Source organism: Streptomyces bobili (genome assembly GCF_002154575.1).
Taxonomy (GTDB): domain Bacteria; phylum Actinomycetota; class Actinomycetes; order Streptomycetales; family Streptomycetaceae; genus Streptomyces; species Streptomyces bobili.
In genome coordinates this window covers 1-46,821 of the sequence record NZ_MUBA01000008.1, presented here as the reverse complement: position 1 = coordinate 46,821, position 46,821 = coordinate 1, and the positions used below count along the sequence as shown (strand labels likewise).

General features: G+C 69.4%; 49 protein-coding genes and 5 pseudogenes. 21 read left to right on the top strand and 33 right to left on the bottom strand.

Annotated elements, in window-relative coordinates; translation table 11 throughout:
- A partial coding sequence (locus BZL64_RS00840) for a phosphotransferase (RefSeq protein WP_086764856.1) occupies positions 1-527 on the top strand: 527 nt, incomplete at its 5' end.
- 165 nt (positions 528-692) lie between these two features.
- Here the strand turns inward: BZL64_RS00840 and BZL64_RS00835 are convergent.
- The 14 genes and pseudogenes from BZL64_RS00835 to BZL64_RS39705 all read right to left on the bottom strand — a co-directional run bounded on the left by BZL64_RS00835 (position 693) and on the right by BZL64_RS39705 (position 11,215).
- The gene (locus tag BZL64_RS00835) at positions 693-1,841 is read right to left on the bottom strand and encodes an FAD-dependent monooxygenase (protein ID WP_086764853.1); all 1,149 of its coding nucleotides are present in this window, start codon (positions 1,839-1,841) and stop codon (positions 693-695) included.
- Between the two features lie 275 nt (positions 1,842-2,116).
- A complete protein-coding gene (locus tag BZL64_RS00830; protein ID WP_244205123.1) occupies positions 2,117-3,097 on the bottom strand; it encodes an NHL repeat-containing protein in 981 nt (326 codons plus the stop codon).
- 117 nt (positions 3,098-3,214) lie between these two features.
- The gene (locus BZL64_RS00825; RefSeq protein WP_086764849.1) at positions 3,215-4,099 is read right to left on the bottom strand and encodes an aldo/keto reductase; all 885 of its coding nucleotides are present in this window, start codon (positions 4,097-4,099) and stop codon (positions 3,215-3,217) included.
- A gap of 67 nt (positions 4,100-4,166) precedes the next feature.
- The gene (locus BZL64_RS00820) at positions 4,167-4,955 is read right to left on the bottom strand and encodes an SDR family NAD(P)-dependent oxidoreductase (RefSeq protein ID WP_086764846.1); all 789 of its coding nucleotides are present in this window, start codon (positions 4,953-4,955) and stop codon (positions 4,167-4,169) included.
- 36 nt (positions 4,956-4,991) lie between these two features.
- Positions 4,992-5,309, bottom strand: coding sequence for a putative quinol monooxygenase (locus BZL64_RS00815; RefSeq protein WP_086764843.1), 318 nt, complete (start codon positions 5,307-5,309; stop codon positions 4,992-4,994).
- 13 nt (positions 5,310-5,322) lie between these two features.
- A complete protein-coding gene (locus BZL64_RS00810) occupies positions 5,323-6,096 on the bottom strand; it encodes an SDR family oxidoreductase (RefSeq protein ID WP_086764841.1) in 774 nt (257 codons plus the stop codon).
- A gap of 86 nt (positions 6,097-6,182) precedes the next feature.
- Positions 6,183-7,163, bottom strand: coding sequence for an aldo/keto reductase (locus BZL64_RS00805; RefSeq protein WP_086764837.1), 981 nt, complete (start codon positions 7,161-7,163; stop codon positions 6,183-6,185).
- A 90-nt stretch (positions 7,164-7,253) separates the two neighbouring features.
- Positions 7,254-7,583, bottom strand: a complete 330-nt coding sequence (locus BZL64_RS00800) for a carboxymuconolactone decarboxylase family protein (RefSeq protein WP_086764832.1) — start codon at positions 7,581-7,583, stop codon at positions 7,254-7,256.
- A gap of 93 nt (positions 7,584-7,676) precedes the next feature.
- Positions 7,677-8,234 (bottom strand): MFS transporter, encoded by a 558-nt coding sequence (locus BZL64_RS00795; RefSeq protein WP_158101489.1) that lies wholly within the window; start codon positions 8,232-8,234, stop codon positions 7,677-7,679.
- A gap of 149 nt (positions 8,235-8,383) precedes the next feature.
- Positions 8,384-8,728 (bottom strand): annotated as a pseudogene (locus tag BZL64_RS00790) (aldo/keto reductase); the annotation flags it as partial.
- 214 nt (positions 8,729-8,942) lie between these two features.
- Entirely contained in the window at positions 8,943-9,830 is an 888-nt protein-coding gene (locus tag BZL64_RS00785; RefSeq protein ID WP_086764818.1) for a helix-turn-helix transcriptional regulator, read from the bottom strand.
- Between the two features lie 316 nt (positions 9,831-10,146).
- On the bottom strand, positions 10,147-10,584 hold the full coding sequence (locus BZL64_RS00775; protein ID WP_086764815.1) for a hypothetical protein: 438 nt from the start codon (positions 10,582-10,584) through the stop codon (positions 10,147-10,149).
- Positions 10,581-10,892, bottom strand: coding sequence for a hypothetical protein (locus BZL64_RS00770; RefSeq protein ID WP_086764813.1), 312 nt, complete (start codon positions 10,890-10,892; stop codon positions 10,581-10,583). Before BZL64_RS00770 ends, BZL64_RS00775 begins: the two co-directional genes overlap by 4 nt.
- The gene (locus tag BZL64_RS39705) at positions 10,889-11,215 is read right to left on the bottom strand and encodes a hypothetical protein (protein ID WP_158101488.1); all 327 of its coding nucleotides are present in this window, start codon (positions 11,213-11,215) and stop codon (positions 10,889-10,891) included. The genes BZL64_RS00770 and BZL64_RS39705 overlap by 4 nt, the downstream gene beginning before the upstream one ends.
- Positions 11,216-11,632: 417 nt before the next feature.
- On the opposite strand from BZL64_RS39705, the gene BZL64_RS39700 reads away from it, so the two are divergent.
- Positions 11,633-11,788, top strand: a complete 156-nt coding sequence (locus tag BZL64_RS39700; protein ID WP_158101487.1) for a hypothetical protein — start codon at positions 11,633-11,635, stop codon at positions 11,786-11,788.
- A 268-nt stretch (positions 11,789-12,056) separates the two neighbouring features.
- Here the strand turns inward: BZL64_RS39700 and BZL64_RS00755 are convergent.
- Positions 12,057-12,431 (bottom strand): annotated as a pseudogene (locus tag BZL64_RS00755) (GntR family transcriptional regulator); the annotation flags it as partial.
- Positions 12,424-13,218, bottom strand: coding sequence for a hypothetical protein (locus tag BZL64_RS00750; RefSeq protein ID WP_086764800.1), 795 nt, complete (start codon positions 13,216-13,218; stop codon positions 12,424-12,426). The pseudogene BZL64_RS00755 and the gene BZL64_RS00750, both read right to left, overlap by 8 nt.
- Before the next feature lie 438 nt (positions 13,219-13,656).
- Between BZL64_RS00750 and BZL64_RS00745 the strand changes: the two genes are divergently transcribed.
- Positions 13,657-14,394, top strand: a complete 738-nt coding sequence (locus BZL64_RS00745) for a VOC family protein (RefSeq protein ID WP_086764797.1) — start codon at positions 13,657-13,659, stop codon at positions 14,392-14,394.
- A 231-nt stretch (positions 14,395-14,625) separates the two neighbouring features.
- Complete coding sequence (locus BZL64_RS00740; protein ID WP_086764794.1) at positions 14,626-15,297, top strand: enoyl-CoA hydratase-related protein; 672 nt, start codon at positions 14,626-14,628, stop codon at positions 15,295-15,297.
- A 267-nt stretch (positions 15,298-15,564) separates the two neighbouring features.
- Here the strand turns inward: BZL64_RS00740 and BZL64_RS00735 are convergent, their stop codons facing one another.
- Positions 15,565-16,446 carry an SPL family radical SAM protein gene (locus tag BZL64_RS00735; RefSeq protein WP_086764791.1) on the bottom strand — a complete coding sequence of 294 codons (882 nt, stop codon included), beginning with the start codon at positions 16,444-16,446 and terminating at the stop codon, positions 15,565-15,567.
- 345 nt (positions 16,447-16,791) lie between these two features.
- On the opposite strand from BZL64_RS00735, the gene BZL64_RS00730 reads away from it, so the two are divergent.
- The 3 genes and pseudogenes from BZL64_RS00730 to BZL64_RS00725 form a co-directional block, all read left to right on the top strand.
- Positions 16,792-17,184, top strand: a complete 393-nt coding sequence (locus BZL64_RS00730) for a nuclear transport factor 2 family protein (RefSeq protein ID WP_086764788.1) — start codon at positions 16,792-16,794, stop codon at positions 17,182-17,184.
- 190 nt (positions 17,185-17,374) lie between these two features.
- On the top strand, positions 17,375-17,479 hold the full coding sequence (locus tag BZL64_RS40760) for a DUF5958 family protein (protein ID WP_244205127.1): 105 nt from the start codon (positions 17,375-17,377) through the stop codon (positions 17,477-17,479).
- Between the two features lie 37 nt (positions 17,480-17,516).
- Positions 17,517-17,891 (top strand): annotated as a pseudogene (locus BZL64_RS00725) (phosphotransferase); the annotation flags it as partial.
- Positions 17,892-18,439: 548 nt separating this feature from the next.
- Here the strand turns inward: BZL64_RS00725 and BZL64_RS00720 are convergent.
- Entirely contained in the window at positions 18,440-18,955 is a 516-nt protein-coding gene (locus BZL64_RS00720; protein ID WP_086764785.1) for a MarR family winged helix-turn-helix transcriptional regulator, read from the bottom strand.
- A gap of 225 nt (positions 18,956-19,180) precedes the next feature.
- Between BZL64_RS00720 and BZL64_RS00715 the strand changes: the two genes are divergently transcribed.
- Positions 19,181-20,191: an RNA polymerase subunit sigma-70 gene (locus tag BZL64_RS00715; protein ID WP_244205122.1), complete on the top strand. Its 1,011-nt coding sequence runs from the start codon at positions 19,181-19,183 to the stop codon at positions 20,189-20,191.
- A gap of 178 nt (positions 20,192-20,369) precedes the next feature.
- Here BZL64_RS00715 and BZL64_RS00710 read toward each other — a convergent pair whose 3' ends face one another.
- The 4 genes from BZL64_RS00710 to BZL64_RS00695 form a co-directional block, all read right to left on the bottom strand.
- Positions 20,370-20,879, bottom strand: a complete 510-nt coding sequence (locus tag BZL64_RS00710) for a hypothetical protein (protein WP_086764777.1) — start codon at positions 20,877-20,879, stop codon at positions 20,370-20,372.
- A gap of 71 nt (positions 20,880-20,950) precedes the next feature.
- On the bottom strand, positions 20,951-21,538 hold the full coding sequence (locus BZL64_RS00705; RefSeq protein WP_086764774.1) for a hypothetical protein: 588 nt from the start codon (positions 21,536-21,538) through the stop codon (positions 20,951-20,953).
- Between the two features lie 96 nt (positions 21,539-21,634).
- Positions 21,635-23,143 carry a DUF4246 domain-containing protein gene (locus tag BZL64_RS00700; RefSeq protein ID WP_086764772.1) on the bottom strand — a complete coding sequence of 503 codons (1,509 nt, stop codon included), beginning with the start codon at positions 23,141-23,143 and terminating at the stop codon, positions 21,635-21,637.
- 161 nt (positions 23,144-23,304) lie between these two features.
- Positions 23,305-24,009 carry a DUF4386 domain-containing protein gene (locus BZL64_RS00695; protein WP_086764882.1) on the bottom strand — a complete coding sequence of 235 codons (705 nt, stop codon included), beginning with the start codon at positions 24,007-24,009 and terminating at the stop codon, positions 23,305-23,307.
- A gap of 125 nt (positions 24,010-24,134) precedes the next feature.
- On the opposite strand from BZL64_RS00695, the gene BZL64_RS00690 reads away from it, so the two are divergent.
- Complete coding sequence (locus BZL64_RS00690; protein ID WP_086764878.1) at positions 24,135-24,833, top strand: TetR/AcrR family transcriptional regulator; 699 nt, start codon at positions 24,135-24,137, stop codon at positions 24,831-24,833.
- Between the two features lie 40 nt (positions 24,834-24,873).
- Here BZL64_RS00690 and BZL64_RS00685 read toward each other — a convergent pair.
- A pseudogene (locus tag BZL64_RS00685) lies at positions 24,874-25,233 on the bottom strand (hypothetical protein); the annotation flags it as partial.
- A 20-nt stretch (positions 25,234-25,253) separates the two neighbouring features.
- Here BZL64_RS00685 and BZL64_RS40755 point away from each other — a divergent pair.
- The 3 genes and pseudogenes from BZL64_RS40755 to BZL64_RS00675 form a co-directional block, all read left to right on the top strand.
- Positions 25,254-25,355, top strand: a pseudogene (locus tag BZL64_RS40755) (universal stress protein); the annotation flags it as partial.
- A gap of 270 nt (positions 25,356-25,625) precedes the next feature.
- Positions 25,626-26,042, top strand: a complete 417-nt coding sequence (locus BZL64_RS00680) for a DUF7144 family membrane protein (protein ID WP_208639335.1) — start codon at positions 25,626-25,628, stop codon at positions 26,040-26,042.
- 945 nt (positions 26,043-26,987) lie between these two features.
- Entirely contained in the window at positions 26,988-27,437 is a 450-nt protein-coding gene (locus tag BZL64_RS00675) for a spore-associated protein (RefSeq protein ID WP_086764770.1), read from the top strand.
- A gap of 255 nt (positions 27,438-27,692) precedes the next feature.
- On the opposite strand, the gene BZL64_RS00670 is transcribed toward BZL64_RS00675, so the two are convergent.
- Positions 27,693-28,121 carry a hypothetical protein gene (locus tag BZL64_RS00670; protein ID WP_086764768.1) on the bottom strand — a complete coding sequence of 143 codons (429 nt, stop codon included), beginning with the start codon at positions 28,119-28,121 and terminating at the stop codon, positions 27,693-27,695.
- A 73-nt stretch (positions 28,122-28,194) separates the two neighbouring features.
- Complete coding sequence (locus tag BZL64_RS00665) at positions 28,195-29,358, bottom strand: endonuclease/exonuclease/phosphatase family protein (RefSeq protein WP_208639334.1); 1,164 nt, start codon at positions 29,356-29,358, stop codon at positions 28,195-28,197.
- A gap of 159 nt (positions 29,359-29,517) precedes the next feature.
- On the opposite strand from BZL64_RS00665, the gene BZL64_RS00660 reads away from it, so the two are divergent.
- Positions 29,518-30,213 carry a response regulator transcription factor gene (locus tag BZL64_RS00660; RefSeq protein ID WP_086764765.1) on the top strand — a complete coding sequence of 232 codons (696 nt, stop codon included), beginning with the start codon at positions 29,518-29,520 and terminating at the stop codon, positions 30,211-30,213.
- Entirely contained in the window at positions 30,206-31,315 is a 1,110-nt protein-coding gene (locus BZL64_RS00655; RefSeq protein WP_086764762.1) for a sensor histidine kinase, read from the top strand. The genes BZL64_RS00660 and BZL64_RS00655 overlap by 8 nt, the downstream gene beginning before the upstream one ends.
- A gap of 110 nt (positions 31,316-31,425) precedes the next feature.
- Here the strand turns inward: BZL64_RS00655 and BZL64_RS00650 are convergent, their stop codons facing one another.
- Both BZL64_RS00650 and BZL64_RS00645 read right to left on the bottom strand, forming a co-directional pair.
- On the bottom strand, positions 31,426-32,100 hold the full coding sequence (locus BZL64_RS00650; RefSeq protein ID WP_086764759.1) for a response regulator: 675 nt from the start codon (positions 32,098-32,100) through the stop codon (positions 31,426-31,428).
- On the bottom strand, positions 32,097-33,758 hold the full coding sequence (locus BZL64_RS00645) for a sensor histidine kinase (protein ID WP_086764756.1): 1,662 nt from the start codon (positions 33,756-33,758) through the stop codon (positions 32,097-32,099). Before BZL64_RS00645 ends, BZL64_RS00650 begins: the two co-directional genes overlap by 4 nt.
- A gap of 145 nt (positions 33,759-33,903) precedes the next feature.
- On the opposite strand from BZL64_RS00645, the gene BZL64_RS00640 reads away from it, so the two are divergent.
- From BZL64_RS00640 to BZL64_RS00625, 4 genes are read left to right on the top strand one after another with little or no spacing between them, the layout of a single operon-like run.
- The gene (locus tag BZL64_RS00640) at positions 33,904-34,866 is read left to right on the top strand and encodes a Bug family tripartite tricarboxylate transporter substrate binding protein (protein WP_373314925.1); all 963 of its coding nucleotides are present in this window, start codon (positions 33,904-33,906) and stop codon (positions 34,864-34,866) included.
- On the top strand, positions 34,863-35,396 hold the full coding sequence (locus tag BZL64_RS00635) for a tripartite tricarboxylate transporter TctB family protein (protein WP_086764750.1): 534 nt from the start codon (positions 34,863-34,865) through the stop codon (positions 35,394-35,396). The genes BZL64_RS00640 and BZL64_RS00635 overlap by 4 nt, the downstream gene beginning before the upstream one ends.
- Positions 35,396-36,895 (top strand): tripartite tricarboxylate transporter permease, encoded by a 1,500-nt coding sequence (locus BZL64_RS00630; protein WP_086764747.1) that lies wholly within the window; start codon positions 35,396-35,398, stop codon positions 36,893-36,895. Before BZL64_RS00635 ends, BZL64_RS00630 begins: the two co-directional genes overlap by 1 nt.
- Before the next feature lie 34 nt (positions 36,896-36,929).
- Positions 36,930-37,325, top strand: a complete 396-nt coding sequence (locus BZL64_RS00625; protein WP_086764744.1) for a universal stress protein — start codon at positions 36,930-36,932, stop codon at positions 37,323-37,325.
- Positions 37,326-37,413: 88 nt separating this feature from the next.
- Here BZL64_RS00625 and BZL64_RS00620 read toward each other — a convergent pair whose 3' ends face one another.
- From BZL64_RS00620 to rox, 3 genes are all read right to left on the bottom strand, one after another.
- On the bottom strand, positions 37,414-39,048 hold the full coding sequence (locus BZL64_RS00620) for an alpha/beta hydrolase (RefSeq protein ID WP_086764741.1): 1,635 nt from the start codon (positions 39,046-39,048) through the stop codon (positions 37,414-37,416).
- A gap of 326 nt (positions 39,049-39,374) precedes the next feature.
- Complete coding sequence (locus BZL64_RS00615; RefSeq protein WP_086764865.1) at positions 39,375-40,208, bottom strand: PIG-L family deacetylase; 834 nt, start codon at positions 40,206-40,208, stop codon at positions 39,375-39,377.
- Positions 40,209-40,516: 308 nt separating this feature from the next.
- A complete protein-coding gene (gene rox / locus BZL64_RS00610) occupies positions 40,517-42,067 on the bottom strand; it encodes a rifampin monooxygenase (protein WP_086764737.1) in 1,551 nt (516 codons plus the stop codon).
- Between the two features lie 395 nt (positions 42,068-42,462).
- Between rox and BZL64_RS00605 the strand changes: the two genes are divergently transcribed.
- The 3 genes from BZL64_RS00605 to BZL64_RS00595 all read left to right on the top strand — a co-directional run bounded on the left by BZL64_RS00605 (position 42,463) and on the right by BZL64_RS00595 (position 45,037).
- Entirely contained in the window at positions 42,463-43,008 is a 546-nt protein-coding gene (locus BZL64_RS00605; RefSeq protein WP_086764733.1) for an MOSC domain-containing protein, read from the top strand.
- A gap of 298 nt (positions 43,009-43,306) precedes the next feature.
- A complete protein-coding gene (locus BZL64_RS00600) occupies positions 43,307-44,344 on the top strand; it encodes a GDSL-type esterase/lipase family protein (RefSeq protein ID WP_244205121.1) in 1,038 nt (345 codons plus the stop codon).
- Positions 44,345-44,434: 90 nt separating this feature from the next.
- A complete protein-coding gene (locus BZL64_RS00595) occupies positions 44,435-45,037 on the top strand; it encodes an SMI1/KNR4 family protein (RefSeq protein WP_244205120.1) in 603 nt (200 codons plus the stop codon).
- A 62-nt stretch (positions 45,038-45,099) separates the two neighbouring features.
- Here the strand turns inward: BZL64_RS00595 and BZL64_RS00590 are convergent, their stop codons facing one another.
- The 3 genes from BZL64_RS00590 to BZL64_RS00580 all read right to left on the bottom strand — a co-directional run.
- Positions 45,100-45,726, bottom strand: a complete 627-nt coding sequence (locus tag BZL64_RS00590; protein ID WP_086764725.1) for a class I SAM-dependent methyltransferase — start codon at positions 45,724-45,726, stop codon at positions 45,100-45,102.
- A 180-nt stretch (positions 45,727-45,906) separates the two neighbouring features.
- On the bottom strand, positions 45,907-46,599 hold the full coding sequence (locus BZL64_RS00585) for a response regulator transcription factor (RefSeq protein ID WP_086764721.1): 693 nt from the start codon (positions 46,597-46,599) through the stop codon (positions 45,907-45,909).
- The coding region (locus BZL64_RS00580; RefSeq protein WP_483025089.1) for an ATP-binding protein at positions 46,596-46,821 on the bottom strand (226 nt) is incomplete at its 5' end. The genes BZL64_RS00580 and BZL64_RS00585, both read right to left, overlap by 4 nt.

The following is a 46,821-nucleotide window of genomic DNA, read 5'->3' as shown; positions in this document are numbered from 1 at the left end:
CCCGGCCGTCCGTCCAGGACGCCTCCCGTCCGCAGGAGAACTCCCGGGTCTGGCAGCTCTCCCTGCCCGGCGACGTCCGCCACTACCTGAAGGTGTCCCGGCGCCCGTTGATGTACGAGCGCGAGACCCTCGCCCTGCGCCACGCGGCTCCGGCCCTTGGCGCCGGCCGCGCTCCACAGCTGCGGGCCTCGAGCGCGGAACATCTGGTCCTGCTCCTGACCGCGCTTCCGGGACGGTCGCTCGAGCACCTGAAGCCGACGTCCGCCGAGGAAGTCCGCGCGCAACGGCAGGGCGGCACCCTGCTGGCCCGACTGCACGCGGCAGGCGACGTGTCGGGCCCCTGGCGCGCCCAGGCCGAGCAGGCGCTGCACGCCGCCGCCGATGAAGCCGAGAACCACCTGCGAAAGGCCGGGGACAGAGTGACCTCGGCGGAGCAGAGGCTGGTGCGCGATCTGGCCGAGCAGTTGCACGCGCTCCCGCCGCTGCCTCTCGCGTTCGTCCACGGCGACGCGCAGCTCCTTCACTAGGCAAGTCTCTTGTCGGGATGGAAACTGTCGGATCTGAGATACCCCGTAAACAAAGGCGTGGGGCGGTTCGGTGGGGCAGCCCCACGGCGGAGTCGTCGGCGCCGGTGAGGGGCTGGTGACGATGTGGATTCGGCTCCCGGTGGCACGCCGGCGCCCAGGATGAGTTCAGGCGGCTCGACCGGTGAAGGAGCGGCTGAACTGCTGTCCCGACTGGACCATGCCGCGGACGTTGCCGAGCCGCTCCCTTTCGTACCCTGTGAGGGCCTGCGCCACCGTCGATCCACGCACGCCCGCAGCAACGGCTTCGGCGACGGCCTCGGCGTCGTGGAGCGATGCGCTGAAGCCCGAGCCGGTCATCGGGGTCGGCACATGCGCGGCATCTCCCACGAGGGCAAGACGTCCGTTGACGAGCTTGTCGGGGACGTACTCGGCGATGGGGGTGCCGATGACGGCACGACGCTCGATGCAATCGAGGATGGCCTCGCGCCAGGGCGACGGCCACAGGTCCTCAACTTTGTCCGCGAGCTCGCGGAAGGTCGCCTCCGGTATGTCGGCGGAGGTGAGCGACCGGCGCACGACGTTGCCGACAACACTGCCCGTTTCGCGTAGGAGATCATTGTGGCTCGCGTCGTACCAGGCCCAGCCGACCTGGCGGGCGCCTGGGGCGACGGAACCGTCGGGGCCGGGGAGTGGGTAGCCGAGGAGATAGTCCTCTCCGCCGCTGAGGATGTCGACGTCCCGTGGCAGGCGGCGTGAGGGAGCGAGCGAGGACTCGTTGGTGAGGCCGAGCCAGATCAGGTAGCCGGCGAACGTCGCGTCGGGCTTGTCGGGTGCGACGCCGACGCGCACGACGCTTCCGTGGCCATCCGCCCCGATCACGACATCACCTCGGAACGTCTGCTGGTCCGAGGTGATCACCCACGCGGAATCCGCGTCCTGGTCGACGCTCCGTACGATCGTGTGGGGGCGAAGCTCGATAAAGGGGTCGGCGTCGACGGCCGCCCGGAGCCGGGCGTGGACCGCCATCCAGCTCTGCACACCGGGGGCCACTGAACTCAGTGGCGCCGAACCGCTCTGGGAGTGACGGGATCCCGTGATTCTGCTGAGGAGGCCCTCACTCACCCCGCCGAGAGCAGCCCCTTTCCGGGCCCGAGGGGCGGCCCCCGATCGCTCCAGCATCGTCACGTCGACTCCGGCGTGCGACAGGGCCAATGCGGTCATCAGGCCCGCTAGAGATGCACCGACGACGATGGCGGCGCCCTGGCGCTCGTCCCGGTTCCCGGAACGGGGCACGTCGCGCGTAGCTGTGGTCATGCTGTTGTTCTCCTCACGGAGTCGTCACGGTGGTGGTCTGGGCGGGCGCGCTGTGGCGGGCGCCGAGGCCCAGGGTGGGCATCTCGGCGGCGCTGCCCAGCGTGATCACCGGGCTCTTGCCAGTTGTGTCCCATCCCTAGCGGAAGTGGGGCACTGACCATGCAACCGGGAATGGCGATGACGTGGGAGTCTCGGTTGTGAGGGGTACCTGCAGGGACCCCCAGGTGGCATCCCTGCAGGCCGCGCCGTCCGAATTACTGGGAGCTGCCGGGCGCTCAGTGGGAGAGCAGCGCGCCGAGGTCGATCTTCCCACTCTGCACTTGCGCGTCGTGCGGCTCGTCGAGTCCGCCGTCGGTGATGTACAGCCGCTTCCCGCGCACCGCGGTGGCGGTGGGTGAGGCGAGGCCGTCCGAGGCGGTCAGCACGGTCCTGGTAGTGCCGTTCGGGTGGATGACCGCGATCTTGTTCTGTGTGTTCAGCGCGGCGAACACGACATTGGAGTGGTCGCTGAGGAAGTTGAAGTCATCGATGCCAGTGAGGCCGCTGGCGACGGTGTGGACCCGGCCCGGAGCTCCGGTGACGGTGACGGGGATCCGCAGCAGCGTGCCCTTGCTGAGGTTGGAGACCCATACAGCGCCGTTGTGGAAACGGAGTCCGTTCGCACCGTACGGCACGGGTGCGGACGCCTTGATCGCGAGGGCGGGGTCGACCAGCCACGCGGTCGCGGGACCGCCGGAGACCGGTACGCTCCAGACGGTGCCCATCTCGCTGTCGGCGACGTACAAGGTGCGCCCGGCCGGATCGATGGCCAGACCGTTGGGGACTCCGCCCGCGGGCAATGCCGCGATGCGGTGAGGAGTGCCGCCCGGCGGCAACTTCCACACCCCGTTCCGGGAGGCGTCGGAGGACCACACGTCGTAGTAGACGGTGCCGTCGTGGCCGCGAGTGTTGCCGGTGATTCCGTCGCCCTTCTGCCCGGTGACCAGCACCGTGCGGTGCCCGGACGGTGCGATCCGCACCAGTGCCGGCCGTTCGCCCGCGGGCGTGCCCACCATCGAGACGGTCAGTGAATTGTCCGGGGCGACGGTGATGTTCTCGGGCACGTCGCCGGTGGCGAAGTCGAAGGCGGCCACGGTCTTCACGTGGGTGACGGCGGGCCGCGCGTCCGCGTGTCCGGTCGCGGCGGACGCGTACGGCGCCGAGACGATGACAGCTGCGGTCGCGGAGATCGCCGCGAGCTTGAACGACTTCTTCATGGATATACCTTTCGTGATCATTGCGCTCTTTCGTTCTTTCCATCGGCGCCGCAGGCCCGGCCGGAGTGGAGCGTCAGCGGCGCTGACGACATGCCTGATCGGCTGGGGAGCCCCTAGCTAGTCGGGGATCGGGAAGCCGGCGTTCTCCAGGTTGAGCGAGTCCGGGTCGGGTCCGCCGCGTACGCCGGTGTCGAGGGCGTCGATCGCGGCCACCTCGTCGGGGGGCAGGGCGAAGTCGAAGACGTCGAAGTTCTCGGCGATGCGACGGGCCTTGACGGACTTCGGGATCGCGCAGAAGCCGTGGTCGAGGTGCCAGCGCAGCATGACCTGCGCGGGCGTCTTCGCGTACTTGTCGGCCAGGGCGGTGATGACGGGGTCTTCGAGTGGGTTGGTGTCGGCGCCCCGGTAGACGTAGGAGCCGCCGATGGGCGACCACGACTGGGTCAGGATGCCGTGGCTTTCGTTCGCTGCGCGCCACTCGCCCTGGGTGTAGTAGGGGTGCACCTGGATCTGGTTCACCGCCGGAACGATGTCGGTGCGGGAGATGAGCTCTTCGAGCTGTTTGGGCGTCTGGTTCGACACGCCGATCGCACGGACGCGCCCCTCGGCGAGGAGCTTCTCCGCCGCCTTGTACGCCCCGATCGTCCTCTCGAAGTCGGACGGCAGCGGCTGGTGCAGCAGCCACAGGTCGAGCTGCTCGATGCCCAGCTTGCGCAGACTCACGTCGAAGGCCCGCAGGGCGGAGTCGTAGCCGTAGTCGCTGATCCACAGCTTGGTCGTCACGAAGATTTCGGAGCGGTCCACGTCGGAGCGGGCGATCGCCTCGCCGACCTCCCGCTCGTTGAAGTAGGCGGCGGCGGTGTCGATCAGCCGGTAACCGTCGTGCAGCGCGGTCAGGACCGCGTCGGTGGTCTCCTCGGGGGCGCTCTGGTAGACGCCGAGTCCCAAGGCGGGGATCGGTACGCCGTTGTTCAGGGTGATGAGTGGGTTCGTTGCGGTCATGGTTCGCTCCGATCGGGGTGGGCGCACGCAGTGGTGTCCGTGTGCGGACGGGGAGGGGGACGCGGGCTCAGTCGGCAGAGACCGCTGTGGGCAGTTCGACGCCGGTGAGATCGGCGCAGTACTTCAGCAGCCGGTCCTGCACTTCGGGCGACTGCGTCGTCGGGTGCGGCGGGCAGGGCTGCTGGTGGTGGAAGTAGCGGCCGGTGACCAGCGCCGCCGCGTCGTCGCCGGCCGCCAGCCAGGCCTGGGTCACCGGAGCCAGCCGCCGGTCGTCGGTGGCGCCGCTGCCGCCCATCTTCGTGGCGACCCAGCCCGGGTCGACGGCGTTGGAGAGCACCTGGGGCCATTTCCTCGCGACGGCGAGCATGAGAGCGGTGACGTGGAACTTCGACTCCGAGTACGCCTGGGAGCCCTTCCACGGCCGCGTCGCCCACTGCGGGTCCCGCAGGGCGGCCTCGCCGCTGTGGTGCATGCCGGAGCTGAGATAGACGAGCCGTCGGGGTGGGGTGATCAGCGCCGTGAGGAGGTAGGGCGCCAGCACGTTGACCGCGAAGACGTCCGAGAGGCCGTCCTCGGTCTCCACCCGGCCTCGCCCGTAGTAGCCGACGCCGGCGTTGTGGATGACCGCGTCGAAGGTGCCCAAGTCGTTGACCTGGGTGGCCACATCGCGGGTCCGGGCGATGCTGGAGAGGTCACCGACGGCGACGCCCGCGTTGTCCGGGAGCGCGGCGTGTGCGTGGCGGGCCCGGGTGTCGTTGCGTGCATGGAGCGCCACCGTGTGGCCCTGCCGCAAGAGCAGTTGGGCGGCCATCAGGCCGAGGCCGTCGGTGGAACCGGTGATGAAGATGCGAGCCATGAGTATGTCCTGAAGGGTTCGGCCCCCGGCCAGTCGCTAGTCCGGGTCGCTGACCCGATGGCTGGTGGTGACCTTGAGGGGTACGGCGAGCAGCGGGAGGAGTTGCTCGACGACCTTCGTCACGTTCGGGTGCTCGGCGTGTTCCGCGACGGCTTCGGGTGACGCCCAGCCGTCGACGATGTAGAAGGTGTCGGGCTCGTCCGCCTGCTGGTAGAGGTCGTAGTAGAGGCATCCCGCCTCGGCCCGCGCGGGGCCCACGAGCTCCAGCAGGAGCTCCTTGACCCTGGCGCGGTGGGCCGCCTTGCCACGTACCTCGCAGATGATGTGGCGCTCTGCCGACTTGACCGTGGTCATGTGGATTCCTCGGTCAGTTCTGGCCGGCGTAGACGCGGGTCATGCCGCCGTCCACGACGAGGTCGACGCCCGTGATGTAGCGGCTGGTGTCCGAGGCCAGGAAGACGAGGGCGTCGCCGATGTCCTCGGCCGTCCCCACGCGTCCCGCCGGAATCTCCTTCGCGACGCGCTCGACGTAGGCGGCGATGTCGTCGTCGCTCAGCTTCTGTTCGTGGCTGTATCCCTCGGTGGGCACCACTCCGGGGCTGATCGAGTTGACCCGGATCCCACGGTCCTTGAGGTCCGTCGTCCAGCTGCGGGCGAGGGAGCGCACGGCCGCCTTCGACGACGCGTAGACGGCGAACCCGGGCAGCCCCATGTCGGCGGTGATCGACGCGTTGAGGACGATGGACGCGCCGTCGCCAAGGACGTCCAGCACGCTCTGCACCGTGAGGACGACGCCCTTGATGTTGATGCCGAGCTCGCTGTCGATCTGCTCCTCGGTCAACTCGGCGAGGGGCGTGGCGTGTCCGCCACCCGCGTTGGCGAAGAGTATGTCGAGCCGGCCGTGCGCCGCCTTGATCGTTTCGGCGACGCACAGCATGTCGCTCTTGCTCGTGACGTCGGCCCGGATCCCGGTGGCGGACGGGCCGAGCTTCTCCGCGGCGGCATCCAGCACGTCCTTGCGCCGGCCTGTGATGTAGACAGTGGCTCCCTCTTCGATCAGACGCTTGGCGGCGCCGAAGCCGAGTCCGGTCGTGCCGCCGGTGACCAGGGCGATCCGCCCCTTGAGTACCTGCGATTCCATGCGCACTTCTCCTGACGGGCAGGGCCTTCCTGACGAAGCGCCTCGAACGACGCTTCGTCAGGAACGGGCCGATTAAGGCCGGTGACTTACCGGTTGATGGTCTTCTGCTGCGCTGCGGTGTACCGCTCGCCCTTGATCTGCACCTGGGCAACGGCCTCTTCGATGCGCCTGAGGTCCTCGGAGGTCAGCTCCACGCTGTCGGCGCCGATGTTCTCTTCGAGACGGTGCAGCTTCGTCGTGCCCGGGATCGGTGCGATCCACGGCTTCTGCGCCAGCAGCCACGCGATGGCGGCCTGAGCCCGGGTCGCATGCTTGGCGTCCGCGATCTCACCCAGCAGCGCGATCAGCGCGAGGTTGGCCTCACGCGCCTCTTCCTCGAAGCGCGGCAGCACGTTACGGATGTCATTGGCCTCGAACTTCGTGTCCTGACTGATCGCGCCGGTCAGGAAGCCCTTGCCGAGCGGACTGAACGGCACGAAACCGATGCCCAGCTCTTCCAGGGTCGGCAGGATGATCTCCTCAGGCTCGCGCCACCACAGCGAGTACTCGCTCTGCAAGGCCGTGACCGGCTGGACCGCGTGGGCCCTGCGGATGACGTCCTCACCCGCTTCGGACAGGCCGAAGTGCTTGACCTTGCCTTCCTGGATGAGATCCCGGACCGTGCCGGCGACCTCTTCGATCGGCACGTCGGGGTCCACCCGGTGCTGGTAGAACAGATCGATGCGGTCGGTCTGCAGACGCTGCAGGGACTGCTCGGCGACCAGCCGGATCCGCTCCGGCCGACTGTCCAGCCCCGCCGTGGGGTTGCCGTCCTTGAACCCGAACTTCGTGGCGATGGAAACCTGGTCGCGCACCGGCGCCAGGGCCTCGCCCACCAGCCTTTCGTTCGCCTCTCCGTACCCCTCCGCGGTGTCGAAGAGCGTCACACCGCGCTCGGCGGCCGCCCGGATCAGCTTGATGGCCTCACCCGTGTCCGCGGCCTGGCCGTAGCCGAAGGTCATCCCCATGCAGCCGAGCCCGATCGACGACACTTCGAGCCCGCTGTTTCCCAGTTCACGCTTCTTCATTTCGTTCTCCTTCCGAGTGGCCACGAGCGACGACAACGCCCTGGCCGGTGTAGGTCCTGATGGTCGTGAGGTAGACGGGGCGGCGCGGGGTCAGCTCGCGTCGGCGCCCTCGACGATGTTCTTCAGCTGGGTGATCGCGGACATCGCATTGGGCCAGAGGGCGTAGAACGCGATGTGGGTGATGGCCTCCACCAACTCGTCCTTCGTCACCCCGTTCTCCAGCGCCTTCGGCAGGTGAAAGGCGAGCTGGTCGGCGCGGTAGAGGGCGACCAGGGTGGCAACGGTGATCAGGCTGCGGTCCCGCTGGGACAGGCCCTCGCTCGCCCACACCTCGCCGAACAGGACGTCGTCGGTGAGCCGGACCAGTTCGGGCGCAAAGTCGCCGAGCAGCTTCTGTGCGGCGGTCTGTTCTTCAGCCATGGCGCTTCATCCTTTCTATGTGTTTGATCCGTTACAAAACGTAATCAGACGAGTTGGGGGTTCGTGGCAGGAACGACACGTGGTCTCCCGTAGTCAGGCCGCCACGCGGCGGGCCTGAGCCTTGTGGGAGGTCTCCTCGTCCGCCGCAGGCAGGGACACCTGAGGTACGGCGGTGCGGGTGGCGCGTATCGCGGCGAGGACGAGCAGGGGAATCACGCCCAGTCCGGCCATGACCGCGCCGACCACCTCCGGTCCGGTCACGTCCAGGGAAGTGTCCAAGGTCGTGCCCGCCAGCCAGGAGACGAGGGCGATCCCCATGTTGAAGGCCGACACCGTCAAGGCAGCGGCAAGGGCGGGCGAGGAGTGTCCGAAGCGCACGGCCAGCGGGGTGGCGATCGATGTGATGCCCAGGCCCGTCACACCCAGGAGCACCACCAGGACGACGGTCGCCACAGGGCTGGTGGACAGCGGGATCAGCAGGAGCAGCACCAGCACCAGCACCGAGGCGACGGAGGTGGTGATGAACGTGGCCAGCGGCTTGCGGTCGCCAAGGCGCCCGGTGATGTTCGTGCCCAGCAGAGCACCGACGCCGAAGCCGACCAGGACGAGCGGTACGGCTCCTTCGGAGATCCCGGTCCGCTCGGTGAGCAACGGAGAGATCTAGCTGTACGCGGCCATGAAGCCACCCGTGATGAGCGCAGCGGCGGCAAGGACCAGCCACATACGGCCATGGCGCAGTACGGCGAGCTGGGAGGGGACGGAGGATGTCACCTCGGCGCGTTCCGCGTGGAGTCGAACTCGGACGTGTACGGGAAGTGCAGCAGGTACAGGTCCAGGTAGTCCAGGCCCAGCCTGCTCAGGCTGGTGTCGAAGGCACGCAGGGTCGCGTCGTGGCCGAAGTCCGAGAGCCACAGCTTGGTGGTCACGAAGACCTCACCGCGGTCGACGCCGGAGGCGACGATGCCCTCGCCGACCTCCTTCTCGTTGCCGTAGACGGCGGCGGTGTCGATCAGTCGGTAGCCGTGCTGGAGCGCGGTCGTGACCGCGGTGGCGGTCTCCTGCGGTGGGCTCTGGAAGACGCCGAGGCCGAGCGCGGGCATCTGCACGCCGTTGTTCAGCGTGATCATCGTGCTCTTGCCAGTCATGGTGGTTCCTTGCATGAGCGGGGACGGACCGATACGAGGTTCGATACCGGTCGGCCCCAAAGCGGGGCACTGACCATGCAACCGGGAACGGACACGATGAGGGAGTCTCCGCTGTGAGGGGTAACAGCAGGGACCCCCAGCGGCATATGCGCAGGCCAAAGCCCCGCCCTTGCTGCCGGCGGCAGCCGGAGCAGGCGGGGCCGTGGACGTCGGTTCAGTTCTCGGAGTCCGCCTCGGCGGACTGCACATCCGCGGCCTCGGCCGTGGCGGACCAGCTCGCCAGCAGGTTCAGCGCGTCCGCGGCCGCGGAGCCGGGGGCCGCGTTGTACAACGCCACGACCAGCCCCGAGCCGTCCGGCAGGTTCATCGATTCGAAGTTGAGCTCCAGCTCGCCGACGACCGGATGCCGGAGGCGTTTCGTCCCGTCATGGAAGACGTGTACGTCGTGGGCGCCCCACATCACGCGGAAGGCGTCGCTGCGGGTCGACAGCTCACCGATCAGGTTCGACAACTCGCGGTCGTACGGGTTCTTGCCCGCCTCGATCCGCAGCGCACCCACAGCGCCCCTGGCGATGCGTTCCCAGTCGACGTAGAACCGCCGGGCCGCGGGACTGAGGAACACGAACCGCACGGTGTTCGCCCCACAGACCGGATCGGCGTACATCTCCGAGAACAGTGCGCGACCGAGCGGGTTGGCGACCAGAATGTCGAATCGGTGGTTCTTCACGAACGCCGGCATGCCCGGCATCCCGTCAACGATGCGCTGCACGCTGGGCCGCACAGCCGGCCGGGCAGTCCGGCGCCGCACACGGGCGGGCGTCGTGTTCGCCGCTCGGGCCAGGTCGTACAAGTGTGTGCGCTCCGTGTCGTCGAGCCGCAGAGCCTGGGCCAGCGCGTCCAGGACGCTGTCGGAGACACCGCTGAGATTGCCGCGCTCCAGACGCGTGTAGTACTCGACGCTGACGCCGGCGAGCATCGCGACCTCGTTCCTGCGCAGCCCGGCCACCCGGCGTTGGCCGTACACGGGCAGACCGGCCTGCTCGGGCGTGATCTTGCCTCTGCGAGATTTCAGAAACGCACTGATTTCGACGCGGTTGTCCATGAGGCCAGGGTAGGTTCGCCGCTCACTAACTGAGAGACCCTGTCATTACCCCTCACAGCAGCAACCCCCAGCGCCAGCCCCTTCCGGTAGCGCGGAGTCGCAGGTCAGCGCGATTCGCCGCCTGCGCGCGTCTGACCGGTCCACGTCGGTGAGGTCCGGCCGCCCGCCGCGGCGCATTCCGCTGCTGACGTATACGAGCCGTGCCGGCCGCTCGATGAGCGCGGCCAGCAATTACGGCGCCACCACGTTCACCAAGATCGATCTCGCTGATACTCGCTGCGTGGCACACACACCGTCACTGGATATGTGTCCACCTTCAGCCGGGCACTCGTCTGGTTCCTCGTGGACCCGGAAGGCGAGTGACCTGCTGAGCCGCTGCGAGTTCTTCGCGGGTCCGCTCCAGCTCCAGGGACAGCTCGGTGGCGGCACGTACCAGAGCGCGAACCCGTTCGCGCTCCGCTGCGAGATCCGTCTTGATCTTCGTCAGGGCTTCGCGCAGCGCGGTGTTCTCGTCGGCCATGTTCTGGACGACCTGCTGGGTGAAGCTCTGCGCCTTGGCCCGTGCCCGGAACTCGTCCACGAGCTCTTTGTGATCGCCATAGACGACGTCGCGCCGTAGCCCGCACTCGGCGATCAACTCGGTCCCCGTGAGCTTTCCGACGGGCGGGCGCAGGGGCGTCCCGGCCAGAAGACGTTCTGCGGCGGCGCGTATTTCCTGACGTTCGGCTTCTCGGTCTCGGTTCGTCCGCGTCATGCGACCCGACCGCCTTCCATGTGCGTCACTTTCGGACGTGACGCCTCGTGCTGCTCGATCACCGCGCAGATCCGCGCCGCTTGTGCGGCAGCTCGGTCCCGGCGCGGACGTGGCGTCATCGGGTCACGGGACTCGGTTTCCAGGACGGGCAGTCGCCTGCGGTGTTCGGCGAGGTCCCGGTCGGTGTAGGCGAGGTTGGCGCAGGTGGTGTGACACAGCGATTCGTCGGGCCCATCGTCGGCGGGCAGGCCCAGCAGCAGTTTCTCCTTGCGGCACTCGGCGGTTTCGGCACGATGAACGCAGGTCATGGCCTCGCCGTGGTGGATGTCGGTGTCGCTTTGCTCAAGGAGTCGCTTGACGCTCGCCTGCGCACTACGGTGCGGCCGAGGAAGGCTGCGGCGCCTGCAGACCGGCGCCGGTACTCGGCTGCGGCTGGCCCGCTGACGTGCTCGTTGTCCTCATCCAGACGGGTCCAGTCATCCTCGGACTGCTCAAGGACCATCTCCAGTCGCTCCACCGCGACGCCATCCAGCCAGGAATCGTCGCCTTGGGCCACGTAGTTCAGAGTGACCTTCGTCTTGAGATGGCCGTACTGCAGGGCGGCGGCAATGAGGCCGCGCGGGCGGCGCACGATGAAGAACGCGAGGGTGCGGCGGAAGCGCGACGCATGCAGGTGCTTGATCGGATCCGGGGGATCGCGACGCCGCCATCGGCGGGGGTGAAGGTGGAGTTCACCCAGTCCTGGAGCCGCTGCAGCTCACGGATGGTCTTGTTGGAGCCCCACGTGAGGGTGCCCATGCGGCTCTTGCGGCCACCGGTGCCGGGCAGACGGGTCGGGAAGAGCAGGTCGGTTGCGTGGAGCGTCTCCAGCAGGGCGATGGCCTGATGTACGGGGCGAACGACGGCCCAGGGGCGGCTGGCTGGCCCGCGTGACTCCGCCGCGGTGCGGTCGTGGCCTTTGCCGCGATGCCCGAGCAGCAGCAACTCCCCGGAATCGGGATCATGTTTCGTCATCGTGTCCTATCTGTCGGGTATGCGCCCCGGGGAGGTGGCCAATCTCCGCCGCGGCTGCCGTGCGGAGTGTCACGACCGGGTCATTGTCCTTGACCAGGGCACCGTCCGGGAGCAGGGCTCCTTCGACGAACTCGTCGCGGCCGACGGAAGCCTCCTGGGCGAGCTGTACGCCCTCGCGCAGGACCGCTGAGCGAGGGCCGCCCGAAGCAAGCGTCATCGCGGGGCCGCGCAGCCCGCGCGGCCCGCGCGGCCCCGCCCCGTGTCCCGAAGCGTGCCTGAGCCCGAGAGGAGCGGCGGCGGTACGACCCCGCCTGCCCTCCGACGGGGGCCACACGCATCGGCGGCAGCTGGACGCCTGCTCCTCAGGTCTTTGCCGGGCCTTTGTGACCTGCGCCGACGTCGGCCGTCCTGGGGCCACCCGTTTCACCGTCCGCGGTGGCCGACGGGGAGGCGGGCCCCGGATCCAGGGCATCGCGTACGGCGGTCAGGATGTCCTCGGTATGGGCGCCGAGCGCTCGGGCGGCGGAGGTGAAGTCTCTGGCCAGAGTGGCAAGTTGGGTGACATCGTGTGCCTGTGGCTCGGACGGGAGCGCCGCGACCCGGGTGCCCGCGCCGCGGCGGGTACGGATCAGCTCGGCGGCCTCCAGCTCGCGGTAGGCGCGGGCCACGGTACCTGGGGCCAAGCCGAGGTCGGCGGCGAGCTGGCGCACGGTCGGCAGGCGCTCGCCCGCGGCCAGCCGGCCGGTGCGGATCAGCGCGGCCAGCTGGGCGCGGATCTGCTCGTACGGAGGTACCTGGCTGGTGGTGTCGACGTGGACGGCGGAGTCACGCATCGTCGGAATTCCCCTCGCCGGGTGCCTCGTCGTCGACCGCCCGCGGTGCCACGACGGTGACCAACGACCATCCGAAGGTGAACAGGCCAAGGAGGCTCAGGGGACAGAGCACCACGATGGCGGCGGCGCCCAGCGGACCGGCGCATGCCTTCTCCGTGAGCGCGACGAAGATCATCAGCGCGACGAGCAGGACCTGGCTCGACACCAGCAGCCCCCAGGCTCCGGTGATCGCCCACGCGCGGTCGCGGCGCTGCTGCTGCTCGCCCGGACCGTGGGTGATGCGGCGCAGGGCCCAGACGCAGACGGGGGTTGCGACCGCGAGGGCGGCGAACATCGGGCCACTGTAGTAGAGGCCGGGCCAGGGACCGAGGGATGTGCGTATGCCTTCGCAGGTGACGGTCATGACGCCCCCCGCTCTGCCTTTCTGGCCGGGATCGGAGGAGGCCGTGGCCGCACCGATCAGAAGCAGGGTGACCAGTGACGCCGCCTGCAGAAGGACCAGGGGCGCCATGCGGGGCGGCACTTGGTCTCGGACCAGGCGCGGGGCGAGACTCGCCGTACGTACCGCTTCCTGGGGACGCAGGGTCAGGGCGTCGCCGAGCAGGACTCCGCCCACCGCGCACAGACCGAACGCGGTGATGGCGAACACCAGGGGCATGGCGATGTCGCCGCTGTCCATCGCGACCAACTGCTGTGCGGCCGCGATGCCGATGGCCAGACCGGACCAGCGGGCGTAGTGCTCGGCATGGTCGAGGAACCGGGACTGGAGCGGGACGGTGTCGAGCATATGAAGATCCCCCGATCATCTTGTATCAAGCGGTGGGTACAAGATGCCCTGGTCGGAATCTTGTGTCAAATGCTCGTCACAAGCGTTCCGCGGCGACGGCCACGCAGGTCCGGAAACGACTGACCAACGCTCAGCGGGCCGCTCCGAACCGTTTGTCGCTCCCAGTCGCTCCCCGCGGCTCCGGCGAAATGCGGGAGATGATCGTGGCGACCCGCCAAGCCCCACGGTCCTGACCTCGGACCGAGGACCCGGCTCACAGCCGGGCACCACCTGCCATGCCATGCACAGGCGACGGTGGCTCGCGCGACAACGCCGGCAGGCGATCTGGAGGAATCTCGCGGGCGGGCAACAGCTCGCCGACGATGGGCACATGACGGTCCCCGGCGGCACAAGGCCGCAATTGTCGTCGGCCACGGACACGCCATAGGGTGACGCGGCATGACGCTGCAACTTGTTCAGGTGAACTTCAAGGCCGGGGACGACTCGGCACTCGGCCGGTTCTGGGCCGAGGCGCTCGGCTGGGGTCTTTCCAGCGAAGGGCCCGGCGTCACCAACCTGGAACCCGTGGGCTTCGACTGGCCCGACCCCTCCGCCGTCTGCATCGATCTCGTCCGCGTCCCTGACCCGGAGACGGTGAAGTACCGCGTCCACATCGAGCTCGCCACCACCTCCGACGCCCATCAGGCGGAGTTGGTCGCGCGACTGAAGGAGCTCGGGGCGACACCCGCCGATTCCGGCCTGGGCGACGCGCCGTGGACAGTGATGGCCGACCCGGAAGGCAACGTGTTCAGCGTCCTGGAGCCCCGCGAGCTCTACCAGGACACCGGGCCGATAGCCGCAGTGGTCGTCGCCTGCGCCGACCCACGAGCCATGGTCCGGTTCTGGGGCGAGGCGATCGACTGGGCCGTCCACGAACTGACCGACGACCGCGCGCTGCTGCGCTCCGTCAAGGGCATCGGCCCGTACCTGGAGTTCCGCCGTACACCCGCCGACGAGGTCGTATGGAACCGCGTCCATCTCGACGTGATGTCCGACGCCGTGGACGATCAGGCGAGGGAGGTCACCCGGCTCGAAGGCCTGGGCGCGGTACGGGCCGACGTAGGCCAGGGTGACGTCTCCTGGGTCGTCCTGGCCGACCCGGAGGGCAACGAGTTCTGCGTCCTCGGCCGCGGCTGACCCGGAACTCCGTCTGCGCCCTCATGGGGGTGCGGCAGCACACGGAGCCGGGCCCGCGCTCCCGCCGGCTTCCGCGGATTTCGACCGGACCAGCGCTCGCCGTGTCTCACCCGTGGGCGTCGGGAACGAGAGCCGACCTTGCCTGTTGCCGCCCGCGCCTCCTGAGTTGCCCTCGGCCTTTCCGCACCCCCACAGCCACTTCACCAGTCCACTCAGCCCGAAAGAGTCGCCATGCCCTCGCTCGACCGCCACGACAACGTCTTCGTCCTCGACCTCGGAGACGGCGAGAACCGCTTCCACCCCGACTGGCTCACCGCCGTCGGAGCGGCACTCGACGAGGTGGAGAAGGCAGACGGTCCTCGCGCCCTGGTCACCGCCGCCACCGGCAAGTTCTACTCCAACGGCCTCGACCTGGACTGGCTGTTCGCCCACACCGACCAGCACCAGGACTACGTCGTCTCCGTCCACGAGCTGTTCGCGCGGATGCTGTCCCTGCCGGTCATCACGGTGGCCGCGCTGCAGGGGCACACGTTCGCCGCCGGGGCGATGTTCTCCCTCGCCCACGACTTCCGCGTCATGCGCGCCGACCGCGGCTTCTGGTGCCTGCCCGAAGCGGACATCAACATCCCCTTCACTCCCGGCATGGCCGCCCTCATCCAGTCCCGCCTGGCGCCGCAGACCGCCCACGAGGCCATGCTCACCGCCCGCCGCTACGGCGGCTCCGACGCGGCGGCCACCGGCATCGTCGACCGGGCGGTGGGCGAGGACGCCGTGCGCTCCGCCGCCATCGAGCTGGCCCAGGCACAGGTGAACAAGGCCGGCGACACCCTCGGCACCATCAAGGCGCGCATGTACGCCTCCGCCCTGGCCACCCTGCGCGACACCACCAACCCGCTCGGCTGACCAGCACCCCACCGACCGCGCACCCCGCGCCCCGGCTCGCCCGAGGGCGGGGCTGCCCCGGCGGCCACCGCTTGAGTCGACAGCGCCGATGACCGCCGACACCGCCTGGCACAGGGGCACCTGCGCCGGCGGCCGAACTCCGCGCCCTCCCTCCTCCTGCCCCACTCCTCGCGCCGCCCGCTGCGACGCCCTGGGTCATGGCGGTGTCGGACCCCGGCGTCGACGGCGCCGCCTGACGCGGGCCCCCGCCCGGCGGCGTGGACGCGGTCATCCCGAGGACGCGAGCCTCTCCCTCAGGGAGTCGTTGTCGTCGTGGTGAACGACCTCCTCGAAGCGCAGCCGCAGACCGTGTCGGTCCAGCAACTCCGCCACGATCGCGTCGAGTTGCTCGCGATGCTCCTTCGTTCGTGCCTGGAGGTACGCCGCGCGGACGTCTTCGGGCTCGCCGGTGAGGACCTGGTCCAGGCGCTCGCGGATGTACCGCTTGAGGTTGATGTGTTCCATGAACACCTCGCTGACCCCCGCGTCGACGAGTCGGCCGAAGAGGTCGTCCAGCAGCTCGGGCCGGGTGGCGAAGTGGGGCAGGAGCGGGCCGACGAAGGCGTAGGTGGGGATACCCGCCTCTGTGAGTTCGCCCAGGGTGCGCAGGCGGCGGGAGGCGAGCGGGGCGCGTACCTCCAGCCAGCGGCTGACCTGGTCGTCGGTGGTGGTGACGGTCATGCCGACCTCGGCTCGGGGCAGACTGGTGAGCAGGTCGATGTCGCGGGTGACGACAGGTGACTTGGTGAGGATGCGGACCAGGCCCGGATACTCGACCCCCTTCAGTTCGCGCAGGACGCCACGGGTGAGCCGGTACTTCGTCTCGTGGCCCTGGTAGGGGTCGGTGACGGAGCTGAGCAGCATCGTGCCCCCGCGCTTGTCCTCCGGCATCTTCGCCAGCTCCTTGCGGGCGAGTTCGACCGCGTTCTTCTTCACGTAGAGGTAGTCGCCCCATTCCTTCACCGATCGGCCGAACTGGCGCCCGGCAAAGCTGGCGAAGCAGTAGGCACAGCCCAGCAGGCAGCCGGTATAGGGGTTGATGACGTAGTCGTTGGACGGGGTCTTCGACTTCTGGATCAGGGTCTTCGCCTCGATCTCGACCAGCTCCATGACGGGTTTCCTCTCTACTGCCGGCCGCCCGCTCCCGGGTCGGCCTCGTTCCTGTGCTGTGCGCGGGGCGCAGCCGCGCCCGGCCTCGGGCACGCGACTGGACGCCCAAGCACTGCATCACGAGAAACAATAATCCTTGGAAGTTGATTCCATGGAAGCTAAATGGTTTGCTGGGCGGGTGGCCGACCCTGGCGGACAGGTCGCCCGCCTCGACAGGCAGCCCCCGTGGGCCGCGCCGGCGGACCGAGGGCACCACCCTCCGGACCGAGTCCGCCCCCCCCAGCCGACCGTCCCGACCTCGCCCGACAGCCACAACCCCGCCCAAGAACCCGAGGAGCGAACCCCATGACGCGCACGAACATCGACATCGCCCGCACCTACTTCCAGGCCGTCCAGACGGGAGACATGGCTGCTCTCGGCGCACTCCTCGACGCCGACATCGTCTGGCACCAGCCCGGCGCCAACCAGTTCTCCGGCGAGCACAAGGGTCAGGGCGCCGTCTTCCAGATGCTGGGCGGCATGATGGAGGCCAGCGGGGGCACCTTCGCCATCGACAAGGTCCACACGCTCATGGGCAACGGCGACCTGGTCGCCGCCACCATCCACTTCACCGGCCGCAACGGCGACGCGTCGATGGGCATGGACGGCGTCGACGTGCTGCGCATCGGCAACGGCAAGATCACCGAGATGTGGCTCTTCTCCTCCGACCCGGCCGCCGAAGACACCTTCTGGGGCTAGAACCAGCGGTGCCCGGGGCCGCCGCTCGGCCTCGGGCACCCCGAGAAGAGCGGGGTCAGGGGACGCGGCCTCCCGCGTCGGACAGTTCGCTCTCCGCGTCGACGAGGACCGACTCCCGTAGGCCTTCGTCGTCCTCCGGGGAGGCAGTCGCCGCCTCACCCCTGTCGACGAAGGCCGCAAGGCTTTCCGACTGCTCGTCGCGGTACTCGCGGTCGCGGACGAACGGCGCCGCGCACGCTTCTGCTCCGGCGGATGCGGTCATTGGTGGCACGGCTTGTCGGTCACCGGCGGGTGATGACGACCCCGCGCCGCTGTCCTCCTCCCCGGATTCCAACGACGCGGTTGCGGCTCGGGCGTGGCAGGGCCCACCGGTGTGGGTGCACGGCGACCTCCATCCGGCGAACGTCGTCGTCTCGGACGGAACGCTCTCGGGCATCGTCGACTTCGGTGACCTGTTCGCCGGCGACCCGGCGTGGGACCTCGGCGCCGCATGGGTGCTGCTCCCCGCGGGCACGGCCTCACGGTTCTTCGACACGTACGCGCACGCAGACGAGGCAGCGATCCGGCGCGCCCGCGGGCTGGCCGCGATGAAGTGCCTCTTCCTGATACTCATGGGGCAGAACGGAGATCGGGGCCTTCCCGGCGGCAAACCGCATTGGGGACCTCTGGGCCGGGCAGCACTTGACCGTGTCCTGAAGGGCGTGTGACGCGCACCTCCTGGACCTTGTTCGCGATCTCGGTCGAGGGCAGGTGGCAGTCCCCCTTCGGGGGCTTCGTCGGTCATCACGCGTAGTAGGGCTGCCAGGGTCCACGGCCACATGCCGCCCGTGGCCGCGATGGAGCTGGCGGAGTATCTCCTGGGCCCCGGATCTCGGCACGCGGCGCCCGTTGGGCAGGGTCAGGTCGGAGGAGCGAGCAGCTGGCGCAGGGCGCCTCCGCCCCATACCCGGCTGGCTGACGCGTTCTCCGGTGCAGTTCAGGCGCGTGGACGGCCGGCATCGACGGTTCGCTCGTACGGGAACGGACTTGCTGCGCCGGTGGACGCTCCTGGCCGGGTCGAGGCGGGCAGGGGACCGTGGCACACGATCACCCATCCGATCACCGCCAGGCGGGTCGCCGCCGACCGATACGCGCGTGCGGTTCGGCGCCTCCGCCGGCCCATCCGACTCCGGCAGCACGAAGCCCATCGGGCAGCGGGACCGTGTGCGTCCCGCCTGGCCTGTTCAGGCCACAGGCACCGCGGAGCCGTCGTGGCTCACGACGCCGGTCGGCCGGGCTGCTTCGGCGTCGTCCTGCCCTGCACCGGCGCCTGCGCCGCGGCCTTCCGCTCCGCGTCGAGGGCGCGTCCGGCCGCCCGCAGCGTGCCGAGGACCGCGGTCACCTCGCGTACGGACTCTTCGGGAATCACCGACCCGATCCGCAGTTCCAGCTCGTCCTCGAAGACCTTGAGCGCCCCGACCACCAGCTTCCGCCCCTCGGGTGTCAGCTCCACGATCGAGGAACGGCGATCGTTCGGATTGGCCCGCCGCTCGCACAAGCCCGCCGCCTCCAGACGGTCGACCACTTTGCTCGTGCCGCCCACTGTGATCGAAAATTCCTCCGCGATGTCCTGAATCCGCCGACCGGGCCGCCGCAGCAGCAGATGCAGCACCTCGAACGAGGTCAGCGGCAGGTCGTACTGGGCCCGCAACCGTCCCTCGATGCCGTCCCACAGCTCGATCTCCAGCGAGACCAGTTCCCGGTACAGCAGCCTCAGGTCAGCGTCAGCCATCACTCGTCTTCCGGAGAATTATCTTCCATGGAGTGTTCATTGTAGTCATCGCCATGGTGATCGCGCGGGCTCGCAAGGATCGCGCGGCGATGGACATCACGCCCGGCTCCACCCGCCTGGAAGCAACGCCACCGCGTCGTCGGCCGAGCAGCCCCCGGTGATGAGTTGCCGCGCCCGCACCCGTCATACCTACGACGGGACACGACGGATCGGAAGGATGACGTGATGAGTGCCAGGATGAGTGCGGACACGCGGCCGGAGGAGCTGGACGTGAGCGATCTGGGCGAGATGGACGAGCCGGCGTTCTCGGGGCTGGCGGAGCGGCACCGGCGGGAGCTGCACGTGCACTGCTACCGGATGCTCGGGTCGTTCGAGGACGCCGAGGACACCGTGCAGGAGACGTTCCTGCGGGCCTGGCGGCGGCGCGAGACGTTCGAGGGACGGTCGACACTGCGGGCCTGGCTGTACCGGATCGCCACGAACGCCTGCCTGGACCTGCTCGCCAAGTCCCGCCCGAAGCCCGCGACCGGCGGCGAGGTGCCGTGGCTGCAGCCTTACCCGGACCGGCTGCTCGACGAGTTGCCCGCGGGTGACGCGGACGAGCCGGAGACCGTGGCGGTCGCGCGGGAGACCGTCGAGCTGGCCTACCTGGTCGCGGTCCAGCACCTCGCGCCGCGCCCGCGGGCCGCGCTGATCCTGCGGGACGTACTCGGCTGGCCGGCGAAGAACGTCGCGGAGCTCCTCGGGGACTCCGTCAACTCCGTGAACAGCGCATTGCAGCGGGCCCGCGCCGGCATGCGGGAGCACCTGCCCGCCGAGCGGCAGGACTGGACCGGCGGCGACGAGGACGCCGCAACGCGCGAAATGGTACGCCGCTACACCGACGCCAGCGTCGCCACGGACATCGACAGGCTCGCCGCACTCCTGAGGGACGACGTCCGCTGCTCGATGCCTCCCACGCCTGGCCTGTACGTCGGCCGCGACGCGGTGGTCAAGGACTGGGTCGAGAGCGGCTTCGAGCGCATGAAGGGCCTGCGCCCCGTCCTCACCGGCGTGAACCGGCAGCCCGCCGTCGCCTTCTACCTCTGGCAGCAGCGGGAGGGCGCCTACCTGCCGCTCACGATCGACGTCCTGCGCGTCACCGGCGGGACGATCACCGAGATCATCACGTTCCACGACGACCGGTTCCCCCGGCTCGGACTACCGGACAGCTTGCCGGCGGACGGCACGGAGTAGTCCCGCTGCCGGACACGCGAGCCGCGCGGCGGCAGGCGTGCCGCGGTGGTCGCCGCGGCCCGGTATGACGCGTTCGGCACACAGCCGATCCCGGCCCGGTGACATCGTTACGGGGCATGCGCTGATCGTGGGTGATGTGGCAGGGATCGAACTCTGGTCGCTCCGCGGCCGGGCACCGTCAGCACCAGGCGGTGCCGTCATGGCTGGCGGTGACTTCCAGGCCGTACGCGTCGGGGCTGTCCCCGAGATCGCCGGGGAACCACACAGCGAGATGGGCGGTGGTGCCCGCGACGGGCTTCTCGAAGCAGAGCGCCGAGATGTCGACCGCGAGGCTGTCGGGTGCCGGGGCCGGCGAGGGGTTGGTGCTCTTGAGTCGCCAGCCGCCCTCTGTGGCGGCCTGGCGATAGAAGGTGAGCACCTCGGCTCGTGAGGTCGTGAGTCGGTAGGACTGTCCGGCGTAGGCGAAGCCGTCGTCCTCGTCGCATCCGGAGTACCGCTCGTCCTGGGGCCGAGTCCGGCTCGGGTGCGCGTCGAGGACGGACAGGGACGCCAGGGTGGGTGCGAGCTTCTCGTCAGCTTTGGTACAGCCGTAGAGGCCACCCGACAGCGCCCACACTCCCGTTGCCCCGATGATGGCTATGCCGCCCGCGCCGACGAGAATCGGTGTGGCCACTGCCTTCAGCTTCATGGCGCGGAGCGTAGCGCAGCGGTTCTCGGGACGAACCGTGCGCGGCGCGAGCCCACAGCAGGCTCAGGCTGTCAGTTGAAGATGTCCAGGAGGTCCGGCCAGGAGCCTGCGTCGCGGGCGGAGCGGGGCCGCATCGGGAGCGGATCCGGGTAGGTTTCCGCCGCGGCCCTCGCGCGGACGATGCCGGGTCCACCGCAGGCCTCGACCGCGAAGGCGCCGAAAACCTTGGCGAACGTGGCCGGGTCGCGGAACTCCACGCCGAACGCCCGGCCGTCCCGCAGCGGCACCCACACCACCCGGTCGAACCGTGTCCACTCCAGCACCGGCTGGTCGTCCGCGGTCGATCGCCCCTCCAGCCACAGTCGCGCCACGTGCAGGAGGTTGACCTTCTCCATGGGCAACCTCCTGCGGCGCACCCGCAGTTCACGCGCTGTCAGCTCGACGCGCTGGTCCTTCTTCGGGTACCAGACGACGCCGACCCCGAACGGCGCCCACAGCAGGATCCCGATCATCGGCCAGACCAGAGCGTCACCCCACGACCGGAGCAGCCCGCCGTCCAGCAGGTACAGGGCACCGAAGGACAGCACCCACTTCGCCGTCATCCGCCAGAATCCGCTGCCCTGCCGGTACAGGACCCGTCGTTTCCCCGTCATCGTCATGCCCGCACGTTATCCGCAGCGCAACTGCTCACCACCATCCTCCAAGCCGGCCCGCACCCTCCTGACCGGCACGCGATCAGTCAGGACGGAAGAGGTTCAGTGCTCACAGAGGGAGAATTCCCGTTCGTAGAGCTGCTCGTTGTGTTCGTCGACGAAGAATTTGCGTTCCTGCATGAGTTGCTCGCGGTAGTTCTTGGCCTGTTCGAGCGTCATGGTCGAGGTGTCGGACCATGGTTGTTGCGGTGGCACGTCGGATGTCGAGACGATCTTTTCGGACGGGTCGACCAGGAAGAACGCGAGGATCTTGCGATGTCCCGGTCGGGTGGGGTCCGTGAGGCGGAAGGATCCGACGCGGTGTTGCAGGATGTTCGGGAACGCCAGGCAGCGGCCCGCCGGCGTCGATGCCGATCCCAGCACCTGGTTCAGCGCGTCTTCGTCCTCCAGGCCGTAGACCTCACGCAGACCGTTGTCGTCGTTCTGTTCGTAGTTCGGATCGTCGAGTGCCGTCCGGAAACTCAGACTGCTTTCGGTGATGTTCTCGCTGTCCCAGTAGTAGATGCCGGTCGAGACGATCCGCTCGTTCATCATCCCCTCGACATGCCAGGAACCCCCGGGGTACTCGGGGTCTTCCGGCGTGAGGTGAATGGTCGCGAGCTTGACAATGACTTGGAGACGGCGACCACGCAGGTCGACGCGGGCGGATTCGTCGGGCGACTCGGGCGGGGTGAAGGCCGGGGCGTCCGGGACGACCGGGCGGCGGTTCTCCCACCAGTCGTCCTGCGCCTGCTCCCACGCGTCGACGGCTTCCTCGTAGGCCTCGTCGTCACTGTAGGAGGACCTGTCCGGATGCTCCGGCTCGGAGTCGTACCAACCGTAGGGGTCGGCCTTGATCCGCAGGGGCCGCGGATGGCGCAGATCGGTGAGCACGTTCTCCAGCAGCGGACGCATGCGGGCGAACAAGACCGGGAGGACGTCGGCCAGTTCGTGATGATCCGTGGGGTGGACGTTGTTGACGTACGAACGGAAGGTGACCTCGCCGTCGTCACTGACGTCGACGTCCGTGGGCAGCCACTGGAACTTCTCCGAGAACTCGTACTTCGAATATCGGTCCGTCGGGTTCTGCCAAGCCCGCTCAGGCGCTCCGCTCACCCCTCTCACCAGGCAGAACAGTGAGGGATGAACCAGATCCAGTACCTGGCCGTCGGATCCGGGATGCCAGTCCAGTTCTGCTTCGGGGACCTCTTCCAGGACCCGAACCGCCTCGCGCAGCCGGGCACGGAGCTTGTCGTCGACCAATGCGTCGGACTGCCACACCCCGTCGACGGCGGACACCTCGACGCCGGTCCGCCCGTCCCGCAGCGCGGCGTAGTGGGCGAGTTCGGCGAGCACGTAGCGAACTTGCGCCTCGGTGAGGCCCTGGGCGACGGCCTCTCGTGTCCACCGGGCGACGATGTCGGCATCGTTCATCTTGTCGAACCATCCCGGCTTCGACCGGATGTGTGAGCTGCACTGCATCATCTGCAGTTCCCGCAGTGTCCGGGGTCTCGCCAGCGATACGGAACGGGAAGCGCGAAAGGGCAGCGGGAAAGCGGACAGGCCAGACAATTCTCTTGGTCCTCCCAGTCGGTGTGCGGTGGCCGGAAGGATACTTCGCCACACTGACACCGCAGCCCTGGCACCTGTCGTCGCAGGAAGTGGTCGATCGACGGACGGCCGCAGGGCGTACGGCCCGGGTCATCGGCCGCACGTGGCCGCCATGTTCCGCGTCATCGGCGGACAGGTGCCGGCTCAGCCGCTGCTGCGCCTGGCCGGGCCGCGGTGCCCGCGCCGGGCCCGAACCCTCTGGCGATCAGCCACCCGGCCAAGCCCAACTCCCAGGCGAACACCGGGAGTGCGGCCGCCGACCCCGCCACGGAGAGCTGCGCGTAGGCACCGAACATCACGGCGACGGCCGAGGCGCAGATCAAGGGCCCGCCGACCAGGCCGAGCACGGCGATGAAGCGCGGCACGAGCCGTGCGCGGTACGCCAGGTACGCGAGCAGGACGGTGTTCAGGCCGAGGGCGATGTTGGGCCCGAGCAGGAACGTCCAGTCGTGGAGGGCCGCCAGCGCGACATCGGCGCCGGGCGCCGCCTCGGCGTCCCGCCGCAACGTGACGAGCGCGAGGACGGCGACGGTCCCGAGGGCAACGACGGCCGCCTCCAGCAGCCTCCCGAAGGCGTAGCCGAGCGCGAGCCCCTCGCCGTGGCGCCGCAGAACCGGGAACAGCGCCGCCCCGGTACCGGCCACCGCCGCCACCAGCACCACCTCGCAGAGCACCCCGAGCAGCGCCCGCGTGTCGGCGCCCTGCGCGAGCCGGCCGTCCGCCGCGCCCAACAGGGGGCGGTACAGCACCGCCCCGGCTATCGCGGCGACCTCGGTCAGCAGGAACAGCGACCCGGCGGCCACCGCGGTTCTCCGGTCCGGACTCATCTTCACGGGTACCCCTCACTTGCCTGATGGTGTACGCCGTACACCTGGCGGCCACCATAGGTGTACGGCGTACACTCGTCAAGGAAGGGGCGGACACCGTCGAGGACGCAAGGGGCCGGACCGGAATGACTCGCCAGGAAGCCACGCACACGCAACGCACCCCCCTGAACAGGGACCGCATCCTGCGCGCCGCCGTCGCGCTCGCCGACACCACCGGCATCGACGCGCTCAGCATGCGCAGGCTCGCCCAGGAGCTGGACGTCGTACCGATGGCCCTCTACAAGCACGTGGCCAACAAGGAGGAGTTGCTCGACGGCATGGCCGACGCCGTCGTCGGCGAGATCGATCCGCCCGCCTCGGGCCCCGACTGGCAGCGCGTGGTCCGCGGGCGGATCCTCTCGGCCCGGCGGGTCCTGCTGCGGCATCCCTGGGCGGCTCGGGTCATCGAGTCGCGGACCGCCCCCACCCCGGCCGTGCTGGCGTACCTGGACTCGATGGCCGGAAGCTTCCGCGACGGCGGCCTCTCCGCCGACCTCACCCACCACGTCATGCACGCGATGGGCAGCCGCCTGCTCGGCTTCAGCCAGGAACTGTTCGACACCTCGGGCCCCTCCGGCCCTCCGGACCCCGCGCTGGCGGCGCACTACCCGCACATCGCGGAACTGGCCGCGACAGCCGCACACGACGAGGGTTCCACGGTCGGCGGCGGCTGCGACGACCAGTTCGAGTTCGAATTCGCCCTGGACCTCCTCCTGGACGGCTTCGAAGGCCTCCGCCGACAGGGCTGGACATCCGCGCGAGCGAAGGCGAGCCGCCGTCCATGAGGGGCGCCTTCAGCGGACCGCGGGGTGCAGGGGTGCGGCCTCATGATTCGGTGGGCATGACGATGCCTTCGTGCCGCAGGTCCAGCAGGTCCTGCCGCAGTTCAGGCATGGCGAGGCGGGGAGCCGGACCCGCCGAGCCCGCCGGGTACTCCTCCAGTGGAACCGGATCCCGCTCCCGGGCCGACAGGACCGGTTCGAGGACGCGCCAGGCCTCCTCCGCGGTGATCGGTGACTCCATGGCGACCATGCACAGCAGCTGCAACAGGTGGTTCTGCACCATGTCCTTGAGCGCGCCCACGTTGTCGTAGTAGCCGGCACGCCCTTCGAGAGCGAGGGTCTCGTCCCGGACGATCTCGATCTCGGCGATGTGCGTGCTGTTCCAGATGGGTTCGAGTATCCGGTTGGCGAGCCTGCGTGGCGGGGTTCACCGGTCTGCTCCTGGGGTCGGTGAGCCAGACACTGCTGCACCACGCGCACAGTTCCGTCGTCGTCCGCGGCAGGCCTCAGTCAGACGTGCCGTGAGCCGACGCCGGTGCGCACGTCCGTCATCCCTTCCGGTACGGGTACTCGCTCAGGTCGCGAGCCGCCGGTGGCGCATGACTGCGGCCGTGCTGCCGCCTCTGTGACACGGGGCCCCTGATTTTGCCCCCTGCGTGGCGCCCATCGCCCGGACGGCCTACTGCGGTCGCCGGGAGCGAGCGGCGGCGGAAGGCTGAGACCGTCAACAGCAGGCCGCCGCCCCGGCGAGGCGGTGGTATCCGGCGATTATCCCACCGTACGAAGGGCCGTAATATGGCGCAGACATCCGGCAGGGCCCGAGACCCTCACAACAGCGCCCGAGCACTGGGCGGGGGCCTCACCCTCTTCGCCGGCTGGGCGCTGGAGATGAGCGGGACGCTCAGCATCCTGCTCGGCGTCGTCGGCGTCACCCGCGACACCATCTTCAGCTCACCGGACTACACCTACGAGTTCAGTCTGACGGCCTGGGGCTGGATCCATATCGTCATCGGCATCGGGCTGGTCGCCGCCGGGTTGGGAGTACTGCTCGGCAAGAGCTGGGGCACGGGGGCCGGCGTCGTATTGGCCGCGGTCAGCCTGATCACCCAGTTCATGTTCATCCCCTTCTATCCCCTGTGGTCGATCAGCGTGATGACGCTCGACATCCTCGCCGTCTGGGCATTGGCCAGGACCGTCGCGGTGGACGGGTAGCACCCCCGACCAACCGGGCAGTGTCTCCTCCGAAGCCACCGACTGGGGAACGCCGCTCCCCGTGAGGACTGTCCTCGGCACGCCATCGACGTCTTCGCAACCATCGGCCTTGCCTTAGCGGAAGTAGGTGTCGCAGAGACTCTTCACAGATGGCGGCACGGGCGCCTGGCCTGACAGTCGGCACAGTGTGCTGAGGTCGTAGGTGACGGTCGGCTGTGGTGCGGGACGGGGCGGGACTGCCCGGGGCCGGGACGCCGCCGAGGCCGTGGACCGAGCGCGGGGGCGGGCCGGCGCGGGAGGCGCAGCCCTGCGCGGTCGCTCCGGAATACGGGTCTGCGGCGGCCGTTCGAGGGCGGGAAATCCTGGAGAAGGCTGCTTCTCCCCCGCCGCGGCCTCGCGGTCGCTGCCCCCGCTCCGCCGGCTGGGGTCGGTCGCTACGAGGGCGGTACGGGCGGACGGCTGGCTCTCGGCCGAGGGCACGCGAGACGGCGCGTGAGACGGCACGCGAGACGGCGTACGAGCGGCGGACCGGATCGGGGACGGAAGGGGCGACGGTGTGCGCGCGGCGGCTGCCATCAGCGATGGCGGGGGCTCGGGCGGGCTGTCCCCGGGGGCGGAGCCGCATCCCCCTACGCAGAGGGCGGCGGCCAGGACGGCGATGAGGGCGAGCGGGTGGCGCATGTCCTCAGGGTGACCTGCGGCAGGCGGTGCCGGGACGGCTTCACGGATGATCACCGGCACGAGTGACGTTCCGGCGGTTCCGGCAAGGCGCGGGGAAGCCACCGCCCGGCACGCATCGCCCACGCCATCCGGTTGCGTCCCAACTCGGCCATTCGCGCCGCACGTTACGGCTGAAAATGCCAGTAACTCCGGCACAACCATCCCAAGGCTGCACCCGTCACATATGGCAGGAGCAACCAACTCCTAAATGCACAAGGGGGAAATATGCGCTTCATTCATTCCATGCTGGGCGCCACCGCTCTGGCCGCTCTGTCGGTGGGGGCCACCACCGCCCTGGCGGCACCCGCTTCCGCCGTACCCAACACCACCGCACCGAAGGTCTGCGGAAGCGGCTACAAGACCGTGAACTCCGCTCCCGTCGGCTCGCTGGGCACCGTCTACCTCGCCTACAACACCACCAACGGCAACAACTGCGTCGTCACCATCCGCAACAACCCCGGCGCCGCCGTGGACATGTCCGCCTGGATCTACGTCCCCGACACCAACGAGGGCGACGACGACTTCGGGCGCTACACCTCCTACGCGGGACCCTCGTACGTCATCGGCAAGGGCTACTGCGTCGACTGGGGCGGCAGCATCGCCAACGTCCACGTACAGGTGACCGGCTCCAACTGCGCCTCTCTCGCGGAACACCGGACCACCTACACCCGCTGACCCGCCCGGTCACCACACCTGACCCACCGCCAGTCCCCGCACCGAGTCTGCCGACCAACAGACCGGACGGCGCCGGGGCCGGCCGGAAGTCACCGTGGTACGGGCCAGGCAGACGGCCGTAGACGTCCAACCCGCCCTGGCGGAGCCACCCGGCTCCGCCAGGGCGACCACGCGATGGGCGTCGCCGCTCTCGACGGTTTCCTCGGCGGACGGACGACGGCAGTGCGTGACGATGCTCCACGGGGAGGCGGCGACTCACGCCATCTCTCCCTCCAGATGCGCCGCCGACGCGAGACGCGGACGTGCGAACCACTCCCGGGTCCTCTCCGCGCCGGCGAAGGCTGTCAGCAGCGCGCCCACCGCGACGCCGGCACCCCACCACCCGTGATGGGCCGGCACGGCGATCGCGCTACCGGCTACGAGCATCCAGCCGACGACGACCGCGCCAAGGCGCACCCTGTCGCCGCCGTCAGCGAATCTCGCCGCGAGAACGAACGAGGCCACAGCCAGCACCACGAGCGGGACAGCCGCAAGAAGCAGCATGGCCAGGATCAGTTCCCCCAGGGCGCCGGGCTCGAAGGTCGCGGCGACCATGGCCAGCGGCACGAGGGCGACGACGCTCGCCGTTCCCGCGGCGACGAGCAGGACGCGAGCGCATCTGGCCGCGCCGGGCATCTGGGTCATCAGCGTCCCCTTCTGATCGAGCGCGCCGGTGCCGGGCGCAGGCAGCGCATCCCCTGTCGCCGAGCCACTCTAGTCATCCCCAGCTGATTGCTGCCGCCACCGGCAGGTGGTCACTGCCGGTGGCCGGCAGCGACCATGAAGCTTCCGCCTTCACGCCGCGGACCAGGATCTGATCGATCCGCACCACCGGGAACTTCGCCGGCCAGCTGAAGCCGAACCCGTTCCCTGCCGCGTCCTGAGCCGAGCGCAGCCGCGAGGTGATGCCGGCGAACGCGCGGTCGTCCGTGGTGCCGTTCAGGTCGCCGAGCAGCACCACCCTCCTGTTCGGCTCGGCGGCGATGGCCTTGCCGAGTGCCCGCGCGCCCCTGTCTCGCGTATCTGTCCAGAAGCCCGCCTTGAGGTTCACCCGTGCGGAACCCAGGTGGGCCACATACACCGCGAGGGGACCCTCGTCCGTGGCCACCGTGGTGCGCAGCGCGCGGTTGTAGGCCATCTTGACGTCGGCCGGCTTGGTGTCCCCCAGCGGCCCGTAGTCCATCTCGATGTCGACCGGCTCGGTGTCCGAGAGCGGCAGCTTGCTCCACAGTCCGACAGTGCCCCGCACCGCGTGGTACGGGTACGCCGTCGCCAGTTCCTTCTCGTACAGCGGCTTCGCCTGCGCGGTGATCTCCTGCAGCGCCAGGACGTCCGCGCCGGAGGCGACGAGGTCACGGGCGGTGCCGACGGGGTCGGGGTTGTCGGCGCTGACGTTGTGGCCGGCCATCGTGAGGTCGCCGCCCGGGTGGGACTTGTCGGTGAGCAGCCCTCCGAAGAGGTTCAGCCATGCCAGGACCGGCAGCAGCAGCGCGACCACCGCGCAGGCGGAGCGGCGCCACAGTGCCCCGGCCAGCAGTACGGGGACGAACAGGCCGAACCACGGCAGGACGGTCTCCACCAGGCTGCCGAGGTTCCCGATCCCGTTCGGGATCCTTGCGTGCAGCAGCATGAACAGGCCCAGCAGCAGCGCCACGGCCGCGAGCAGCCGTCCGCGCTTCCAGGGTCCCGGTCGGGAGACGATGCGGATGCCCCGGCGGATGCCCGAGGACCAGGTGCCCGAGCCGGTTCTCCGGGAGCCGTCGCCGCCCTGCCCGGTCTGCACCGGGTCCGCTCGCGGGGGCCGCGAGGGGGCGGCCGAGGAGTCCGGGCCATGGCGCGACGGGAGGCCGAAGGCTGCGGTGATCGCCGCGACGACCGTCATCAGGCCCGGCGCGAGGAGCCCCTGGACCCGTCGGGTCGACGTTCTGGCTGATGAAGGTGGGGTTCGAGTCACACCCGGCAGTCAACGCGGCACGGTGTTGCGGTCGCGTATCCGGTTCTCCATATGCCGACGATACGGTTCGGCTCGTAGCCTCGGACCATGCGTGTGCTGATCGTCGAGGACGAGCCCTATATGGCGGAGGCCATCCGCGACGGCCTCCGTCTGGAAGCGATCGCGGCAGACATCGCGGGTGACGGGGACACCGCTCTGGAGCTGCTGAGCGTCAACGCGTACGACATCGCCGTCCTCGACCGGGACATTCCCGGACCGTCCGGTGACGAGATCGCCAAGAGCATCGTGGCCTCCGGCAGTGGCATGCCGATCCTCATGCTCACCGCTGCCGACCGGCTCGACGACAAGGCCACGGGGTTCGAGCTCGGTGCCGACGACTACCTCACCAAGCCGTTCGACCTCCAGGAACTCGTGCTCAGGCTCAGAGCACTCGACCGCAGGCGTGCCTACAGCAGACCTCCCGTGCGAGAGATCGCGGGCCTGCGTCTGGATCCTTTCCGCCGCGAGGTCTACCGCGAGAACCGCTATGTCCCGCTCACCCGGAAGCAGTTCGCCGTGCTCGAAGTCCTCGTCGCCGCCGAAGGGGGCATCGTCAGCGCCGAGGAACTGCTGGAACGGGCGTGGGACGAGAACGCCGACCCGTTCACCAACGCTGTGCGCATCACCGTGTCGGCATTGCGCAAGCGGCTCGGCGAACCCTGGGTCATCGCCACGGTGGCAGGCGTCGGCTACCGCATCGACACACCACCGGAGGCCGGGAACCGGGGAGGCGGGCATGGATAGGGCTCCTGGGCTGAGCGTCCGCGTCAAACTCACCCTCAGCTACGCCGGCTTCCTCATGCTGGCCGGTGTCCTGCTGCTCGCGGCGGTGTGGCTGTTCCTGCTGCGCTACGTCCCCGACCGTGCGCTCATCGTCCCCGGATCCACCGGCACCCTCACCGGTGACGTCTTCCCCGTCCGGTCCAACCTCCTGCACGTCTTCGCGCCGAGGGCAACCGCGGTGCTGGTCTTCCTGTTGGTGTTCGGCCTCGTGGGAGGGTGGGTCCTCGCCGGCCGGATACTCGCCCCGCTGACCCGTATCAGGGACGCCACGAGCATGGCCACGAACGGATCACTGTCGCACCGAATCCGGCTGCCCGGCCGCAGAGACGAGTTCCGTGAACTCGCCGACGCCTTCGACACGATGCTCGCACGGCTCGAAGCGCACGTCGCCGAACAGCGGCGATTCGCAGCCAACGCCTCGCACGAACTGCGCACGCCGCTGGCCGTCTCGAAGGCGCTGCTCGACGTGGCCCGCACCGATCCGAGCCACGACGCCGGCGAAGTCATCGACCGCCTCCACGCCGTCAACACCCGCGCGATCCGCCTCACAGAAGCACTGCTCCTGCTCAGCCGGGCCGACCAGAGGTCCTTCACCCAAGAACCGGTCGACCTGTCCCTGCTCGTCGAGGAAGCCGCCGAGACGCTCCTCCCCCTCGCGGAGAAGCACGGCGTCACCCTCGAAACGTCCGGCGACATCACCCCCGCGGTCGGGTCGCAGGCGCTCCTGCTGCAGCTGACCACGAATCTCGTGCACAACGCGATCGTCCACAACCTGCCCGAACAGGGCATCGTGCGGGTCGACACCGGCGTCCACGCCGCGACGGTGGTGCTCAGTGTCGAGAACACCGGCGAGAAGATCACTCCCGAGCTGGCCTCGACACTCACCGAACCGTTCCAGCGCGGTACCGAGCGCCTGCACGCGGATCATCCGGGGGTCGGCCTCGGCCTGGCCATCGCCAAGACCATCACCCACGCACACGACGGAACGCTCACCCTCACACCCCGCCCCGACGGCGGGATGCGCGTCACCGTGGAACTGCCCGCTCTCGGCGCACGCCGCTGATCAGCGGTCTGTCACGGAGTCCGCGCCCGGTGTGGCGAGTGGGGTCCCCCTGTGAGCGAGGAGCGTGCCCGGCGTCGCGCGGCAGACGGGAATCGTCGGACGGGCCATCGTCAGGCCTGCCATTGGTAGCGGCGTTCGGGGCGTCCCGCCTGGCCGTAGCGCAGCGACACCTCGGCCTGGCCCGTGACGCTGAGGTGTTCGAGGTACCGGCGCGCGCTGACGCGCGAGATGCCGACCTTCGTCGCGCACTCGGCCGCGGACAGGGTGGTGTCGGCCGCGCGCAGTGCGCGCCGGACCAGTTCCGCGGTCTCCACGCTCATGCCCTTCGGCAGGGTGGACGTCACCGTCGAGGTGGCCGCCCGCCCCAGGGCGCGGTCCACATCGGCCTGTCCGCTGACCACGGCGGCGTGCAGATCGCCGCGGCGGGCGCTGTAGTGCTCCAGCCGGTCCCTGAGGTCGCCTGCGTCGAACGGTTTCAGAAGGTAGTCGACCACGCCCTGCCGGACGGCGCCCCGGACCGCCTCCGCCTCGCGGGCGGCGCTGATCACCAGCACGTCGCAGTCCTGGGCCACCATCCGCAGCCGGGGAATGACATCCAGGCCGAACATGTCGGGCAGATAGAGGTCGAGGAGCACCAGGTCGGGTTGCAGCTCGGCGGCGGCGGCGAGCGCCTTCTCCCCGCAGTCCGCCGATCCGACCACACGGAAGCCCTCGACACCATCGACGAATCCGCGATGGATCCGCGCCACCATGAAGTCGTCCTCGACAACCAGTACGTCGATCACCGGACTTCCTCCGTCTCCCTATCGGTGAGCCGGCCCACGGACATCCTGGCCGTGAACGTGGCGCCGGGCCGCGTGTTCGTCACCGACACCTCGCCGCCTCTGCGGGTGCAGACCAGCCGGGTGAGCGCCAGGCCGATCCCCCGGTCGCCGCCCTGGGCGGCCTTGGTGGTGAAGCCACGGGAGAACACCTCCTGGGCCAGTTCAGGTGCCACGCCCGGACCGGAGTCCCGCACCACGATCTCCACGCTCGACGCGTCCTGGCGCAGTTCGACCTCCACCCAGGCGTCGTTCTGGTGGTCCGGGGCCGCGGCGGCGTCGAGGGCGTTGTCGACGAGATTGCCGAGCACGGTCGCCACGTCCGCGGAGTCCGTGGGCTCCAGCCGGTCCAGGGCGGTCAGCTCCGAGACGCGCAGCTGGACCCTGCGCTCGGCGGCGAGCGCGGACTTGGCCATGAGCAGCGCGGCGACGGCCCGGTCGCGGACCCGGCTGGTGAGCGTCACGTCGAGCGACTCACGGTGTCTGCGCAGGGCGCGGACATAGCGTACGACCTCGTCGTGCTCGCCGATCTGGATGAGCCCGGAAATGGTGTGCAGCTGATTGGAGAACTCGTGGGCCTGCGCGCGCAGCAGTTCGGTGCTGCTGCGGAACGAGCCCAGTTCGCGTTCGAGCTGGGCCAGTTCGGTACGGTCGCGCAGGGTCGTCACCGAGCCCAGCCGTCGGCCGTCCTTGGTGACGTCCATCCGGTTCATGACCAGCACCCGCCCCCGGCGTACGACCACCTCGTCGCGCCGCTCGGTACCGTGCTCGGCGCCGTGCTCACCGCCGGCCCCGGCCAGGACGTCGTACAGCCTGCCCTGGATCCCCAGGTCGGCGAGGCTCATCCCGACGCAGTCCTCGGGAAGGTCGAGCAGTCCCCGGCCGACCTCGTTGACCAGCGTGAGCCTCTGCTGCGGGTCGAGCGCGATCACGCCTTCGGCGATCCCGAACAGCATGGCCTCGCGGTGCTCGGCGAGGCCCGCGATCTCGCGTGGTTCGAGGCCGAGGGTCTGGCGCTTGATCCGCCGGGCCAGCAGCCATGATCCGGCGACGCCGAGCACGCTCGCGATGCCGAGGTAGGCGAGCAGGTACGAGGAGGCGCCGCTGAGCCGCTGCCATACCGTGGGTGAGGCCCGCCCGATCATGACCGTTCCGACGTGCTCGCCGATGTGGTTCTCGTCGTCGCGGAGCACCGGGACCTGGGCCACCAGCTCACGGACCCCGTCCACCGTGAGTTCGCCGGACCAGCCGCGTGCCTGCGCGACGCCGGGCCCGTCCACCGGAAGCCGCGTTCCGACCAGCGTGGGGTTGGTGGCCGCGACGATCTCGCCGTGCTCGTCGGCGACCGTGACGGACGTGACGTTCGACTGGGTGAGCCTGGTCTGCAGCAGCGGTGCGAGGGTCTCGGCCGGCGCGGGACGAAGGAGCTGGGTGCGCAGCAGTGGGTTTCCGGCCATCTCCTCGGCGAGGGCGGTGACCCGGCGTCCCTCGACCCGGTCGAACGTCGCCTTCGACTGCGCCAGCGAGACCGCGGCGACCGCCACGAGCACCAGCACCACGATGGCGAGCTGCAGAACCAGCAGCTCACCGGCCAGTGTGTGGCGGCGTGACGTAACGACCACTATGAACTCAACCTTCAATGCTCACACAAGGCAGACGGGCTGACCGCGGAATCGCACAATCATGGCGCCGGACTCGCCCAAGCGAAAGAGATGAGCCATGAGAACTCGCAGAGCCGCATTTCTCGGAGCTCTTGCCACTGTGTCGATGCTCGCCGTGAGCGCCTGCGGCGCCACCGCGGAGAAGGAGGAATCCGGGGGCGGAAGCGGGAGCGGGAAGCCCGTCACCGGTCTACGGATGATGGTGCCGAACACCCCGGGCAGCGGGTACGACGTCACCGCCCGGACCGTCGCCCAGGTGATGCAGGACAGCAAGGTGGCGTCCGGGGTCCAGGTGTACAACCTGCCCGGGGCCGGCGGCACCGTGGGCCTGCAGCGCCTGGTGAACGAGAAGGGCAACGGCAAACTCGCCATGCAGATGGGGCTGGGCGTCGTCGGTGCCGCGTACACCTCGAAGTCGGCGGCGACGCTGACCGACACCACGCCGATCGCCAAGCTGATCGAGGAGGCCGGCGCGATCGTCGTGTCGAAGGACTCCCCGTACAAGACGATCGACGACCTCGTCACCGCGTGGAAGAAGGACCCCAGGAAGGTGGCGGTGGGCGGCGGTTCGTCGCCGGGCGGCCCCGATCATCTGCTTCCCATGCAGTTGGCGAAGGCCGTCGGTATCGAGCCGAAGAAGGTCAACTACGTCGGATACGACGGCGGCGGCGAACTGCTGCCCGCCGTCCTGGGCGACAAGGTCGCCTTCGGTGCCAGCGGATTCGGTGAGTTCCTCGACCAGATCGAAGCGGGACAGGTCCGGGTGCTGGCGGTGACCAGCGCCGAGCCCATCGACGCCGTGAAGGACGCCCCCACGCTCAAGAGCTCCGGCATCGATCTGGTCTTCACCAACTGGCGGGGCATCGTCGCCCCTCCCGGGATCACCGACGCGCAGAAGAAGACCTGGACCGACTCCCTGACCAGGATGCACGACTCGCAGCAGTGGAAGTCCGAACTGACCAAGCGCGGCTGGACCGACGCCTTCGTCACCGGTGACGAGTTCGGCTCCTTCCTCAAGGAGCAGGACAAGTCCGTCGCCGGCCTGCTGACAGAGCTCGGCCTGGCATGAGTTCCCCGATCGACGAACCGAGCGGCGAGGACGCCCGTCCACCGCGGGGCAAGGACCGCGCACAGTACGGTGTGTGCGCGTTCCTCGCCCTGCTGGGCACCGCGGTGATCGTGGACGGGCTCGGCATCCCGCACATCACCAGCAGCACCGACCCGGTGGGACCACGCGCGGTGCCCGTACTGCTGGGCGCGCTGCTTCTGCTGGTCGCGGTCCTGTACGCCGTCGATGTGGCCCGGGGCGGGCACGGCGAGCCGGAGGCCGGCGAGGACGTCGACCTGTCGCAGGCCGTCGACTGGCGCACGGTGGTCCTTCTGATCTGCGCGTTCGTCGCGAACGCGGTGCTGATCGAACGGCTCGGCTGGGTCATCAGCGGTGCCCTGCTGTTCTGGGGCACGGCCTTCGCCCTCGGGAACCGGCACCACGTACGCAATCTATTGATCGCGGCGACGCTGTCCCTCACCACGTTCTACGCCTTCGCGATAGGGCTCGGTGTGAACCTCCCGGCCGGTGTGCTGCAAGGAATCCTGTGATGGACAACCTGAACAACCTCATGCAGGGCTTCGAGGACGTCATAGCCCCGATGAACCTGCTGCTGGCGCTGATCGGCGTCCTGGTCGGCACCGCGGTGGGGGTGCTGCCGGGCATCGGCCCGGCGATGACCGTGGCCCTGCTGCTGCCCATCACCTACGGCATGGAGCCGGTACAGGCGTTCATCATGTTCGCCGGCATCTTCTACGGCGGCATGTACGGCGGATCGACCACCTCGATCCTGCTGAACACGCCCGGGGAGTCGTCCTCGGTGGTCACGGCCATCGAGGGCAACAAGATGGCCAAGGCCGGCCGGGCGGCGCAGGCCCTCGCCACCGCCGCCATCGGTTCCTTCGTGGCGGGCACGATCGGCACCCTGCTGCTGGTGCTGGTGACGCCGGTGGTGGTGGACTTCGCGATCAGCCTCGGTGCGCCGGACTACTTCGCCCTGATGCTGCTCTCCTTCGTCGCGGTCACGTCCGTGCTGGGCGCGTCACGCATCCGCGGTCTCGTCTCGCTGCTGCTGGGCCTGACGATCGGCCTGGTCGGCATCGACACGGTGTCCGGACAGCAGCGGCTCACCCTGGGCGTCCCCCAACTGGCCGACGGTATCGACGTGGTCGTCGTCGCCGTCGCCATCTTCGCCGTGGGCGAGGCACTGTGGGTGGCCGCGCACCTGCGGCGCAAGCCCGTCGAGGTCATTCCCGTCGGCAGGCCGTGGATGGGCGGGGCGGACTGGAAGCGGTCCTGGAAGCCCTGGCTGCGGGGCACCGCGTTCGGCTTCCCGTTCGGCGCGCTTCCGGCCGGCGGTGCCGAGATCCCGACCTTCCTGTCGTACGCGACGGAGAAGCGGCTGACCAAGCACCCGGAGGAGTTCGGCAAGGGGGCGATCGAGGGTGTGGCCGGACCGGAGGCGGCGAACAACGCCTCCGCGGCCGGCACGTTGGTCCCGATGCTGGCCCTCGGGCTGCCGACGAACGCGACCGCCGCGGTCATGCTGGCGGCGTTCCAGTCGTACGGCATCCAGCCAGGTCCGCTGCTGTTCGAGCGGGAGGCGAGCCTGGTCTGGGTACTCATCGCCAGCCTTTTCGTCGGCAACTTCCTGCTGCTCCTGCTGAATCTGCCGCTGGCACCGACCTGGGCGAAGCTGCTGCGGATACCGCGGCCCTATCTGTACGCGGGCATCCTGTTCTTCGCGTCGATGGGTGCCTACGCCGTCAATGCCCAGCCGCTGGATCTGTTCCTGCTGCTGTTGCTGGGACTGCTCGGTTTCGCCATGCGCCGGTTCGGGCTGCCGGTGCTGCCGCTGATCCTCGGCGTCATCCTCGGCCCGCGGGCCGAACTGCAGGGGCGGCGCTCCCTGCAGTTGTCGGGCGGCGAACTCTCGGGACTGGTCGGCGGGCCCGTGTCCTACGCGGTCTACACGGTGATCGTGCTGGTCCTCGTCTGGCCGCTGATGCGGCGGTTCGTCCTGCGTCCGCTGCGCGGGCGCAACACCTGAGAGCGACTGGAAGTTCCTGGGAGGGAGAGCAGACATGACCGTACTGGTCGGATACGTACCCACGCCCGAGGGTGAGGCGGCGCTGCGTGCGGGAATCGACGAGGCACGCCTGCGTGGCGAGCGGATGCTGGTGGTGAACGCCTCGCGAGGCGACGCCTATGTGGACCCGCGCTTCGCGCAGGAGCCCGACCTCGCTCATGTCCGGGAGGATCTGGCGGCCCTGGGCGTCGAGTTCGACATCCGCCAGGTGCTCGGTGCGGGCGATGCCGCCGAGGAGATCATCGAACTGGCGGAACGGGCGGACGTGTCCCTCGTCGTGATCGGCCTGCGGCGCCGGACCGCGGTCGGCAAGCTGATCATGGGCTCGGCCGCGCAGCGGATCCTGCTGGGAGCCGGCTGCCCGGTCCTCGCCGTGAAGGCCCCTTCCTGAACGGAGAGTTCGCGGGCTTCCAGGAACTGCGGCAGAAGACTGGGGCACCGGCCTTGTCCAGCCGGTGCCCCAGGATCGTGCGGGAACGTCAGCTCACGGTGCCGATGCGCTCGACGCGCTCGTCGACGCCGTTACGGAGTTCGCTGAGCGTGGTGCCGGGCGGGGCCGTGGCCGGTGTGGAGGACGGCGGCTGCGTCTCGTCCGCGCAGGTCGTGCCCGAGGCCGGGACCACGAGGTCCGTCAGGTAGCCGACGACCGCGTCCGTCGCGCAGGCGCTGCGGCCGAACGCCGTGTGCCCCTCGGCCTGGAAGGTGAGCAGCGAGGCGTTGTGGAGCTGCCGGGACAGCGCCACCGCGTCCCTGTACGGGGTGTCGGGGTCGCCGGTGGTGCCGAGGACGAGGATCGGCGCCGAGCCTTTGGCCCGGTAGGAGCCGTCGTAGCGGCTGACACGCTCGCCGGGCCACTGGACGCAGGCGGTGGCGTGCTGATGGTCGTACGTGGGAGGGCCGTAGGCCATCGCGGGACCGAGCAGCGGCGCCGCCTTCGCGTTGGCCGTGACGTTCCGCTTCAGCCGGCGCAGGTCGCGCGGGTAGTCCCGGTCGACGCACTCGACGGCCACGTTCGGGCCGAGGAAGTCGAAGCTGGCCGGGGAGGGCGGGCGCAGCAGGAAGGAGGTGTTGTCGCGCAGCTGTGCCTTGCGCAGGGCGGCGCCGAGCGCGGGCCAGATGACCTTGCCCTCGTTGATGTTGAACATCAGCCGGTAGACCAGTGTGTAGCCGTTGGCCCGGCCGTCGTTCGCGGTCGGTACGGGGGCGGCGTCCAGGTCGGCCTTCAGCTTCTCGAACGCGGCGCGTGGGTTGCCTTCGCCGAACCCGCAGGTGGCCTGATCGGCGGCGCACCAGTCGAGGAAGCGGCTCATCGCGCCGTCCAGCGCCAGGTACTGCGGCCGGTCGTAGGCGTACGGACGGTTGGCGTAGTGCACGGGATCGTATGCGCCGTCGAGCGTCAGCGCCCGCACCCGCTTCGGGAACATGGCGGCGTAGACCGTCCCGATGTACGAGCCGAACGACCGCCCGTAGTAGGTGAGTTGCTGCTCTCCGAGCGCCTCCCGCAGCAGGTCGATGTCCCGGGCGACGTATTCGGTGCCGACGTAGGGCAGCAGCTCGCCCGCGTTGTCCGCGCAGGCCTGGTCGAACTCGGCGGCCTCACGCAGCGCCGGCTCGAAGGCGCCGGGACCGGGTACCCCCTTGGCCTCCGTGACGGCCCGTGTGTACCGGGCGTCGTCGAAGCAGGTCAGCGGTGAACTGCGGCCGACGCCACGGACGTCGTAGCCGAAGACGTCGAAGGAGTCGCGCAGTGCGGCCGGCAGGTCAGCGTGGTTGTTGCGCACGAAGTCCACACCGGAGTTGCCGGGGCCTCCGGGCTGCATGAAGAGGGTGCCCTTGCGCTTCGTCGGGTCCGCGGCCTTCTTCCGGACCACCGCGAGGGTGAGGGTCTTGCCGCGTGGCTCGCGGTAGTCGAGCGGAACGTCGGCGTTCGCGCACTCGAAGCCGCCCTGGCAGTCGGCCCAGGCGAGCGACGGAACGGGCGGCTTCTCGGGTGTCTTCGGCGAGGCCGACGCCTGGACCGCCGTTCCCGTCGCGGCGATCACGAGCGCCGCCAGCGCGGCTCCGACGGCTGTGAGCCGTCCGAAGCGTCTCGGTATGTGATGTGGAGTGGTCATGGGTCTCGTCCCCCTGGTCGGTGTGTAGCCAAGCCCTCGCGGTGCAAGGTGAGTTCGGCTGACTGAACAGAGGGAAAATGAGCACGATCGGTGCCACTACCGAGGCACGAGCCTGGCCTGCCGGACCTGAGCGCTTGTTCGGCTCTCCGTCGAAGCAGCTCGCGGACGCGGGAGTCCGGTCCTCCCGCGTCCCCCGACGCGTCTGTGACCTGGGCTGTCACGCACCTTCCGAATCAGCGGCCCGCAGGCTCCCACCTGTGCGGCTACCGGCTACCGGCTACCGGCTACCGGAGACGATTTCGCATGGAAAAAGTCGGACAGGCGGATCAGCGCAGTCCGGCGAAGAGGTCGGTCTCGGGAACGTCCGTGCCCGTGGGGTCCTGGACACGGACGAAGGTCTCCATGCCCATGAACTCGCCGAACCTCTCCTTGCCCATCTTGAGGAAGAAGATGTTCTCGCCCTGACTGGCGTGCGCGGCCAACGAGTCGAACTTCTGACCGCTGAACGCGGTGGTGTCGACCCACGTGGTGATCTCGTCGTCGGGAAGACCGATCTCGGCCAGCGCGGCGGCCTCGGCGGGATCGGGCTCCGGCATGTCCTCGCTGAACTCGCGCATGATCTCGCCGAACCGCTGCATCATCGAGCGGGGCATCGTGGTCCAGTACACCTTCGGTGTCAGCGCGGTCATCTCCAGTGCCGCCATCGTGATGCGGTGGGCCTGGATGTGGTCGGGGTGGCCGTAGAAGCCGTTCTCGTCATAGGTGACGACCACATCGGGCCGGTAGTGCCGCATGAGTTCCGCCAGCCGGGCAGCGCCCTCCTGCACCGCGGTCTGCCAGAAGGATCCGGGCGTGTCGTTGCTCGGCCAGCCCATCATCCCGGAGTCGGCATAGTCCAGCATCTCCAGATCGCTGATCTTGAGGACCTCGCAGCTCGCCTCCAGCTCCTGACGACGCATCAGGGCGACCGCCGCCGGATCGTGCCCGGGATCGCCCGGCTTGACGCCCCCCGGTCCGTCACCGCAACCGCCGTCGGTACAGGTCACGAGAACTGTGCGGACGCCTTCCGCCGCGTACCGCGCGAGGACCCCTCCGGTCCCGGTGGCCTCGTCGTCGGGGTGGGCGTGTACTGCCATGAGCGTCAAGGGCCGGTGAGACATGAAACAGTCCTCCTGCAGAAACGGCATACGTCGTGGTCCGAGTGCGCGGTGAACGTACCGCGACCTGGGGGCCGGATCCTGGTGGGGCGGACGACCTTGTGGTCTCCGTGTCCCCCCGCGCGGCGCCGGTCCCTCGGTCGATGCAACCGTGCAGGCCCTGCCGGCTGTTCCCGGCGCCGCCACTGGTCCTTCCCCGTGCCGGCGTTTCGAGGAAGGACCGGGCCGAAGAGCGCCGCATACGTGGTGGGGCGGCGCGCCTCGTCGAGCCGACGCCGGCCCGTGCCGACGTCTCGGATACCCGGGCGAGATCAGGTGGTGGGCTTGCCGAACCAGCGGGAGAGGTGGGCGTCCAGATCCCGCTGATCGTCGCCGATCCAGGCGACATGGCCGTCGGGGCGCAGCAGGACGCACGGGGCATCCAGTACCGCGGTGGGATCCGCGAGGTGGTCGACCCGGTCCGACCAGCCGCCGACGGTCAGTCGTTCGGTGCGGTCCAGCAGCAGGCCGCGGCCCCGATGCAGCAGCCCGTAGAGGTGACCCTGATCGACGTCGATGTCGGGCAGGCGGCGGCCGAGCAGGTCGGGGCCTTCGCCGAAGTCGTAGCGGATGCCGATCGCGGTGATCTTCTCGATCAGATGGCGGTTCACCTCGTCGAAGTCCATCAGTTCGGTCAGCAGCCTGCGCACGGCCTGCGGGCCCGGTTCGGTGGACAGCAGCTCCGTCTGGGCGCGGGTGTTGTCCAGGACGTCCTGGGCGACCGGACGACGTTCGGCCTGGTAGGTGTCCAGCAGTGCTCCCGGCGCCCAGCCGCGGATCTGCGCGGCCAGTTTCCAGCCGAGGTTGAAGGCGTCCTGCACGCCCAGGTTGAGGCCCTGCCCGCCGATGGGTGGATGGATGTGTGCCGCGTCGCCGGCCAGCAACACCCGCCCGACCCGGTAGCGTTCGGCCAGCCGGGTGGCATCCCCGAAGCGGGACAGCCAGCGCGGGGAATGCACGCCGAAGTCCGTTCCGGCGATGGTGCGCAGTTGTTGTCTGAAATCCTCGAGGGTGGGCGGTTGCGCGCGATCGCTGACTCCCGCGGCGGGGACTAGGACGCTGTATGCCCCCTCACCGAAGGGCCTGAGCCAGAATCGCCTGTCGGTCTCGCCGATTTCGGCCACCCTGGCGGCGATCTCCTCCTGCGGTACACCCACTTCCATCTCGCCCATCAGCGTCTCGGTCCGTGAGGGCTCGCCGGGGAAGCCGACGCCGAGCAGTTTGCGCACCGTACTGCGCCCGCCGTCACAGCCGACGAGATAGCGCGAACGCAGTCGTTGGCCTCCCCCGCCGGCCAGCTCGACGGTCACCCCCTCGTCGTCCTGCTCGAACCCGGCCACCACACAACCGCGCCGGACCTGCGCACCGAGTCGGATCGCATGTTCTTCCAGGAGGTGAACGATGACCGGCTGCGGGATGCCCAGCAGATAGGCATGGGCGGAATCAAGGCCCTTGGGCACGGGTTTGGCGATGGCGGCGAAGAATCCGCCGGCCGGACGCTTTCGTCCGTGTTCGAGTATGCGATCCAGCAGCCCGCGCATCGCCATCAGCTCGATACTGCGCATGTGCAGTCCGACGATGCGGACGAACGACACGGGCTCGGTCTCCTTCTCCAGAACGAGTACCCGCACATCGTGCAGCCGCAGTTCGGCTGCCAGCATCGCGCCGGTCGGCCCACACCCGGCGATGATCACGTCGAACATGAGAGGCGCGCGATCGTGGCCGTAGGCCGACGACCGGCGTCCGGGAACGTCGCGCACAAAGACGTCGCGCTGGACCGTGTCGTTCGACGACGGCCCGGCGGTGAACTGCGAGGAGTGCACAGGTGTTGCCTTTCGGGAGTGCCTTGTTGGCGAGGCACTCCCGGCGACACCTACGTCGATCGCCCGACCGTCACGGGAAGGGGGAGCACCCACATCGCTACAGCGTTCATGGGTCTCACCTCCTCGGGCCGTGTCACGGTCCACCGCAAGCTACAAGGCCCAGCATCACCCGTCCAACTCCTTTTTTCTGCCACCTGATCCCGACCCCGAACTGGCCGTACGACTCCTGGGTCACCGTGGCGGGGCCGCCGCCCACCACCGGGCGGAGCCCGGCCGGCCGTCGAACGGCGCCGTGGGCTCGTCGGTGGCGGCACCCGTCTCCACGGCCTGCCTCTACGATCGACCAGCGCAGAACAGGCGGAACAGGCGGAACGGCAAGGGGATCGGAGCACCGGATGACTGGTCACGTCGCCGCGGTGAGCAGTAACGAGGTGTACTCGTTCAGCAAGCCCAATCGCGATTCCATCACGCTGCTCACGGGGCTCGGTGTGGAGGGGGACGTTCACGCAGGCGAGACGATCCGCCACCAGTTCCGCATGACCTACGAGCCGGACCTGCCCAACCTGCGCCAGGTCCACCTCATGCACGAGGAACTCTTCGACGAACTCTCGCACAAGGGTTTCCAGGTCTCTGCGGGCCAGCTCGGCGAGAACATCACCACGCGCGCGGTGGACCTGTTGGGCCTGCCCACCGGCACTCTGCTCCATCTCGGCGAGCAAGCGGTGCTTGAGCTGACGGGTCTGCGCAACCCGTGCTCGAAGATCAACGACTTCCGCAAGGGGCTGCTCGCCGAGGTGTTCGCCATGGACCCCGAGTCCGGCGAGTTCACGTTCAAGAGTGGCGTCATGGCTGTGGTCCGTCGCGGAGGGGTCGTCCGCCCGAACGATTCCATCCGGGTCGAACCCCCGGCCCCTCCTCACCGCCCGCTGGAACGGGTCTAGGTTCTCGCTCCGTGGTCAACGGCCCGCCCGGACAAGGATGGATGATGGCGAACCGGACCCGAGTACGGCCAAGCCGCCCCTGCGCCGCCGGGGAGCCATCGTCGCAGACCGCCCAGGGCGGACGTCGGCTCCTGGAACGGAGTTCCGCCAGCACCGAGGGCGCAGATTCCGGACGTGTCCGGGATATTGACGTGCCACCGACAACAGTGGCTTCATGAACAGTACACAGTCGTGGGAGCGCTCCCACGTCTCTGTACGTTCCGCACTCTCCTCCGCCCGCTTTCGGGAAGGACACCCCGTGCGCAGCAGTCACCACCGCATCGTCGCCACTTTCCTGGCCGCCCTACTCGCCCTGGCCGCCGGCTTCGGCCTGGCCGGCGCCCCGTCCGCCGCCGCCGCGACCCCGGTACGGATCATGCCGCTCGGTGACTCCATCACCGGCTCCCCGGGCTGTTGGCGCTCACTCCTCTGGAACCAGCTCCAGGACGCCGGTTACACGGACGTCGACTTCGTCGGCACGCTGAACGCCCAGAGCTGCGCCCTGACCCACGACGCCGACAACGAAGGCCACGGCGGCTTCCAGGCCACGGCCACCGCCGACCAGAACCTGCTGCCCGGATGGCTGGCGGCGACCAGTCCGGACATCGTTGTCATGCACTTCGGCACCAACGACGTCTGGAGCAGCATCGCGCCGGACACCATCCTCGCCGCGTACACCAAACTGGTCGGCCAGATGCGGGCCGCCAACCCGGCGATGAAGGTGCTGGTCGCCCAGTTGATTCCGATCAATCCGAGCAACTGCGCCGAGTGCGCCGCTCGTACGGTGGCCTTCAACCAGCGCGTTCCGGCCTGGGCCCAGGGCATCACCACCGCGCAATCGCCGGTCACCGTCGTCGACCAGTGGACGGGCTTCGACACGGCCACCGACACCTACGACGGCGTCCACCCCAACGCCGCCGGCGACGCCAAGATGGCAGCCCGCTGGTACCCGGCGCTGTCGGCCCTGCTCACCCCGGGTGGCCCCGAGGGCCCGGGGTCCGGTGGCTGCTCGGCGGCCTTCCGCGCGGTGTCGGCGTGGCAGGACGGCTACCAGGGTGAGGTCACGGTCACCAACACCTCGTCCACAGCGGCGATCTCTTCGTGGGCGGTGACGCTCGTACTCCCGACGGGCAGCCGGATCACCCAGGTCTGGAACGGCGCGCTGACCGGGACGACAGTGCGCAACGCCGGGTGGAACGGCACGGTACCTGCGGGGGCGAGCACCACCTTCGGCTTCCTCGCGAGTACGTCGGCCGCAGCGGGCACTCCGGTGACAGCGACATGTTCGGCGTCCTGAGGCATCCTCAGGACCGATGCGGGTCTTCGGCGGCTGCTGTCCCGCGCCATATGCACCTGCAGCGGCCGGGCTTTCCGTAGCCTCCGTAGCATGATTGCGCTTCCTGCCCTCGATTCCCTCGTCCGCCTCTGTCCGCCGCCCGCCGACCCGCCGCCCTCGGTGGACTGGGCGCAGGCCGAGGGCGCCCTGGGTACGGCCCTGCCCGCCGACTACAAGCAACTCGTCGAAAGATACGGCGCCGGCTTCTTCGACGAGACGGTCGCGCTCCTCGCCCCTGACTGCGCCTTCGCCAAGTGCGACCTCCTCGCACAGGCGACGGAACGGGACGGCGTCCTGGCCGGGCTGTGGGAGGTGGGCGAGGAGAAGCCGCCCGGCCTGTTGGAGGCCGGGGCGCGGATCCTGCCATGGGCGTACCAGGAAGGCGCCGGAGCATTCCTGTACTGGCTGGTACGGCCCGGTCAGCACCCCGACGAGTGGACCGTGCTCTACAACGAGGGGCAGGGTCCGCTGTGGGAGCCGCACGACACGGGCTGCCTCGCGTTTTTGCTGGCAGTGCTGACGGGAACGGCGGAAACGGCGTACTTCGGCTACCTCTACGAGGTGCTGAAGCCCACGGAGCACCGCTTCGTGACGGCCGACCAGTTCTTCGGCACGTCCGGCCGTCGAGACCGTCGGCCGCTCTCGACGAACTGATCAGCCTGCCGTCGGCGGCGAGGCCGACACCCGACACCCACCGTCGGTCGCGATCCCAGCGCTCAGACGGTGGGACGGGAATGCACGCTGACGGCGTAGCCGCCGCCCGGACGGTAAGGATCGCCGTCCCAGGTCGCGAAGCGCTGTCGCAGCGTCAGTCCGGCGTCGGTGCACCACTGGTCGAACTCCGTCAGCGTCACTGTCGGTTCCGGCAGCGGCAGATGTTCCGCGTCCAGCCCCATGCCGGTGATCAGCAGTCCGCCGGCGCGCAGTACGGCGGCAAGCTGCCGCACAACGGCTGCTTCGGTACCGGGAGCCAGCAGGGGGATGACGTTTCCGGCGGCGAGCGCCAGGTCGAAGCCGGGCGCCAGACCGAGGCTGTCCAGGTGTGCCAAGTCCGCGTGGAGCCACTCCTGTGCGGGAGCGTCGCGGCGGGCTACGGCGAGCATGGAGCGGTCGACGTCCACGCCCGTGCAGGAGTGCCCCAGCTCGGCGAGCCGGATCGCGATCCGCCCGGTGCCGCAGCCGGCGTCAAGGATCCGGGCGGCCGGTGGCAGCAGCGCGTCGCAGAAGGCGGCCTCGCCGTGAATGTCGTGGCCCGATTCGGCGAGCCGCGCAAACCGCAGGGCGTAGTCCTCTCCGGCTTCTCCGCCTGTCAGTTCCGCCCAGCGGTCGCGTCGACTGCTCATGGTCTGCGTGCCTTCCGGTAAAGAGGACGAGGACAGCACCGTCGTCCTCGCCGCCGCCTTCAGCGCGGCGAGCAGGACAACCCTAGCCAGATCGACGTGCGAACTCGGCGTGCGCACCGTTGCCGGTGCCTGCCGGTGGCGGGGAGATCCAGCCGCCGCGTCGAGCGTCCCGGAGTCGGGCTACGGCAGGCGGTCGGGGCCGCCGTCGAGGGCTGCGTGTGCCAGGCCCGTCCGGTAGGCGATGACGACGAGTTGCGCCCTGTCGCGGGCCTCCAGCTTCGTCATGGCGCGCTGCACGTGGGCGCGGACGGTGAACGGGCTGAGGAACATCCGCTCGGCGATCTCCTGGTTGGACAGGCCGGTCGCGACCAGCGCCACCATCTCCCGTTCGCGCGGGGTGAGGGCGGCGAGCTGTTCCGGACGGTACGGCGCAGCGTTGTCCGGCGTGGCCAGGAACCGTGCGACCAGGGAGCGGGTGGCGGCGGGAGACAGAAGGGTGTCGCCGGCGGCGATCGTACGGACGGCTTCCGCCAGGTCCTCGGCCCCGATGCCCTTGCCGATGAATCCGCCGGCCCCCGCGCGCAGCGCCTGAGCGACGTATTCGTCGGTCTCGTACGTGGTGAGGATCAGGATGCGGCTGGCACGCAGTTCCGGGTCCGCGCAGATCTCCGACGTCGCGGTGAGACCGTCCACGTCGGGCATGCGGATGTCCATGACCACCACGTCCGGGCGCAGCGCCCGGGTGAGTCTGACCGCCTCCCTGCCGTCGCCCGCCTCGCCGACCACGGTGATGTCGTCGGCGCTGTCGAGCAGCATCCGGAACGCGCCCCGCAGCAGGGCCTGGTCGTCGGCGAGCAGCACCCTGAGCGTCACGGCGTGTCCCCGTCCTCTCCGTCGGTCATCTGTCCCTCCTCGGTGGTCGTCGCCCTGTCACGGTCGCGTGACGGGTCCTGGGCGGGCGGGAGCGGCAGTTGGGTGGAGACAAGGAAGCCGCCCTCCGGACGCCTGCCCGCGGAGAGGTGTCCCCCGACCGCTGTGGCACGTTCACGCATCCCGATCAGACCGTACCCGGGCGATCGGTCCGCCGCGGCGGAC

Excerpts from the sequence above, each read along its gene's own strand:
- BZL64_RS00835 (WP_086764853.1), bottom strand. The coding sequence starts at position 1,841 with ATGACCACAGCTACGCGCGACGTGCCCCGTTCCGGGAACCGGGACGAG.
- BZL64_RS00825 (WP_086764849.1), bottom strand. The coding sequence starts at position 4,099 with ATGACCGCAACGAACCCACTCATCACCCTGAACAACGGCGTACCGATC.
- BZL64_RS00735 (WP_086764791.1), bottom strand. The coding sequence starts at position 16,446 with ATGGAGCTGGTCGAGATCGAGGCGAAGACCCTGATCCAGAAGTCGAAG.
- BZL64_RS00605 (WP_086764733.1), top strand. The coding sequence starts at position 42,463 with ATGACTGGTCACGTCGCCGCGGTGAGCAGTAACGAGGTGTACTCGTTC.
- BZL64_RS00640 (WP_373314925.1), top strand. The coding sequence starts at position 33,904 with ATGCTCGCCGTGAGCGCCTGCGGCGCCACCGCGGAGAAGGAGGAATCC.
- BZL64_RS00815 (WP_086764843.1), bottom strand. The coding sequence starts at position 5,309 with ATGACCACGGTCAAGTCGGCAGAGCGCCACATCATCTGCGAGGTACGT.
- BZL64_RS00630 (WP_086764747.1), top strand. The coding sequence starts at position 35,396 with ATGGACAACCTGAACAACCTCATGCAGGGCTTCGAGGACGTCATAGCC.
- BZL64_RS00705 (WP_086764774.1), bottom strand. The coding sequence starts at position 21,538 with ATGACGATGACGGGGAAACGACGGGTCCTGTACCGGCAGGGCAGCGGA.
- BZL64_RS00595 (WP_244205120.1), top strand. The coding sequence starts at position 44,435 with ATGATTGCGCTTCCTGCCCTCGATTCCCTCGTCCGCCTCTGTCCGCCG.
- BZL64_RS00750 (WP_086764800.1), bottom strand. The coding sequence starts at position 13,218 with ATGCTCGACACCGTCCCGCTCCAGTCCCGGTTCCTCGACCATGCCGAG.
- BZL64_RS00715 (WP_244205122.1), top strand. The coding sequence starts at position 19,181 with ATGAGTGCCAGGATGAGTGCGGACACGCGGCCGGAGGAGCTGGACGTG.
- BZL64_RS00590 (WP_086764725.1), bottom strand. The coding sequence starts at position 45,726 with ATGAGCAGTCGACGCGACCGCTGGGCGGAACTGACAGGCGGAGAAGCC.
- BZL64_RS00745 (WP_086764797.1), top strand. The coding sequence starts at position 13,657 with ATGACGCTGCAACTTGTTCAGGTGAACTTCAAGGCCGGGGACGACTCG.
- BZL64_RS00820 (WP_086764846.1), bottom strand. The coding sequence starts at position 4,955 with ATGGCTCGCATCTTCATCACCGGTTCCACCGACGGCCTCGGCCTGATG.
- BZL64_RS00680 (WP_208639335.1), top strand. The coding sequence starts at position 25,626 with ATGGCGCAGACATCCGGCAGGGCCCGAGACCCTCACAACAGCGCCCGA.
- BZL64_RS00660 (WP_086764765.1), top strand. The coding sequence starts at position 29,518 with ATGCGTGTGCTGATCGTCGAGGACGAGCCCTATATGGCGGAGGCCATC.
- BZL64_RS00800 (WP_086764832.1), bottom strand. The coding sequence starts at position 7,583 with ATGGCTGAAGAACAGACCGCCGCACAGAAGCTGCTCGGCGACTTTGCG.
- BZL64_RS00615 (WP_086764865.1), bottom strand. The coding sequence starts at position 40,208 with ATGTCTCACCGGCCCTTGACGCTCATGGCAGTACACGCCCACCCCGAC.
- BZL64_RS00670 (WP_086764768.1), bottom strand. The coding sequence starts at position 28,121 with ATGACCCAGATGCCCGGCGCGGCCAGATGCGCTCGCGTCCTGCTCGTC.
- BZL64_RS00730 (WP_086764788.1), top strand. The coding sequence starts at position 16,792 with ATGACGCGCACGAACATCGACATCGCCCGCACCTACTTCCAGGCCGTC.
- BZL64_RS00620 (WP_086764741.1), bottom strand. The coding sequence starts at position 39,048 with ATGACCACTCCACATCACATACCGAGACGCTTCGGACGGCTCACAGCC.
- BZL64_RS00720 (WP_086764785.1), bottom strand. The coding sequence starts at position 18,955 with ATGGCTGACGCTGACCTGAGGCTGCTGTACCGGGAACTGGTCTCGCTG.
- BZL64_RS00810 (WP_086764841.1), bottom strand. The coding sequence starts at position 6,096 with ATGGAATCGCAGGTACTCAAGGGGCGGATCGCCCTGGTCACCGGCGGC.
- BZL64_RS00775 (WP_086764815.1), bottom strand. The coding sequence starts at position 10,584 with ATGACGCGGACGAACCGAGACCGAGAAGCCGAACGTCAGGAAATACGC.
- BZL64_RS00740 (WP_086764794.1), top strand. The coding sequence starts at position 14,626 with ATGCCCTCGCTCGACCGCCACGACAACGTCTTCGTCCTCGACCTCGGA.
- BZL64_RS00635 (WP_086764750.1), top strand. The coding sequence starts at position 34,863 with ATGAGTTCCCCGATCGACGAACCGAGCGGCGAGGACGCCCGTCCACCG.
- BZL64_RS00625 (WP_086764744.1), top strand. The coding sequence starts at position 36,930 with ATGACCGTACTGGTCGGATACGTACCCACGCCCGAGGGTGAGGCGGCG.
- BZL64_RS00805 (WP_086764837.1), bottom strand. The coding sequence starts at position 7,163 with ATGAAGAAGCGTGAACTGGGAAACAGCGGGCTCGAAGTGTCGTCGATC.
- BZL64_RS00770 (WP_086764813.1), bottom strand. The coding sequence starts at position 10,892 with ATGACCTGCGTTCATCGTGCCGAAACCGCCGAGTGCCGCAAGGAGAAA.
- BZL64_RS00710 (WP_086764777.1), bottom strand. The coding sequence starts at position 20,879 with ATGAAGCTGAAGGCAGTGGCCACACCGATTCTCGTCGGCGCGGGCGGC.
- BZL64_RS00690 (WP_086764878.1), top strand. The coding sequence starts at position 24,135 with ATGACTCGCCAGGAAGCCACGCACACGCAACGCACCCCCCTGAACAGG.
- BZL64_RS00830 (WP_244205123.1), bottom strand. The coding sequence starts at position 3,097 with ATGAAGAAGTCGTTCAAGCTCGCGGCGATCTCCGCGACCGCAGCTGTC.
- BZL64_RS00695 (WP_086764882.1), bottom strand. The coding sequence starts at position 24,009 with ATGAGTCCGGACCGGAGAACCGCGGTGGCCGCCGGGTCGCTGTTCCTG.
- BZL64_RS00655 (WP_086764762.1), top strand. The coding sequence starts at position 30,206 with ATGGATAGGGCTCCTGGGCTGAGCGTCCGCGTCAAACTCACCCTCAGC.
- BZL64_RS00675 (WP_086764770.1), top strand. The coding sequence starts at position 26,988 with ATGCGCTTCATTCATTCCATGCTGGGCGCCACCGCTCTGGCCGCTCTG.
- BZL64_RS00785 (WP_086764818.1), bottom strand. The coding sequence starts at position 9,830 with ATGGACAACCGCGTCGAAATCAGTGCGTTTCTGAAATCTCGCAGAGGC.
- BZL64_RS00665 (WP_208639334.1), bottom strand. The coding sequence starts at position 29,358 with ATGACGGTCGTCGCGGCGATCACCGCAGCCTTCGGCCTCCCGTCGCGC.